Source organism: Paenibacillus tianmuensis, from assembly GCF_900100345.1.
Classification (GTDB): domain Bacteria; phylum Bacillota; class Bacilli; order Paenibacillales; family NBRC-103111; genus Paenibacillus_G; species Paenibacillus_G tianmuensis.
Genome location: NZ_FMTT01000008.1, coordinates 94,166 through 150,527, shown reverse-complemented (window position 1 = coordinate 150,527; position 56,362 = coordinate 94,166). Strand labels below are relative to the sequence as shown.

At 53.5% G+C, this 56,362-nt stretch carries 55 protein-coding genes and 1 riboswitch (2 of these 56 cut by a window edge); of the genes, 38 read left to right on the top strand and 17 right to left on the bottom strand.

What is annotated here, in order from left to right; genetic code table 11:
* From BLO51_RS08215 to BLO51_RS08190, 6 genes are all read right to left on the bottom strand, one after another.
* Positions 1-592: the 5' portion of a glycosyltransferase family protein gene (locus BLO51_RS08215; RefSeq protein ID WP_090669584.1), read on the bottom strand. Its footprint begins 371 nt before the window's first position; only the first 592 of its 963 coding nucleotides appear in the window; it begins with the start codon at positions 590-592; its stop codon lies beyond the left edge, outside the window.
* Between the two features lie 260 nt (positions 593-852).
* Positions 853-1,797 carry an NAD-dependent epimerase/dehydratase family protein gene (locus tag BLO51_RS08210; protein ID WP_167670135.1) on the bottom strand — a complete coding sequence of 315 codons (945 nt, stop codon included), beginning with the start codon at positions 1,795-1,797 and terminating at the stop codon, positions 853-855.
* 14 nt (positions 1,798-1,811) lie between these two features.
* Positions 1,812-2,783, bottom strand: a complete 972-nt coding sequence (locus BLO51_RS08205) for a putative nucleotide-diphospho-sugar transferase (RefSeq protein WP_090669578.1) — start codon at positions 2,781-2,783, stop codon at positions 1,812-1,814.
* Between the two features lie 31 nt (positions 2,784-2,814).
* A complete protein-coding gene (locus BLO51_RS08200) occupies positions 2,815-3,798 on the bottom strand; it encodes a hypothetical protein (protein ID WP_090669575.1) in 984 nt (327 codons plus the stop codon).
* A 5-nt stretch (positions 3,799-3,803) separates the two neighbouring features.
* Positions 3,804-4,778 carry a dTDP-glucose 4,6-dehydratase gene (rfbB, locus tag BLO51_RS08195; RefSeq protein ID WP_090669572.1) on the bottom strand — a complete coding sequence of 325 codons (975 nt, stop codon included), beginning with the start codon at positions 4,776-4,778 and terminating at the stop codon, positions 3,804-3,806.
* Positions 4,775-5,497 carry a sugar phosphate nucleotidyltransferase gene (locus BLO51_RS08190; RefSeq protein WP_090669569.1) on the bottom strand — a complete coding sequence of 241 codons (723 nt, stop codon included), beginning with the start codon at positions 5,495-5,497 and terminating at the stop codon, positions 4,775-4,777. The genes rfbB and BLO51_RS08190 overlap by 4 nt, the downstream gene beginning before the upstream one ends.
* Positions 5,498-5,685: 188 nt before the next feature.
* Between BLO51_RS08190 and BLO51_RS08185 the strand changes: the two genes are divergently transcribed.
* From BLO51_RS08185 to BLO51_RS08160, 6 genes are all read left to right on the top strand, one after another.
* Positions 5,686-6,492, top strand: a complete 807-nt coding sequence (locus BLO51_RS08185; protein ID WP_174551212.1) for a DUF2935 domain-containing protein — start codon at positions 5,686-5,688, stop codon at positions 6,490-6,492.
* Positions 6,493-6,668: 176 nt separating this feature from the next.
* Positions 6,669-7,403, top strand: coding sequence for a YheC/YheD family protein (locus tag BLO51_RS08180; protein WP_425415803.1), 735 nt, complete (start codon positions 6,669-6,671; stop codon positions 7,401-7,403).
* A 20-nt stretch (positions 7,404-7,423) separates the two neighbouring features.
* Positions 7,424-8,323 carry a phosphoenolpyruvate mutase gene (gene aepX, locus BLO51_RS08175; protein ID WP_090669647.1) on the top strand — a complete coding sequence of 300 codons (900 nt, stop codon included), beginning with the start codon at positions 7,424-7,426 and terminating at the stop codon, positions 8,321-8,323.
* A complete protein-coding gene (gene aepY / locus BLO51_RS08170) occupies positions 8,320-9,447 on the top strand; it encodes a phosphonopyruvate decarboxylase (protein WP_174551211.1) in 1,128 nt (375 codons plus the stop codon). Before aepX ends, aepY begins: the two co-directional genes overlap by 4 nt.
* Positions 9,448-9,477: 30 nt before the next feature.
* Positions 9,478-10,629 carry a 2-aminoethylphosphonate aminotransferase gene (locus BLO51_RS08165; RefSeq protein WP_174551210.1) on the top strand — a complete coding sequence of 384 codons (1,152 nt, stop codon included), beginning with the start codon at positions 9,478-9,480 and terminating at the stop codon, positions 10,627-10,629.
* Positions 10,610-11,347, top strand: coding sequence for a YheC/YheD family protein (locus tag BLO51_RS08160; RefSeq protein ID WP_174551209.1), 738 nt, complete (start codon positions 10,610-10,612; stop codon positions 11,345-11,347). The genes BLO51_RS08165 and BLO51_RS08160 overlap by 20 nt, the downstream gene beginning before the upstream one ends.
* A gap of 208 nt (positions 11,348-11,555) precedes the next feature.
* On the opposite strand, the gene BLO51_RS08155 is transcribed toward BLO51_RS08160, so the two are convergent.
* Complete coding sequence (locus BLO51_RS08155) at positions 11,556-12,563, bottom strand: mannose-1-phosphate guanylyltransferase (RefSeq protein WP_090669554.1); 1,008 nt, start codon at positions 12,561-12,563, stop codon at positions 11,556-11,558.
* A gap of 307 nt (positions 12,564-12,870) precedes the next feature.
* Between BLO51_RS08155 and BLO51_RS08150 the strand changes: the two genes are divergently transcribed.
* Positions 12,871-14,064 carry an oxalate decarboxylase family bicupin gene (locus BLO51_RS08150; protein WP_090669551.1) on the top strand — a complete coding sequence of 398 codons (1,194 nt, stop codon included), beginning with the start codon at positions 12,871-12,873 and terminating at the stop codon, positions 14,062-14,064.
* On the opposite strand, the gene BLO51_RS28485 is transcribed toward BLO51_RS08150, so the two are convergent.
* Both BLO51_RS28485 and tnpA read right to left on the bottom strand, forming a co-directional pair.
* Positions 13,996-14,211 (bottom strand): terminase gpP N-terminus-related DNA-binding protein, encoded by a 216-nt coding sequence (locus tag BLO51_RS28485; protein ID WP_143006842.1) that lies wholly within the window; start codon positions 14,209-14,211, stop codon positions 13,996-13,998. The genes BLO51_RS08150 and BLO51_RS28485 overlap by 69 nt on opposite strands.
* A gap of 308 nt (positions 14,212-14,519) precedes the next feature.
* Complete coding sequence (gene tnpA, locus BLO51_RS08140) at positions 14,520-14,918, bottom strand: IS200/IS605 family transposase (RefSeq protein WP_090669548.1); 399 nt, start codon at positions 14,916-14,918, stop codon at positions 14,520-14,522.
* A gap of 211 nt (positions 14,919-15,129) precedes the next feature.
* Here tnpA and BLO51_RS08135 point away from each other — a divergent pair, with 211 nt between their 5' ends.
* The 14 genes from BLO51_RS08135 (at position 15,130) to BLO51_RS08070 (ending at position 29,622) form a co-directional block, all read left to right on the top strand.
* The gene (locus BLO51_RS08135; protein WP_090669545.1) at positions 15,130-15,945 is read left to right on the top strand and encodes a sensor histidine kinase; all 816 of its coding nucleotides are present in this window, start codon (positions 15,130-15,132) and stop codon (positions 15,943-15,945) included.
* The gene (locus tag BLO51_RS08130; protein ID WP_174551214.1) at positions 15,945-16,619 is read left to right on the top strand and encodes a response regulator; all 675 of its coding nucleotides are present in this window, start codon (positions 15,945-15,947) and stop codon (positions 16,617-16,619) included. Before BLO51_RS08135 ends, BLO51_RS08130 begins: the two co-directional genes overlap by 1 nt.
* A gap of 87 nt (positions 16,620-16,706) precedes the next feature.
* The gene (locus tag BLO51_RS08125; RefSeq protein ID WP_090669541.1) at positions 16,707-17,348 is read left to right on the top strand and encodes a YcnI family copper-binding membrane protein; all 642 of its coding nucleotides are present in this window, start codon (positions 16,707-16,709) and stop codon (positions 17,346-17,348) included.
* A 164-nt stretch (positions 17,349-17,512) separates the two neighbouring features.
* A complete protein-coding gene (gene mscL, locus BLO51_RS08120; protein WP_174551213.1) occupies positions 17,513-17,974 on the top strand; it encodes a large conductance mechanosensitive channel protein MscL in 462 nt (153 codons plus the stop codon).
* A gap of 246 nt (positions 17,975-18,220) precedes the next feature.
* Entirely contained in the window at positions 18,221-18,805 is a 585-nt protein-coding gene (locus BLO51_RS08115) for a class I SAM-dependent methyltransferase (protein ID WP_090669535.1), read from the top strand.
* Positions 18,802-19,407, top strand: coding sequence for a DedA family protein (locus BLO51_RS08110; RefSeq protein WP_090669532.1), 606 nt, complete (start codon positions 18,802-18,804; stop codon positions 19,405-19,407). The genes BLO51_RS08115 and BLO51_RS08110 overlap by 4 nt, the downstream gene beginning before the upstream one ends.
* Positions 19,407-20,111, top strand: a complete 705-nt coding sequence (locus BLO51_RS08105) for a response regulator transcription factor (RefSeq protein ID WP_090669641.1) — start codon at positions 19,407-19,409, stop codon at positions 20,109-20,111. Before BLO51_RS08110 ends, BLO51_RS08105 begins: the two co-directional genes overlap by 1 nt.
* Positions 20,104-21,543: a sensor histidine kinase gene (locus BLO51_RS08100; RefSeq protein WP_143006841.1), complete on the top strand. Its 1,440-nt coding sequence runs from the start codon at positions 20,104-20,106 to the stop codon at positions 21,541-21,543. The genes BLO51_RS08105 and BLO51_RS08100 overlap by 8 nt, the downstream gene beginning before the upstream one ends.
* A gap of 139 nt (positions 21,544-21,682) precedes the next feature.
* Positions 21,683-21,817: riboswitch (SAM riboswitch) on the top strand.
* Between the two features lie 111 nt (positions 21,818-21,928).
* Positions 21,929-22,951, top strand: coding sequence for a methionine ABC transporter ATP-binding protein (locus BLO51_RS08095; protein ID WP_090669526.1), 1,023 nt, complete (start codon positions 21,929-21,931; stop codon positions 22,949-22,951).
* Positions 22,944-23,606 carry a methionine ABC transporter permease gene (locus BLO51_RS08090; protein WP_090669523.1) on the top strand — a complete coding sequence of 221 codons (663 nt, stop codon included), beginning with the start codon at positions 22,944-22,946 and terminating at the stop codon, positions 23,604-23,606. Before BLO51_RS08095 ends, BLO51_RS08090 begins: the two co-directional genes overlap by 8 nt.
* A gap of 55 nt (positions 23,607-23,661) precedes the next feature.
* Positions 23,662-24,501, top strand: a complete 840-nt coding sequence (locus tag BLO51_RS08085) for a MetQ/NlpA family ABC transporter substrate-binding protein (RefSeq protein WP_090669521.1) — start codon at positions 23,662-23,664, stop codon at positions 24,499-24,501.
* A gap of 157 nt (positions 24,502-24,658) precedes the next feature.
* Positions 24,659-25,849: a GntR family transcriptional regulator gene (locus BLO51_RS08080; RefSeq protein WP_090669518.1), complete on the top strand. Its 1,191-nt coding sequence runs from the start codon at positions 24,659-24,661 to the stop codon at positions 25,847-25,849.
* A 223-nt stretch (positions 25,850-26,072) separates the two neighbouring features.
* On the top strand, positions 26,073-29,279 hold the full coding sequence (locus BLO51_RS08075; RefSeq protein ID WP_090669515.1) for an alpha-mannosidase: 3,207 nt from the start codon (positions 26,073-26,075) through the stop codon (positions 29,277-29,279).
* Between the two features lie 118 nt (positions 29,280-29,397).
* Positions 29,398-29,622: a helix-turn-helix domain-containing protein gene (locus BLO51_RS08070; RefSeq protein ID WP_010493958.1), complete on the top strand. Its 225-nt coding sequence runs from the start codon at positions 29,398-29,400 to the stop codon at positions 29,620-29,622.
* Between the two features lie 365 nt (positions 29,623-29,987).
* Here BLO51_RS08070 and BLO51_RS08065 read toward each other — a convergent pair whose 3' ends face one another.
* Positions 29,988-30,248: a hypothetical protein gene (locus BLO51_RS08065; RefSeq protein WP_090669512.1), complete on the bottom strand. Its 261-nt coding sequence runs from the start codon at positions 30,246-30,248 to the stop codon at positions 29,988-29,990.
* A 315-nt stretch (positions 30,249-30,563) separates the two neighbouring features.
* Between BLO51_RS08065 and BLO51_RS08060 the strand changes: the two genes are divergently transcribed.
* The gene (locus tag BLO51_RS08060) at positions 30,564-31,004 is read left to right on the top strand and encodes a DUF6398 domain-containing protein (RefSeq protein ID WP_090669509.1); all 441 of its coding nucleotides are present in this window, start codon (positions 30,564-30,566) and stop codon (positions 31,002-31,004) included.
* A gap of 192 nt (positions 31,005-31,196) precedes the next feature.
* Here BLO51_RS08060 and BLO51_RS08055 read toward each other — a convergent pair whose 3' ends face one another.
* Entirely contained in the window at positions 31,197-32,870 is a 1,674-nt protein-coding gene (locus BLO51_RS08055) for a ribonuclease J (protein ID WP_090669506.1), read from the bottom strand.
* Positions 32,871-33,041: 171 nt separating this feature from the next.
* Here BLO51_RS08055 and BLO51_RS08050 point away from each other — a divergent pair, with 171 nt between their 5' ends.
* The gene (locus BLO51_RS08050; RefSeq protein ID WP_090669503.1) at positions 33,042-33,278 is read left to right on the top strand and encodes a hypothetical protein; all 237 of its coding nucleotides are present in this window, start codon (positions 33,042-33,044) and stop codon (positions 33,276-33,278) included.
* Positions 33,275-34,159 (top strand): alpha/beta hydrolase family protein, encoded by an 885-nt coding sequence (locus BLO51_RS08045; RefSeq protein WP_090669500.1) that lies wholly within the window; start codon positions 33,275-33,277, stop codon positions 34,157-34,159. The genes BLO51_RS08050 and BLO51_RS08045 overlap by 4 nt, the downstream gene beginning before the upstream one ends.
* An 88-nt stretch (positions 34,160-34,247) precedes the next feature.
* On the opposite strand, the gene BLO51_RS08040 is transcribed toward BLO51_RS08045, so the two are convergent.
* Positions 34,248-35,921: a glycerol-3-phosphate dehydrogenase/oxidase gene (locus BLO51_RS08040; RefSeq protein ID WP_090669497.1), complete on the bottom strand. Its 1,674-nt coding sequence runs from the start codon at positions 35,919-35,921 to the stop codon at positions 34,248-34,250.
* A gap of 567 nt (positions 35,922-36,488) precedes the next feature.
* Here BLO51_RS08040 and BLO51_RS08035 point away from each other — a divergent pair.
* On the top strand, positions 36,489-37,664 hold the full coding sequence (locus tag BLO51_RS08035) for a DNA sulfur modification protein DndB (RefSeq protein ID WP_090669494.1): 1,176 nt from the start codon (positions 36,489-36,491) through the stop codon (positions 37,662-37,664).
* On the top strand, positions 37,664-38,836 hold the full coding sequence (locus BLO51_RS08030; protein ID WP_090669491.1) for a DNA sulfur modification protein DndB: 1,173 nt from the start codon (positions 37,664-37,666) through the stop codon (positions 38,834-38,836). Before BLO51_RS08035 ends, BLO51_RS08030 begins: the two co-directional genes overlap by 1 nt.
* A gap of 116 nt (positions 38,837-38,952) precedes the next feature.
* Here BLO51_RS08030 and BLO51_RS08025 read toward each other — a convergent pair whose 3' ends face one another.
* Complete coding sequence (locus BLO51_RS08025; RefSeq protein ID WP_090669488.1) at positions 38,953-40,161, bottom strand: ROK family transcriptional regulator; 1,209 nt, start codon at positions 40,159-40,161, stop codon at positions 38,953-38,955.
* Between the two features lie 212 nt (positions 40,162-40,373).
* On the opposite strand from BLO51_RS08025, the gene BLO51_RS08020 reads away from it, so the two are divergent.
* Together BLO51_RS08020 and BLO51_RS08015 are read left to right on the top strand one after the other, a co-directional pair.
* Positions 40,374-41,111: a class I SAM-dependent methyltransferase gene (locus BLO51_RS08020; protein WP_090669484.1), complete on the top strand. Its 738-nt coding sequence runs from the start codon at positions 40,374-40,376 to the stop codon at positions 41,109-41,111.
* Position 41,112: 1 nt separating this feature from the next.
* Complete coding sequence (locus BLO51_RS08015; RefSeq protein WP_090669479.1) at positions 41,113-42,108, top strand: MBL fold metallo-hydrolase; 996 nt, start codon at positions 41,113-41,115, stop codon at positions 42,106-42,108.
* 318 nt (positions 42,109-42,426) lie between these two features.
* On the opposite strand, the gene BLO51_RS08010 is transcribed toward BLO51_RS08015, so the two are convergent.
* Together BLO51_RS08010 and BLO51_RS08005 are read right to left on the bottom strand one after the other, a co-directional pair.
* Positions 42,427-42,942 carry a phosphatidylglycerophosphatase A family protein gene (locus BLO51_RS08010; RefSeq protein WP_090669476.1) on the bottom strand — a complete coding sequence of 172 codons (516 nt, stop codon included), beginning with the start codon at positions 42,940-42,942 and terminating at the stop codon, positions 42,427-42,429.
* A gap of 10 nt (positions 42,943-42,952) precedes the next feature.
* Positions 42,953-43,825, bottom strand: coding sequence for a sensor domain-containing diguanylate cyclase (locus BLO51_RS08005; RefSeq protein ID WP_090669473.1), 873 nt, complete (start codon positions 43,823-43,825; stop codon positions 42,953-42,955).
* A 197-nt stretch (positions 43,826-44,022) separates the two neighbouring features.
* Here BLO51_RS08005 and BLO51_RS08000 point away from each other — a divergent pair, with 197 nt between their 5' ends.
* The 3 genes from BLO51_RS08000 to BLO51_RS07990 all read left to right on the top strand — a co-directional run bounded on the left by BLO51_RS08000 (position 44,023) and on the right by BLO51_RS07990 (position 46,586).
* On the top strand, positions 44,023-45,063 hold the full coding sequence (locus BLO51_RS08000) for a GerMN domain-containing protein (protein ID WP_090669469.1): 1,041 nt from the start codon (positions 44,023-44,025) through the stop codon (positions 45,061-45,063).
* Between the two features lie 151 nt (positions 45,064-45,214).
* Positions 45,215-45,973, top strand: a complete 759-nt coding sequence (gene rph / locus BLO51_RS07995) for a ribonuclease PH (RefSeq protein ID WP_090669466.1) — start codon at positions 45,215-45,217, stop codon at positions 45,971-45,973.
* Entirely contained in the window at positions 45,957-46,586 is a 630-nt protein-coding gene (locus BLO51_RS07990; RefSeq protein WP_090669463.1) for an XTP/dITP diphosphatase, read from the top strand. Before rph ends, BLO51_RS07990 begins: the two co-directional genes overlap by 17 nt.
* A 16-nt stretch (positions 46,587-46,602) precedes the next feature.
* Here the strand turns inward: BLO51_RS07990 and asnB are convergent, their stop codons facing one another.
* Complete coding sequence (gene asnB / locus BLO51_RS07985) at positions 46,603-48,447, bottom strand: asparagine synthase (glutamine-hydrolyzing) (RefSeq protein WP_090669460.1); 1,845 nt, start codon at positions 48,445-48,447, stop codon at positions 46,603-46,605.
* A gap of 311 nt (positions 48,448-48,758) precedes the next feature.
* On the opposite strand from asnB, the gene BLO51_RS07980 reads away from it, so the two are divergent.
* The 7 genes from BLO51_RS07980 to BLO51_RS07950 all read left to right on the top strand — a co-directional run bounded on the left by BLO51_RS07980 (position 48,759) and on the right by BLO51_RS07950 (position 56,162).
* Positions 48,759-49,100 (top strand): hypothetical protein, encoded by a 342-nt coding sequence (locus BLO51_RS07980; protein ID WP_090669457.1) that lies wholly within the window; start codon positions 48,759-48,761, stop codon positions 49,098-49,100.
* 236 nt (positions 49,101-49,336) lie between these two features.
* A complete protein-coding gene (locus BLO51_RS07975) occupies positions 49,337-50,245 on the top strand; it encodes a hypothetical protein (RefSeq protein WP_090669454.1) in 909 nt (302 codons plus the stop codon).
* Between the two features lie 171 nt (positions 50,246-50,416).
* Positions 50,417-51,706 (top strand): trigger factor, encoded by a 1,290-nt coding sequence (gene tig, locus BLO51_RS07970; protein ID WP_090669452.1) that lies wholly within the window; start codon positions 50,417-50,419, stop codon positions 51,704-51,706.
* Between the two features lie 350 nt (positions 51,707-52,056).
* Positions 52,057-52,647: an ATP-dependent Clp endopeptidase proteolytic subunit ClpP gene (gene clpP / locus BLO51_RS07965; RefSeq protein ID WP_090669449.1), complete on the top strand. Its 591-nt coding sequence runs from the start codon at positions 52,057-52,059 to the stop codon at positions 52,645-52,647.
* A gap of 15 nt (positions 52,648-52,662) precedes the next feature.
* On the top strand, positions 52,663-53,928 hold the full coding sequence (clpX, locus tag BLO51_RS07960) for an ATP-dependent protease ATP-binding subunit ClpX (RefSeq protein ID WP_090669446.1): 1,266 nt from the start codon (positions 52,663-52,665) through the stop codon (positions 53,926-53,928).
* A gap of 103 nt (positions 53,929-54,031) precedes the next feature.
* Positions 54,032-55,141 carry a flavodoxin-dependent (E)-4-hydroxy-3-methylbut-2-enyl-diphosphate synthase gene (ispG, locus tag BLO51_RS07955; RefSeq protein ID WP_090669443.1) on the top strand — a complete coding sequence of 370 codons (1,110 nt, stop codon included), beginning with the start codon at positions 54,032-54,034 and terminating at the stop codon, positions 55,139-55,141.
* Positions 55,142-55,385: 244 nt separating this feature from the next.
* Positions 55,386-56,162 (top strand): divergent polysaccharide deacetylase family protein, encoded by a 777-nt coding sequence (locus tag BLO51_RS07950; RefSeq protein ID WP_090669440.1) that lies wholly within the window; start codon positions 55,386-55,388, stop codon positions 56,160-56,162.
* Between the two features lie 63 nt (positions 56,163-56,225).
* Here BLO51_RS07950 and BLO51_RS07945 read toward each other — a convergent pair whose 3' ends face one another.
* Positions 56,226-56,362, bottom strand: partial view of an N-acetylmuramoyl-L-alanine amidase family protein gene (locus BLO51_RS07945; protein ID WP_090669437.1) — the final stretch only. The gene runs 601 nt beyond the window's last position; 137 of the gene's 738 nt are visible here — the last part of the coding sequence; its start codon lies beyond the right edge, outside the window; it ends in the stop codon at positions 56,226-56,228.

Below are 56,362 nucleotides of genomic sequence, written 5' to 3'. Positions count from 1 at the left end.
GCCAAATATGCGCGTTGAAATAGACCGGGGCAAAATCGAGCCATGTTTGATCCGCAAAATATTTGTCGTCGAAGTAGCAGTAATTGTACAGCCGGTCGCCCCACCAGGCAAGGAAGCGTTCGGTTTCCTCCGATCGGGTGAACGCCAAAATCCCCGAGTTATAAATGCCGGCCAGCAAATAATCGTCATTATGCCCTTTCTGATCCAACACATGCGGCGTGATCAGAATGGAGTGCTTCTCCAGCATCTCAAACAATTCCTCAAACGGATGGTACACCCTCATATCCGTATCCAGATAAAGGAAAACGCGTTCGTCCGCATAGCGCCGCATGGCGTATTGAAGCAGGTACGGCTTCATAGCGGTCGTTCCTTCGCTAACGTTATATTTGAACATCATCTTCGGAAAATTCGGTACGCCGAGATCCTTGGCCAGCACGACTTCGTCAAAATACGGGAAATTGGCCAGCGGATGAACATATTTCTCGACCAGACAAACAACCACTCGGGCTTGCGGTTCATGTTCCTTGATCGAGCGAGCCATTACTTTCGCCCGGTGCAGATTACTTGCCGAGGTGACGGTACATACGATCATTGAGCGTCCTCCCCGATAGACAAGGGCGGCAGGGAGGACCGGCTCTTTCGTTTCCGCCAAGGCTGGAGCAAGAACAGGCGGCGTAGGCCGCTTTCTTCTCGCTCTTCTTTTTCGGCGCAGCCAGCCTTTTCTTCGCAGGACGGGCGTGCGTTTTTTCAGCCTTCTCGCTCGTCTGCCCGATCTTATGCCGGTTTTCCGCTTAAGTCCACGCTTTATCCGGGAACTCTTTTTTTTCGTACGGCTGCGAACCTTCATCTCTTCTACACACTCCTTTGTCCGTTGCTGCGCAAATATTCGAACAGCCAGCGAATGGTCTCTTCCAAGGTGCAGCTTTCATCCGGGCGGTAACCGAGATGCATCAGCTTGGAGGTCGATACCGAGAATAGGTTCGGCTTGTGCGGCTCGTCTCCGGCGACGATTAGCTCCGTTTCTTCCGAGAAGAGCTCCCGGTAGATGCGCTGTACCTTGCGGGCTATATCCAGAATGGAGAACGTCTGATTTGACCCGACATTATAAATCTCGTTTTCATCCGGAAACCGGCCGATGATGGCTTCGCAAGCCCTGGCTACGTTTTCTAAACTGACGAAGTTGCGGAACTGTTTGCCAGAAGAGCGGATCGTGATCATCCCGGAATCCAGCGCCTCTTTGCAAAAACAGGCCGGAACCATCGTCCATCGGTTGACCGTCGGCGAAAGGAAGCGGCCATGCACGTTGCCGGGCCGGATTACAGCGCCTCGCAGCAACCCTTTTTGCGCATACATGGCGACATATTGCTCGGCAAACAGATGGTTCAGCGCATAATCGTTTTGCGGGCGAATCGGCGTCGTTTCGGCGATTATCCCCTCCGGTTCGGTGCCATATACCTGCAGCGTCGAGAAAAACATAAACCACCCGATGCCGCTGCTCACGGCAAAGTCCAGCAGCTGTTTGGTCCCGACGACGGAAATCTCGATGCCGGACCGGAAGCTGCGCGATATGACTTCGTTGGCGGAAGCGAGATGGATGATCATGTCCGCCGATGCTCTCAAATGGCTCAGCTTTTCCGAAGTGACATCGCATTCGATATAACGGTCCGGCTGAAGTTCCTTAACGAACGCTTCGCTCAGCGTCCGGGAGAACGGGATCACCGAATGCCCACGGGCTTTCAAATAATGACACAGGTAGCTGCCGATAAAGCCGGTAGCCCCCGTGACGATAATACGCATAACCTCCCCCCGTTTCATCTGAACACTTTATTGGAAGCGGCGAATGGATTCGTCATAATCTCCTGAAAATAAGGGTTACTTTTAAATTTCGCCCGGCTCTCGGGCGTAATGCGTTCCCCGTTATCGTAGAAGTCGAAGCTCCAGGGGGTCAGGCTAATATTCTGAATGCCTGTTTCAGCCAAATCCTGGACGTACGTTTCCATTACAATTCTTGAGCTTTCCCGGTCGGCCACCCATTTGTTCAGACTCGACGGAAGGAAGTTTTCGTAATGCGAATAGTGGAATATGCAGAGCGGCTTGTCGGTCAGCCAGAGCTGACCGGCGGCCAGATGAAGCCCCTTCCTCGCTTGTTCGTGGATGTTCCAAAACGCCACATTGTAGCCGGGATGCTTAAACATATTCACATCGAAAAAGGACGGCGCCAGATCGAGCCACTTTTGGTCGGCAAAAAATTGGTGGTTGAAATAGCAATAGTGGTATGTTCTTTCCGCCCACCATTCGACAAACCTCATGGCTTCCTCGGATCTTGTTACTCCGACCATACCGGAATTGATCGACCCGTTAAACAGATGCACATCCCACAGACTATCCGCTTCAAGCTGCTGCGGCACCAGTACGATCCGGTTGGAGTCCATCGCGTCCATCAGCTCCCGGGGCGAGCGGAACAGTCTCATATCCGAGTCCAGATACACAAATTGCCGCTCGTTCGGATAATAGCTCATCAAATATTTCAACAGATGCGGTTTCAGCGAGGTGACGCCTTCAAACAAAACATATTTGAACAAATATTGGGCAAAATTCGGGATGCCCAAATTTGCTGCCAGCACAATCTGGTCGAAATACCGGATTTTAGAGGCGGACGGGTGCGTCTTCTTTTCCGCGAGGCAAACGATAACCTTGGTCCCGCTCATATGCTCCTTGACGGACTTGGCCATAACGGCGGCTTCATGCAGGTTGTCTGCGCAGGTTACCGTGCATACAATCATAGCCGTACACTCCTTTTTCTGCGAACAGGGATTATACGTAAAATTGGTTTGAAACGGTAAATGGGTTCAAAACGCGTTGCTTCTCCATCGGCATCGCTTTGTACGTTGCCCTCGCAGCATCGGAAATGCGCTCTCCGCTCTGATAAAAGTCATAGCTCCATGATGTCTGGGCTGGAATGATCCCGCTCATCGCCGAAAGCCTTGTCGTATACATGTGCCTTAATTTGTAGACAGGGTTGCTTTGATCCGGGAAAAAGGCGTTTAAGCTTTGATCGAGCAGCCCCATTAGGTTGAATAAATTGATGCATCTCAAGGGCAGCCCGCCGACCTCGTAGCCATGGGGAGCCCGGACGATCCTCCTCTTGCTCTCATGGAGGTTCCAGAAGCCGACGTTATAGCCGGGATGTCTCATGACGGCTGCATCAAAGCAAGCCGGGACAAAATTGAGCCATTTCTGGTCCAAAAAGACGCATTTCAGCGGGTCCTCATAATGGCTTGCGATCATGTCGGCCCACCAGCTTACGAAACGTTCCCCCTCATCCGACCGTTTGACAGCGACAAGCCCTCCGTGAAACGTTCCGTCCCGCAAGGCGCCGATTTCGGAGGCTGCATCGAATCCGACAGGTTCGAGCAAATGCGGGCTCAAAATAATATGGCTCGTTTGGAGCAAGGCGGAAAGCTCGCTGAACGGGCCTGTGATATACATGTTGGTGTCCACGTAGATAAAGTGCCTTTCATTTGGAAAGGAGCTGAGCAGATAGCGGAACAATTGCCCTTTGAGCGCCGATGCGCATTGCATAGGAGTGAATTTGAAGAGGTGCTGGTAAAAATCGGGGGCCCCGAGATGCTTGGCAAGAATAAGCACGTCTACGTACGGGGTGGCATCGATCTGGGGAGGAGCCTCCTCCGCCAGACAGACGACGACGACGGCATTTTGCATATGGTGTTTGACCGAATGGGCCATCAAGACCGCCTTGGGCAGATCGGCTCCGCTGACTATCGTGCTTATCAGCATAGGGTTCAACGTCCTCCTTCGCTTTGCCACCATTCCGCGTGGCTCACGTACCATTGCACGGTTTGTACAATGCCGTGTTCAAACCGGTAGGCCGGATTCCACCCGAGCTGCGAGCGGATTTTGCTTGAATCGATCGCATAACGCCGGTCATGCCCCAACCGGTCGGGGACAAACTGGATCAGCGAGGCCGGCTTGCCCAGCTCCTGCAAAATGCGGTGAACGAGCTCCAGGTTCGTTTTTTCGTTGCTGCCCCCGATGTTATATATCTCCCCCGGAATCCCCGCCTCAATCACCCTCTCGACCGCAGAACAGTGGTCGTATACATGCAGCCAATCGCGCACGTTCAGGCCGTCGCCGTATAGGGGAAGCGGCTCATCCCGGAGAGCCCGGGTGATGAGGGTCGGAATCAGCTTCTCTGGAAACTGGAACGGTCCGTAGTTATTCGAGCAGCGGGTGACGATCACGGGGAAGCCGTACGTTTCGAAATACGCGCGGGCCAGCAGATCCGCCCCCGCCTTGCTTGCCGAGTAAGGACTGTTGGGAGCAAGCGGCGTCGTCTCCGTAAAGAGCCCCTCCGGCCCAAGCGTACCATACACCTCGTCGGTGGAAATTTGAATAAACCGGGTGACGCCCTGCCGCCGTGCCGCTTCCAGCAGCACTTGCGTGCCAAGAACATTTGTTCTAACGAAGTTTTGCGGGTCCTCAATGCTGCGGTCCACGTGGGATTCGGCAGCAAAATGCACGACTGTATCGATCTGCGCTTCCGCCATCACCTTGGCGATAAAGTCCGTATCGGCAATATCGCCGCAAACGAAACGATAGTGCGGCCCCTCTTCCAGATCGGCCAGGTTGCGCAAATTTCCCGCGTAGGTCAGCAGATCAAGATTGACGACCATATCCTCGGGGTGGCGCTCCCGCCAATAACGCACGAAATTGCTGCCGATGAACCCCATCCCGCCGGTTACAAGGAGCCGCCTCATAGCGTAGCCTCTCCTGCCATTCGTTGGGCGGCCTCCCTGAACGAAAGGTGGGTCCCCGCATCGATCCACCATCCGCTCAGAATGCCATAGGAGAGCATGCCGCGGGCCGCATACCAATTGTTCACTTCGGTAATTTCCATTTCGCCTCTCGCGGAAGGCTGGATCGTTCGGATGATGTCAAACACCCCGGCGTCATACATATAAATGCCGGTCACACAGTAGGACGATTTTGGCAATTCCGGCTTCTCCTCAATCCGCACAATGCGCGAGCGGTCCATGACTGGCACTCCGTACCTGCGGGGATCTTCAACTTCTTTTAAGAACACGCGGGCTTGCTTTGGCTGTTCCCTGAAGCGGGCGAATTCTGCTGTTAGCGAGTCTTCGAACAGGTTGTCGCCGAGAAGCACGACGAATTTTTCCCCGGGATTCACGAAGTCCTCCGCCAAGGCAAGAGCCTGAGCGATGCCTCCCGGCTCTTCCTGCACTTTAAACGACATACGGACGTTCCACTCCCGGCCGCTGCCGATATAGTCCATAAACAATCCGCCGGAATGTTTTCCTGTAACGAGCAAAATATCGGAGATTCCCGCCTCGGCCATTTTGGAAATCGCATAATGAATCATCGGGTAAGGACCGACAGGCAAGAGATGCTTATTAAGAAACCGGGTCATCGGCTTTAGCCGGGTACCTGATCCTCCGGCAAGAATGACTCCTTTCATTAAGAGGTTGCCCCTTTCTGCACAATGGTTGACATATTTTTTACCATAGTAAAATGATATGCCCCCATCGATGGAAGCTCATAGACGCTTATCTCATAAGGCGAAAAAATTGGCTCTTGTCCTTGATCTTAAAAATGAGTTGCTGGCATAGGCATTATAGAAGTAATTAAATGCCGGGAGGAATGCCTATGTCGGATCTGTTCGTTGCCCGTTCGTTAGAAGAAATAAGGTTTTGGTCCCGTATAATGAAGGAACATTCCTTTTTTCTCAGGCTGGGGTTCAGATGTGAAGATACTCAGTTGATTTATGAGGCTACTCAATTTTACGCTGTATTTGAAGAAGTTGAACGAAAATCGCACGCTTATGGAGCGAATACAGATCCGCAGACGATTGGCCAATTTAATATGGAAGTATACACGGCGGTTAGCCATATTTGGGCTTTTAAAAGAAAAGTATTGGGTTTGATCTTGAGCTGTCAATTACCTGGGGCAAACAACTTCCCGCTATTAGTTGATCATATAAGCCGCGAAGCAAACTATTTTAGGAACCGATTAGCTGAGTTGAATGCCGGACAGCTGGAACCGCTTCCCGATGCCATTATCGACGAAAACGTATTTTTCTTAAAAATCATGGCCGACCATGCCAAATTTATCGGTCATTTGCTTGATCCGTCCGAACGAAAGCTGGTGGATCAAGCGCGGGACTTCAGCCATGATTTTGACCAGCTTGTCTTTCAAGCCATAGATCTAAGCTCCATGCGCCCCCAATCCCAGACGGTTCCTCTGCTGAGCCAATTTGTCGATCAGAATAAAGTATCCGTCAAGTCTTTGCGCGATTTTAAGAAAACAGCCCGCGATTTAATAAACGACTGTCGTATAAAAAGCATTATTCATCCGCTGTTAGCTGATCATGTATTTAGGGAAGCCGAGCATTTTCTTGTCATTCTTGATATGTTTGAACAATATTTAAGAGGCCACGATGGATCGAATTCATAATGACGACGGGCAAATGAACTGGGTTAACCGATATTCCTAGTGATTTAGGAATCATCGGTTTTTTTATTTCAAAAATGCTTGGCAAAAAAAATGTTGAACTATAGGTTTACACCGTGTTTGGAATTTATATGGATCATACAATGTTAAAAAAATATGAAGGTGAAAAGAGGATGCCCGTGGGAATCGGAAAAATGAAAAAACATAAGGAAATGCTGCGACGTTCCGTTTTGCGGCGCCATCTGCCTGAAACGCACTGGTTTACCCGTGCGAGGGCTTTGCGGATGCTGAGATCGTACTCGAGGATTTTCATCAAACCCAATCATGGCAGCGGGGGAACCGGTATCGTCAGAGTCAAGAGGCTCCGAAGCGGCTACGAGGTCCGGTGCGGTCTTAAACGCACATACGTCGGTTCCGCCTCTTTGTATAAGGCGATTAAGTCTTATTTGAAACCATCCGGGCGATATCTTGTGCAGAGAGGACTTCGTTTGGCGAAATACAAGGGCTCGATTTTTGATGCCAGGATCTACATGCAGAAACCGAAGAAGAAATGGAGCATTTCCGGCATGGCTGCCCGCGTGGCCGCACCGCACCGCTTCGTTACAAATTATCAAAAAGGCGGACACGGAGTGAAGCTTAAACGAGTGCTGTCGAGACTTTTTAAGAAAAGAAAAAAAGTAAAAAGAACGATAAAAAAAATAAAAAAGATATCCCGTCTCATAGCTAGAACCATCAACAAACGGCATTCGATTCGTGAACTGGGAGTTGATCTTGGGATTGAGAAAAACGGCCGTATATGGATTATCGAAGCCAATTCAAGGCCCGGCCATATGTTGTTCACTCAACTTTCCAACAAGACCCCGCTGTATAAAATTATGAAAAACAAGCGCTTGATTCGGAGACGGTATTTATGAATTGGAAAGGAAATCAGCCCATGAAAAAGACAGAACAACTAAAACAAATGATCAATTCTCCAAATTTGGAGTTTATCATGGAAGCCCATAGCGGGCTGTCGGCTGCCATTGCCGAAGAGGCCGGGTTCAAAGGGATTTGGGCCAGCGGATTATCCATCTCCGCAGCCATGGGAGTAAGGGACAACAATGAAGCTTCCTGGACGCAGGTGCTGGATGCTTTGGAATTTATGAGCGACGCGACGTCTGTTCCAATCTTGCTTGACGGGGATACCGGCTACGGAAACTTCAACAATGCCAGAAGATTGGTTAAAAAATTGGAACAGCGCCAAATTGCAGGGGTTTGTATCGAAGATAAGCTCTTTCCGAAAACGAACTCCTTCATTCATGCCAAAGCTCAGCCGCTTGCCGATGCGGATGAATTTTGCGGCAAAATTAAAGCCATGAAAGATACGCAATCGGACGAAGATTTTGTCGTCGTGGCAAGGGTGGAAGCGTTCATTACAGGATGGGGGCTGGAAGAGGCATTGCGGCGAGCGGAGGCATACCGGCAGGCGGGTGCTGACGCTGTTCTCATTCACAGCAAGCGGTCGGACATCGCGGAAATCGAATCGTTTATGAAGGAATGGGGCGGAAGACTGCCGGTCGTGATCGTGCCTACGAAATATTACACGACGCCGACTGTCCGGTTCCAGGAGCTCGGGATCAGCCTCGTCATCTGGGCAAATCACAATTTGCGGGCATCGATTGAGGCGATGAAAAAAGTATCCGGCCAAATTTTTCAGGAGAAGAGCCTTGCCCATGTCGAAAACGGTGTCGCTACGCTTGAGGAAGTATTCAGGCTTCAAAGAGCCGACGAGCTTCAGGCGGCAGAGCAAAAATATCTTCCTTCGACGGACAAAGATTCGGATGAACGCTCATGATCAACACGAAATTATTTGGAAAGGAAATAAAAAATCTGGGGTATCAGTTGTTCAGCGGCGTTCCGTGCTCTTTTTTGAAAAATTTAATCAACTATGCCATCAATGAATGCGAATACGTTGCAGCAGCAAATGAAGGAGATGCGGTGGCCATTGCATCCGGCGCCTATGTGGGGGGCAAGAAGTCGGTTGTTCTCATGCAAAATTCGGGTCTGACCAATGCCGTGTCCCCCTTGACCTCGCTTACCTATCCGTTCCGGATTCCGCTGCTTGGATTTGTCAGTCTCCGCGGGGAAGCGGGTATTCCCGATGAGCCTCAGCATGAGCTGATGGGCAGAATCACAACCGGGCTGCTGGATTTGATGCAAGTGGAGTGGCAGTATTTGTCTAACGATTTGGAGGAGGCCAAGCGTCAACTGTTACAGGCTGACGAGCATATCGCGAACGACCGTTCATTTTTCTTTGTCGTTCGAAAAGGGACGTTCGATGAAGAGAGGTTGCAAAAGCAACAATCGTCGATCCATGCGAATCAACTCACAACGCACCGTCATGCGGAGCTTCAAATGCCGACGCGGTATGAAGCTTTAACCGTCATCAATGCTTTGAAGGACAGCCAAACCGTTCAGCTTGCCACAACCGGAAAAACCGGGCGGGAATTATACGAAATCGAAGATGCCGACCACAACCTGTATATGGTAGGCTCCATGGGCTGCATCGGTTCTTTTGGACTTGGGATGGCCTTGACCCAAAGCAGCAGGGATATTGTGGTGATTGACGGAGACGGCTCCTTGCTTATGCGAATGGGAAGCTTGGCTACAAACGGTTATTACCATCCGTCCAATATGATTCATATTGTGCTTGATAACAACGCACACGATTCGACAGGAGGACAAAGCACGGTATCCCATAACAGCGATTTCGTCGCCATTGCCGCTTCCTGCGGCTACATGAAGTCGCTATATATTCATAATTTAGAAGAATTAGAGGCTTCCTTGAGCGAATGGAAACAAACGAAGGGCTTGACTTTTCTATATATGAAAATAGCTAAAAAATCCAAGGAGCAGCTTGGACGTCCCCATATGAAGCCTTACGAAGTAAAAGAACGGCTGCAGCGGTTTTTGAAATAGACATCCTTTGGCAGTAGGGAAGGGAATGTGATGCGGGCTGTGAAAAGAATGATTCTGCTTAACCCCGGACCGGCGACAACAAGCGATAGCGTCAAGCTCTCACAGGTGGTACCGGATATTTGTCCCCGTGAACCGGAATTCGGCGATTTGATGGCCGATATTTCCACAGAGCTCACATGCTTGGTCGCCGATCCGGAGCATTATGCGACGGTATTGTTCGGCGGCTCCGGCACGGCGGCGGTTGAATCGATGATCAGCTCGGTCCTCGGGGAACAAGATACCATCGTCGTCATCAATAACGGGGCGTATGGGAAACGGATAGGTGAGATTGCGGAAGCTTACGGGCTGCATTATCTGGAATTTAAAAGCCCTTCCGATGACGCGATCGATTTGGATGTTCTGGAAAAGTTCATTCAAGCCTCCGACCGGACGATTTCGCATCTCGCCGTCGTGCATCATGAGACGACAACCGGTCTGCTTAACGATATTAAGGCGATTGGCGAATTATGCAGCCGGTATCGAATCGACATGATCGTGGATGCCATGAGTTCTTTTGCGGCTGTTCCGATTCGAATGCAGGAAATGCATATCCGTTATTTGGCCGCAAGCTCCAATAAAAATCTTCAAGGCATGGCGGGCGTTTCCTTTATCGTAGCGGAAAAAAACAAATTGGAGAGCTTAAAGCACAGGAAGCCGAGAAATGTTTATTTGAATCTTTACGCCCAATATAAATACTTTTCGGAATTTCGGCAAATGCGGTTTACACCGCCTGTGCAGACCTTGTATGCCCTTAAACAAGCGATTGAGGAATTGAAACAGGAGGGCGTGAAGGAACGATACGCAAGGTATGTGAACTCGTGGACCACGCTAATTAACGGCATTACCCGATTAGGATTAACTTACCTCGTCCCTGAACAATATCACGCCAAAATCGTCACTTCCATCCTCGAACCGGATTGCGCCGCCTTTCATTTTCAAGAGATGCACGATTATTTTTACAGCGAAGGGATCACTATTTACCCGGGTAAACTCGATCGGTTGAATACCTTCAGAATCGCAACGATGGGGGATATTGCTTATACCGATATCGAAACGTTCCTGGAACGGCTTGAGCATTATCTCACAAGCATCGGTTTTGCAAAACGGGAGGAGGAGACGGGTGATGTCAGCGACAAAAGATAAGTGGCTGAAATATCGGTTCTTGAAAAAATACGAACAGTTGGCGCCTTACGTACCGGGAACGAAACTAATGTCGAAATCGGCTCTTTGGAAGCTCATTTCCAAATATCGACGGGTTATCTTGAAACCGGTAAGAGGCAGCCGGGGGCGCGGTATCATCCAAGTATCTTCGATAGGCGGCCATACGTATGCTTTGCACTTTGAGAATGTCAAAATCAACATACAGGGGAAAGAAAACACTTATAAATATATACAAAAAAAAATCGGGTCCACCCGTTATATGATTCAACGCAGAATTGCTCGTCCGACCATCGGCGGCTGTCCTTTTGATATGCGGGTCATCATACAGCGGAAAGAGAACTCTAGGAAATGGAAAGTAACGGCGAAGATCGCCAAAGTTGCAGGCAGAGGCTATGTCGTCTCGAATAATGAGAGAAGCAAAGGAAGGTTGCTTCCCGTGAAGACGGCCATTCGAAAATCGACAATCCATCATCTTTCTTCTACAAGATTGCAGTCGAAGATGAAGCGAGTTTCTTTAAGAGCGGCTAGGAGATTAAGAGGTTTATTTCCACGCCATCGGATATACGGGTTAGATGTGGGATTTGATCTGAAAGGCCATCCGTGGATCATTGAAGCCAATCTGTATCCGTCCATGTCCCATTTTCTTAAGCTAAAAGATAGAACAATGTACCGCCGGATTATGGCGTATAAAAAGAGATGATCCAAAGCTTCACAGACACCATGAGTTTAGTTTCAGAAGGGCTTTCTGACCTCGCCTATTCGGGTGAGGTTTTAATTTTGCAGTTTGGGCTTGGCCGAAAGATCATAAAAAAGACGCCTCCATTCCGCCAAAAGCGGAGGAAGCGTTATTGAATCCCTGCAGCAGCCAAGTTTCTGTTCCGGCAGTCTGCGGTGATCATGTTGAGTGGTTACATGAACTTCTGCGCGTCCCGGATGTGCTGCTCGTAAGCTTTATCGCATACGAGCAACCCGTCAGGGGTGGAAACGATGATTAAATCTTTCACTCCGATGACAACGGTTTTGAGGTTTTCCGTGTAGACGATGCTGTTGTGCGTAAAGAGAGTGGAAGCGTCCCCCATCAAGAGATTTCCTTGTTCATCGGGTTGATGCACGCGTTCTAACGAGCTCCAGGAGCCAATATCGTCCCATTCGAAATGAACGGGGATCGTATAGATCGATGAAGCTTTCTCCAGGATAGCGTAATCAACGGATACTTTGGGCAAACGCGAGTACACGTTATCCCACTGCCCGCCGCATCCTTCGAGCAGCGACCACATCTCCTGTTGGTTGCGGCTCATGAAGTAGGCGATGGTCGAAGGCTTCCAAATGAAAATCCCGCTGTTCCAGAACACATTCTTTTGCTCCATCAATTGCTTGGCCCGTTCCGAGGGAGGCTTCTCGATAAAAGCTTTCGCTGTAAGCGCGCGCCCTTCTTCCGTCGGTTCTTCCGTCAGGATATAGCCGTACCCGGTTTCCGGACGAGTCGGCACAATGCCCAGGGTGACGATGGAGCAGCCCGAAAGGGCGATGCTCTCCGCTTGCTTCAGCGCCTCCCACAGGCTGTCTCCTTCCGGAATGTATTGGTCGGATGGGGTCGTGACCAGCACGTCATCCTCGCCTTTTTGCAAAAAATGCAACGCCGACAAGGCGATGCAAGGAGCGGTATCTTTCGGTTCGGGTTCCAATAGGATATGTTCGCCCTTCAGTTCGGGAAGCTGTTCGCGAACCATGTCGCTGTATTGCTTGGTCGTTAAGACATAAATGGACGTGCTCGGCACATATTGGAGAAATCTGCGATAGGTTTGCTGCAGCATAGTCTCCTCAGAGGTCAAGGCAAGAAACTGTTTCGGTTTGGACCTCGTGCTTCGCGGCCAAAATCTTGTTCCTTGTCCGCCGGCCATGATGATAATGTTCATGATTTATCCTCCTTTGCAGACTCGTCCGTCCCAGTCCCTTCATTCTGGCAGAGAAACACCGATGTAAGGTATTACATTATATTAAACTGGCGGGACCATTGAAACGTCTCCTATCCCTTGTACTTTCGTACAAATTGTAAGCAGAGGGGGAATCAAGCCGGTGACGGAGCTTCTGATCGAGCGTCATCTCGAGTTCAGTTTACCGTTCTAAGTGGACATATTGCCAAATCCCGATTCTATTCATAACTTATATTAGGCACTTACCCAGTAACAAGTACGTAGTGTAGAACGAGGGGGGTGAATTATTATGGAAATCGAAAAACGGAATGGATATATACCGCAGCCGATAAGGAATGATGGTGCTGGATGGTGGGATTTTGGTCCACGGGACGTTATGCGAGACATTGAGAACCCTGACATGCTAGTTCCGCCCGCCACCGATGCCGGGTCGTTGCCCAATCTGAAGTTCTCTTTCTCTGACACCCATATGCAGTTAAATCAAGGCGGCTGGTCGCGGGAAGTGACGGTTAGAGAGTTGCCGATAGCAACCACGATTGCGGGGGTGAATATGGCCCTGACTCCGGGCGGTGTACGTGAGTTACATTGGCATCAGCAAGCGGAATGGGCTATCATGCTTGTGGGGCGAGCACGCATTACAGCAGTTGACCAGAACGGTAGGAACTTCATTGCCGACATTGGTGTAGGCGACCTATGGTACTTCCCTCCCGGAATTCCGCATTCTATTCAAGGGTTAGAAGAAGGTTGTGAGTTTTTGCTCGTCTTCCCTGACGGTAAATTCTCTGACCTCAATACTTTATCCATCTCCGATTGGTTCGCACATACGCCACAGGACGTACTATCGGCGAATTTTGGTGTTCCAACAAACGTTTTTGCCCATATCCCGAACCATCAGCGATACATTTTTCAAGCAAACGTTCCCGGTCCACTCGAAAGTCAGCAGGTAACAGACCCACAAGGTACGATACCAAAAACCTTTACACATCGACTACTCGCACAAGAGCCGATTGTAACTCCGGGCGGGAGTACCGTGCGTATAGTGGATTCAACCAACTTTCCTATTTCCACTCAAATTGCCGCATCGTTATTGGAAATCAAACCGGGCGCAATAAGAGAAATGCATTGGCATCCAAACAATGATGAATGGCAATATTATATCTCAGGTACGGCACGTATGACGGTTTTAGCACCCAATGGTACGGCTCGTACTTTCAATTATCGTGCTGGGGATGTAGGATATGTACCATTTGCATTTGGTCACTATATTCAGAATACTGGTAATCAAAGCGTGTGGGTATTGGAGATGTTTAAGAGTGACCGCTTTGAAGATGTTTCGCTAAATCAGTGGATGGCGCTTACACCTCATCAACTAGTACAGGAGAACCTAAATGTAGGACCAGAATTCATGAGCGCATTACGAAAGGAAAAATCGTATATAGTAAAATATCCAGGGTATTCCTATTATCCAAGAACGAGTAGATAAGAAGATATTCATTTTCACAAACGATAGTAGACAATATGCATAAGCATAACCTTTTACAGTTTTGGCACTTCGGTCTAAAATAGGTGCAATCGCTTCTGCCGAAGTGCCCTGTAAATGTAAATACAGCGCCTGATAACGCTCGAACATGCGGCGCTACGCTCCCCAAGTGAATAGTTCTGGTTATTGACGTAGTAGGCTCTGCGCTTTAGAACCGGACGTTTTCCTTGCTTTTTCGGCTTGTTATGAATACTTCGCGCATCTCGAATGGCTTGGTTCTTTACTGCGGATGGAAGTTTGGCATCGACATCCTTGGAGGTGAACTTTGGAAAGGTGCCCGATGTTTCCGCTTGTTCGGTGAGGAGATTGACCGTTTTGATGTATTCGTCCCCATCTCCTTCAGCAGGGGAACATCGTTTGGGAATATTCGAATTTGAACGGTTACAGTTTGCATCGCTTCACCCCCTTTTCTTTTGCTCTTCAACATAACGTTGGATGGTTTCGCTCGAAACATTCCCTGCCGTGCTGACAAAATACGAACGCGTCCAAAGGCTTGGCAGATGCTCCAAGTGCTTAAATTCTTGACGCAAACATCGCGAGGTCGTACCTTTCAATTTTGCCATAACGTCCGCTGGAGAATCCGTTGGCAGCACGTTTAAGAATAGATACGCATGATCCGGCATGACTTCCATCGCAACAATAAGCCAATCGTTTTCCTCGCACAGCTCTTGCACAAGCTCTTTAAATCGCGCTTCTACCTGACTCACAAGTACCTTTCTTCGGTATCGCGGGCAAAACACAAAATGATAGTTGATGAGTGATACAGTTGTTGTTGTCCTTCTATATTCTTGTCCCATACACCGATTGTATCGGTTTAAATGAAAAACTGCAACAACATAAAAGAATGTAGAACAATTAAGCTTTCTGATTGAAAGCGTTTTCTATCTATACTGGAAAGTCAAAAATCACATTCTGGCGAATTTGATTCGAAGCTTGCGACGAATTCAGTATATAATGGATACGAAATGGTGACCGGTATTTTAGGGAGAAAGGCGATGGAAAGATTTTATGTCGATGCGCATGCTAAAAATATTAACGATTCTGCTCCCGCCTCTGGTCATTGGCGGGTTCGAGTATATACGCCATGACTTCCTGCTGGACGTGCTGTCTATGGAGACGGGCAATTTCTACATGACGCTGCTTACGCTGCTGCTGTCGTTCTTATTCGGCAACTGGATGTTCAACCGCATCCAGGCCATGAACGCGAAGCTGGCCGTCGAACAATCGAAGCGGGCGGTATACGAGGAGCGTGAGCGGCTCGCTCAGGAGCTGCATGACAATATCGCGCAAATTTTGTTTTTCCTGAACGTGCAGTTGAAAAAAGGTCAGATCGAAGAGGCACGCTCCGCCGTTTCCGAAATCGACCATCATCTGCGGCAGGCGATCTTCAACCTGCGGACGGCACCGGAGGAGGGGGCCGATTTCGGCTCGCGTCTGCGGACGTGGCTGGAGGAATGGAGCGGCATGAGCGGCATCGCCGTCAACCAACGGATTACGGTTCCGGAGGAAGGGATATCGCCGTCGGCGGAGGTGCCTTTGTTCTCCATTATCCGCGAGGCGTTCACGAACATCCGCAAGCACTCGTATGCCGACCACGCGGAGGTGGAGCTTGGCCCAACGCAGGACGGGCGAAGCTGGAGACTGCGCATTGCCGACAACGGTAAAGGCACGGAAGGCGATGCGGGACAGCGGCCGAACCGGTACGGGGTATCGATTATGCGCAAGCGGGCGCAGGAGTTGGGGGCGGAGCTGGAAATCCGGGCGAAGGAAGGGCAGGGGCTGGAGCTGATCGTTACCGGACCGCTGCGGGAGGTGAAGCTGTGATGATGAATTACCGGGTGCTGATTGCCGACGATCATCCGTTAGCGCGCCGCGCCATTCGCACGCTGATCGACGGGGAGGACGGCTTCGAATGGATAGGGGAAGCCTGCAGCGGAGCCGAGGCCATCGAGCTGTGCGGCCGGCTGCTGCCGGATCTGGTGCTGATGGACATTCAAATGCCGGGGATGAGCGGCCTTGAAGCGACCAAACGAATTAAACAGCAGTATCCGCACATCCGCGTCGTCATGCTTACGGTGTCCGATGACGTGGCCGACCTGTTCACGGCTGTCCGGCATGGGGCGCAAGGGTATCTGCTCAAAAACATGGACCCCGACGATTGGATCGCCTACTTGCGCGGCTTGCTCGACGAGAACAGCGAAATTTCCCGCGGCATGGCGGACCGGCTGTTTCATTCGTTCCGTTCGGCCGGCAAATCCGCGGCCAGCGACATCGGGCCAGGTGTGCTCTCGCAGCGTGAATGCGAGATATTGAGCTGCGTCGCCAGCGGGCAGAGCAACCGCCAGATCGCCGAGACGCTCGTGATTACGGAGAACACCGTCAAGAACCATGTCAAAAATATTTTGTCCAAGCTGGCCCTCGACAACCGGGTGCAATTGACGGCCTATGCGGTACGTCACGGATTGACACAGATCGGACAAAAACAAGGGGGAAAATAGCCCGGTCGAGCCATTCTTCCGATAAGCGGTATACGATAAATTACAGTAGGATAAACTGACTGCTTAAAGAGAAAGGGGATTTTAGTTATGAAAAAATTGCATTTTGCGCTCGCGCTCGGACTGCTTGCTTCCATGCTCGGAGGAGGCTTCGCCAGCGCGCATGTGGTCGTGCTGCCGAAAGAGACGACGCAGGGAAGCTATGAGAAATTTGCCGTTCGGGTGCCGACGGAGAAAGACATTCCGACGGTTAAAATCGAAGTGAAGTTTCCACTCGACGCCGTATCGATCTCCAGCTTCGAGCCGAAGCCCGGCTGGAAATACGAGCTGACGAAGGATGCAAACAATAAAATTACCGGCGTGGTATGGATAGCTACCGGCGACGGCTTGGGCGCGAAGGAATTCGGCGAGTTTTACATGCAGGGGAAAGTAGCCGATACCGCTACCACGATTACGTGGAAGGCGTACCAGACCTACAAAGACGGCAGTGTCGTCGAATGGGTCGGCGCCGACGGCGCGGATAAACCGGCTTCCGTGACGAAAGTGAAAGAGAAACCGGCCGGAACCGGAACGGACAGCCACGGCCACACGACAGCGCCAGCCGCACCGGCGGCGAATAAGGCTGCGTCCGAAGCTCCCGCCGCGTCCCAAACGCCGCTTTACTTGTCCATCGCGGGCGTCGTGCTCGGAGCCGCAGCGCTGATCGTTTCGCTGATGCGCAGAAAAGCCTAGTCCATCAACAATCGGACGGCTATATGCAAGGCCCGTTTCCATCGTTTCGATAGGAAACGGGCTTTTTGGCTTGTCTTTTCCCCCGAAAAACGGTTAAACTGGTGAAAACGCCATTCTAACTACACCACGTCAAAAAGGAGAACAGTCATAGGATGCCGTCAAAAATTTTGAAAGAATTTAAAGAATTTGCGATTAAAGGGAATATGATCGACCTGGCGATCGGGGTGATCATCGGAGGCGCGTTCGGCAAAGTCGTCACATCGATCGTTAACGATCTGGTTATGCCTCCGATCGGGCTGCTGCTCGGCAAGGTGAATTTCACCGACCTGTATATTCGTTTGGACGATAAGCCTTCTGCGACCTTAGCCGAAGCTAAGGCATCCGGAGCAGCCACGTTTAACTACGGATTGTTCCTCAGCACGCTGCTTGATTTTCTGATCGTTTCGTTCGTCATCTTTGTCGCCGTTAAGCAGATCAACCGGTTCCGCCGCAAAGAAGAGGTCAAGCCCGACCCGAAAGAAAACATGAAGGAATGTCCGGAATGCTTGTCCGAGATCCCCAAAAAAGCATCCCGTTGCAAATACTGCACCGCCGTTCTCGAAGCTCCGGCTGCGGAACGCGCTTAGCCCCTACAGCTCAGACAGCCTGCGCTCCTGCTTGAGACCTTAGGAGCCTGGCTTTTTTCTTAAGAAATTATTCAGAAAAACCTCCATTTGTTCTAAAGATATTTTGGATATCCTAAGTACATCAAATCCCATTGGACGAAACAAACGGACTCTTACATTCGTTTGATATAGTAATAAATGAAGGGCTACAGGTTCGAACCGCGTCTAAATGGTTAAACTTAGAGCAACGAGGAGGGCAATGCATTCATGAGTTTTCACGCCAACGTTCAAGAAAAGGTGCTTTTTTTAAATAAATTTATTCAATCTCCGAAAGAAATGGGCAGCATTACGCCCAGCTCCCGATTTTTGGCCCGTGCGATGACCAAGCCTGTTCCTTGGGCTCAAGCGCAGGTTGTAGCGGAGCTTGGAGCCGGAACAGGCGCGCTAACCCGGTTCATCCGGCAAGCCAAGGGGCCGAAGACGAAGGTGCTCTTGTTTGAAAAGGAACAACTACTGAGGGAGCAGTTGGAGGCGCAGTTCCCGGAGTTTTCCTGTCATGCCGACGCCTGTAGCATGGGGCAGGTGCTGAATCAGCAGGGGATCGAGGGATTGGATGCCATCATCAGCGGTCTGCCCTTCTATAATTTCCCGCAACAATTGCGCGATCGGCTGATCGAACAGATCACGTCGTCACTTAAGCCGGGCGGCCGGTTCATCGCGTTTCAATATTCGCTGCAAATGAAGTCCCAGCTTGAACAAGATTTTGACATTGAGACGATCCGCTTCGTCCCGTTTAACTTTCCTCCTGCATTCGTGTATGTGTGCCGGAAGCCGGGAGGAACGGCGAAATGACTTACGATACGCTAATGCTGTGGATCGGGCAGTTCGGGTATTTGGCTTTGTTTTTCGCGCTGTGGCTCGGCATAGTAGGGATGCCGATTCCCGACGAAGTCGTCGTGATGACCGGCGGTGCAGTAACGGCCAGCGGCCTGCTGCATCCCGTGCCCGCCTTTCTCTTAACCTATCTCGGCGTCGTATCGGGATTATCGCTCGGATACGTGCTAGGCCGGTACGCGGGCACCCCGGTATTGGAGCGTCTGCGGAAAAAGAAGAAAATGGAGAAAGCCATCGAGCTGTCGGAAAAGCTCAATCAAAAATACGGCAGCATGGCCCTGGTCATCAGCTATTTTTTCCCCGTTGTCCGCCACGTCCTGCCTTACCTCGTCGGAATGAACAAAATGTCGTTCCGCCGCTATGCTCTCCTTTCCTACACGACGGGGTTCGTATGGACTTTCGCCTTTTTCTTCATCGGACGGCTGACGGCCGGTCACGCCCAAGAAATCGGCATGCTCATCTATAGCTACGGGCTCAAGCTGCTGTGGATTCCGCTGGCGCTTGCTACAGCATGGATTCTTATCAAGCTCGCGCAGCGCAAAAAAGTTGCAGGAGGGTGATTCCGTTGCAGCAAGCGAACAGCGTATTGGTAGCTGACGACGATCCGGATATCCGGGATATCATTCAAATTTATTTGCGGAACGAAGGCTACCGCGTACTGGAAGCCGAGGACGGAATGCAAGCCTTGAAGCTGGCTGAACGGGAGAAGGTGGACATCATCATTTTAGATATTATGATGCCCCAGATGGACGGCATTCGCGCTTGCATGAAAATCCGGGAGAAGAGCGACGTTCCTATCATTATGCTGTCGGCCAAGGGCGAGGATCTGGACAAAATCACCGGTTTGTCCACGGGTGCGGACGACTACGTCGTGAAACCGTTTAACCCGCTGGAACTGGTCGCCCGGGTCAAGGCCTGCCTGAGACGGCAGCACATGATCGGCAAGAAAGCGGAGCGCGGCCGGGTGGAGGTCGGCGACCTCGTCGACCTCGTCGTTGATCCGGTCCGTCACTTGGTGACGATCCGCGGCAAAAAGGTCAATCTCACACCGATCGAATTCGCGATACTGGCTCTTCTGGCGAAAAACCGGGGCCAAGTATTCTCCGTCGATGCGATCTATGAGCAGGTGTGGAAAGAAGACGCTTTCCATTCCGACAATACCGTCATGGTGCATATCCGAAATCTGCGGGAAAAGATCGAGGATATCCCGCGGGAACCCCGGTATATTAAAACCGTATGGGGAGTGGGCTATAAAATTGAGTAGGGTACGTTTGCCGAAACGGCCGTTTTCGGTCACGCTTCGCGTAAAGCTGATGCTGACCTTCGTCGGATGCCTGTTGTTGAGCACGCTGACCTCGACTTTATTGGAAAGGGTTTACCAGCAATTTCAGCCGAACGATGCGGACAATTACGATTCGATCCGAAGGACGGTGAACGAACGGCTGGCCAAGCTCGACAAGGAATGGGCTGCCTTGAGCGGACCGGGCTCGGACGAACGGACGGCGGCTTCGCTGGTCGAAGAGGCAGGAGAGGGAGGCGAGCTGAGAGCATACGTAACGGACGAGTCCGGACGTGTGCTTTTTCGCTCTTCCGAAGCTCTGGAAAGCAAGCTGAGCTTGTACGAGCTGCTGATGTCGGCCAAACAAGCGGACAACAGGCAGCCGGGCGCGGCGTACACGGCGGTGCTGCCGGCGCAGTATCGGGACCAAGCCGTCTATTTGATCGTTTCCAGCAAGTTGGTTCCGCAGCCGGGGAATGTGTACGAGATGAACGAGATGTTCAGATTTTTACTGTTTGTCGTCCTGTTCGTGCTGTTCTTCTACGCTCTGACCTGGCGTAAAATGAGGCAGATTCGCTACATCAATCGCGGCTTGAACGATATCGCCCACGGCGAGCTGTCCGTGCGGCTGGCGACGAACAGCCGGGACGAGCTTGGCTTGGTCGCGGCCAATATCAATTCCATGGCGGAGCAGCTGGCCCGGCAGCAGGAGAAGGAACGGCGTCTGGAAAAATCGAAAATGGACTTGATCACGAACGTCTCCCACGATTTGCGGACTCCGCTCACAAGCGTCATCGGGTATTTGAACCTGCTGATGAATCCTGTGCAAACGAATGCCGCCGAGCGGGAACGGTATCTGACGAGCGCTTACAATAAAGCGAATCAGCTTAAAAAGCTGATCGACGACTTATTCGAATACACCCGGCTCTCCGGGGGAGAGACTAAGCTGGAACGGCGCAAAATCGACATTCACCATTTGCTGGAGCAATTGGTCAGCGAATTCGAGCCGATCGCGGAGCAGCGTCAGATTGCTATCGAATGTCGGCTCCCGCCAGCCCCGTTGTACGTCCTTGCAGATGCGGAAAAGCTCGTTCGTGCGCTGGACAATCTGCTGATGAACGCCGTTAAATATTCCGTCGCCCCCGGCCGTGTCACCGTGACGTTATCGGCCTACCCGAAGCGTGCGGCCATCGAATTCGAGAACGAAGGGCGGCCGATTACGAAGGCGCAGGAGGAATTGCTGTTCGAGCGGTTCTATAAGGCGGATGAATCGCGGACGGGAGATTCATTGCCAGACGGCGCCGGACTCGGGCTGTCGATCGCGCACAACATTGCCGGGCTGCACGGAGGCCGGCTGGCGTTCCGGCACGAGCAGGGGCGGTTTGTTTTTCGCCTGGAGCTGCCTCTGAACGAGTAATGCGGGCAGCTTCGCGGGTTACAATAATTTAGCAAGCGGAAATTCCGTATGTTCTTATTGACTTTACATGAATAATTTTGTACACTAACATCGTTTCATACCATTAGATATAACGTTTCCTTCAATTTCATAGAAACACTTCTTATCAAGAGAGGCGGAGGGACAAGGCCCGATGAAGCCCGGCAACCGTTCCTTAACAGTTCGGAAATTCAGAACTGTAGGAAATCAGGTGCCAATTCCTCCAGAACTGAACCAAGGTTCTGGCAGATGAGAGGGACATGAGTTAAACCGCTAACCCTGTACCTCGTCGTGCAGGGTTTTTTTGCGCAAGCGAACGCGCTCGTTTAACCGAACAAGGGCCGTTTATTCCGGGGAGGAATACGATTTGATTCAGTTGAAAGGCATTGCGAAAAACTACGATGTCGGGGGCAAACAGGTTACGGCGCTGCGGAATATCGATTTGACGATCCGCAAAGGCGAGATTTTCGGCATCATCGGCCATTCGGGGGCAGGCAAAAGCACGCTGATCCGCACGATCAACATGCTGGAGCGCCCGACCGCCGGGGAAGTTGTCGTGGATGGCGTCGAGATAACGAAGCTGGGCACCGCTAAGCTGCAATTGGAGCGGCGCTCGATCGGGATGATTTTTCAGCATTTCAACCTGCTGTCGTCCGCGACGGTAGCGGATAATATTGCGTTCCCTTTGCGGCTCGCCAAGCTGCCGAAGGAGCAGATTGCCCGCCGGGTGGAGGAATTGATCGGACTCGTCGGATTAACCGGTCACGGCAGCAAATATCCAGCGCAGCTGTCGGGCGGCCAGAAGCAGCGGGTCGGTATCGCCCGCGCGCTGGCGACGAATCCAAAGGTGCTGCTGTGCGACGAGGCGACGTCGGCGCTCGATCCGCAGACGACCGGCGCGATTTTGTCGCTGCTCCTGGATATTAACCGGCAGCTCGGCATTACGATCGTCCTGATTACGCACGAGATGAACGTGATTCGCACGATTTGCGACCGGGTAGCGGTCATTGACGGCGGAGAGATCGTGGAAGAGGGACCGGTGACCGACGTGTTCCTGAAGCCGCAGCATCGGACGACTAGGGAGTTCGTCGCTCAAGTTTCCGATGTGGCTGCGCTCGGACTGGAGACTTCCGGGAGCACAGCGGCGAGCAATCGGACGCTTGTCCGGGTGACGTACATCGGCGAACAGACATACCAGCCGGTGCTGTACGAAACGATGCGCGAGAAGAACGTGCCGTTCGTCATCCTGCAAGGGACGGTATCGAAGCTCAAGGATACCCCTTACGGACAGCTTGTCGTTGAGCTGCATGGGCAGGAAGGCGTCGCGGAGCAGGCTATCGCTCTGCTGCGCGGCCGCGGATTGGATGTGGAGGTGATTCAGCATGGATGAACTGCTTAATCTGGATTGGGGAGCGATCGGAGAGGCGACCTACGACACGTTGACGATGCTTGGTCTGTCCATGGTGTTTACCGTGCTGATCGGTCTGCCGCTCGGCATCATCCTCTTCTTAACTTCGCGGGGACAGCTTCTCGGGCAGCCTGTCGTGTACGCGCTGCTGTCGCTCGTGGTCAACGTGCTGCGCTCGGTGCCGTTCGTGATTCTAATGATTATGCTGATTCCCTTCACCAGGCTGGTCGTCGGCACGTCCCTCGGGGTATCGGGCTCGATCCCGCCGCTGGTCATTGCCGCGGCACCGTTCTTCGCCCGCCTGGTGGAGACGTCGCTGCGCGAGGTGGACCGCGGCGTCGTGGAAGCCGCGCAATCGATGGGCGCGACGTACTGGCAGATCGTATCGCGGGTCATGCTGCCCGAAGCGCGTCCGGGCTTGATCGCCGGGGCGACGATTACGGCGGTCACGCTCGTATCGTATACGGCCATGTCGGGGGTCATCGGAGGCGGCGGTCTCGGCGACCTAGCGATCCGGTTCGGCTACCAGCGTTTCCAAACGGTCGTGATGATCGTTACCGTGCTGCTTCTGCTCGTGCTGGTTCAAATCCTGCAGTCGCTGGGCGACCGGCTTGTCCGGAAATTTCAGCGAAAATAAGGATTTTAATATACAAAGGAATCGATACTATAGGAAAAGGTGGAGGAATCTTACTATGAAAAAAATGATGATCACCGCATTGTCCGTCGTGATGGCTTTCTCTCTCGCTGCTTGCGGCACCAAATCGGCAGCTCCGCAAACGGGAGGAGCGACACCGGCTCCCGAGAAAAAAGAAGTGACGCTGAAGGTGGGCGCAACCGCCTCGCCGCATGGGGAAATTTTGAATTCCATCAAAGCGAAGCTGAAAGAACAAGGCGTCAACCTGGAAGTGAAGGAATTCACCGATTACGTACAGCCGAACGTACAGGTGTTCGAGAAGCAGCTGGATGCGAACTTCTTCCAACACACGCCATATCTGGAGCAATTCAATAAAGACAAAAGCATGAATCTCGTTACAGTATCCGGCGTTCATATCGAGCCGTTCGGCGGCTACTCGCAAAAAATTAAAAAGATTGACGAGCTGAAAGACGGCGCAACCGTTGCGATTCCGAGCGATCCGTCCAACGGCGGCCGCGCGCTGGCCCTGATGGAGAGAAACAACCTGATTAAGCTCAAAGAAGGCGTTGGCGTCAAAGGAACGGTCAGAGACGTCGTCGAAAACAAGAAAAACCTGATCATCAGAGAGCTGGAAGCTGCCATGCTGCCGCGTACGTTGGGTGAAGTCGATCTGGCGCTCATCAATACGAACTATGCGCTCGAAGCGAAGCTTGTTCCGACGAAGGATGCGTTGTTCATCGAAGCGAACGATTCCCCGTACGTGAACATTCTCGTATCCCGCCCGGACAACAAAGATTCCGAGGCGATGCAGAAGCTGGCTAAAGCCCTCACGTCCGAAGACGTGAAAAAGTTTATTGAAGACAAGTACAAAGGCGCAGTCGTGCCTGCGTTTAAATAAGCTATAGCGCTAAGCTGAGCGGGACCTTAGGGTCCCGCTTTTTTGAATTTCAGGAGGCAACGGGGCATCGATTGGCGTCCTTAGAATGGATTGTCACGCCTTCGAGGGATTGATATAATTGACATAATGATAATATCGATAGCAGAGGTCGTGACGCATGCAAAGTGAAAGACAGCCCTTGTACGTGCAAATTCAGGAGCACTTCAAGCAGCTCATTTCCTCCGGAAAACTGGCCGACGGGGACCGGATTCCTTCCGAGAAAGAGCTGATCGCGAGGTTCAACGTGAGCCGGATTACGGTAGCCAACGCGCTTGCCCAGCTCGCCAAGGACGGGTGGATTTACCGCATTCCCGGACGCGGCAGCTTCGTCGGCAGCGGAGAGGGCGCTTCGATCAGCCCTCAAGCTCAAGCGAACGGTAGGCCGGACGTGACGGGAGTACAGGGCCCTGCCGCCGCTTCCCAAGCCGACCGGACGGCGGGCGCAGTACGCAGAATGATCGGTCTCCTCATCCCGTCCATAGCCGATTATTTCGCGCTGCGGCTGGTGCAGGGAATCGTGAGCACGCTGAACGATACCGGCTATTATCTGGCTACCGTCCTGACGCACAATTCCAAGGAGAGGGAGCGGGAAGCGATCGTCGAGCTGACCCGCATGGGGGCGGTCGGCTTGATTATTTTCCCGGTCGATGCGGAGATGTATAACGAAGAAATATTGGCGCTCAAAATCAACAAGTTTCCGTTCGTATTAATCGACCGCTACTTGCCCGGGGTGGAGACGAATTTCGTTTGTTCGGACAGTGCGCTTGGCGCCAAATTGGCCGTCTCGCATCTGTGGGAGCTCGGGCACCGGAAAATCGCAATTTGCTCGGACTCGCCGCTGCCGACCGTATCCGTAGACGAGCGAATCGCCGGGTACATGGAGGTGCTGAAAGAGCAAGGCGCGATGATCGATCCTTCGCTGATCTTGACGGACTTTCGGATCGACGATGTCCGGCTGGACGAGCAGCACCCGCTGTACCGGCATTTGCAGAGCAACACGGCCACGGCTTATATCGCGCTGAACGCGAAGCTCGGCATTCATCTAGCGATCCTGTCCCGGCGGCTCGGGCTTCGCGTGCCCGACGATCTGTCCATCCTGACGTTCGACGATCCTTCCCCGGGGCTGGAAGAGCCCGGACGGTATACGCACGTTGCCCAATCGGAAGGAGAGATCGGAAGCCAAGCCGCGGAAATTTTGATCCGGCTGCTGGATCGCCCGCAGAACAAGGACAACGGGCAGTATACGAAAATCATCTTAAGACCGGAGCTTGTCGTAAGAGGCTCGACCGGCCCGGTTAAACCGTCCTAGCTTTTAGAGAATCCGTGGCAGATTGCGCTGCGGAGCGGAACTTTACTATAATAGCTGTCCTTATAATCATGCTGCGTCTGCAAGTCTCCGCCAAGAAGTACGCTTGGCGGGGGCTTTTTGCCGTGCGCATCGTTTAAATTTTATAGCAAATATGCATATTGATAATATATTTGATATATCGTACATTGGAGGTATATCTTAGCGATAGAAAAGGAGATCGGACATGAGATTTGTAGAAGAAAAGCTGGAGCGTCGCATTAACGAATTGGCGCACGCCAGATACCGGGATCGCTTCCCGTTGACCGATATTCGCATTGTGGAGCAAGCATCTTCCCCGCAGGAGGCTCGGGAGCAAGCCGGAACACCGGTATCGGTCGGCATCCGTTGGGGAGGACGCGACCAGACCGCTTGGTTCGTGAGTGCGCTGACGTTTCCGGAGGCATGGAAGGATCGGGACGTCGTAGGTCTGATCCGGCTCGGCAACACGGGCGGGGGCAATTGCAGCGGCTACGAGGCGCTTGCTTATTTGGACGGGGAGCCGGCGCAGGCGCTGGACCGGAACCATGGGGAGCTGTTTATCCCGGCTGAAGCCGTCAATAAGGGCGGCACGGAGCTGCTCATTCAAGCCTGGAGCGGCCTGACGCCGCCGGATGCGGGACATCAGCCGTTCGATCACCGGATCGACGAGTTGGATCTCGCTTGGCTGGACCCGGCCACGGACGACCTGTACTATACGGCGCTGCATGTGCTGCAAGCGGTGCGCTGCCTGGAGGACCGCAGCAACGAGAAGCATGGCATGCTGTCGGCGCTCGACGATGCGTTCCGGCTGCTGGATTGGCGCGCGCCGGGCTCGGACGGTTTTTACGCTGCGGCGGAACAGGCTTTGGCGCTGCTCAAGCAGCGGCTGGAAGAGCTGCCGCGCGGGGAACGGCCTCAGGTAACGGCGGTCGGACATTGCCATATCGACGTCGCTTGGCTGTGGAGATTGAAACATACGCGCGAGAAATCCGGCCGCTCTTGGTCGACCGTGCTGCAGCTGATGGACCGCTATCCGGAATATATCTTTTTCCAATCCCAGCCGCAGCTTTACGCTTATTTGAAGGAAGACTATCCGGCCATCTACGAGAAAATCAAGCGGCGCGTCGCAGAGAACCGCTGGGAAGCGTCCGGAGCGATGTGGCTTGAGTCGGATTGCAACATCCCTTCCGGCGAATCGCTCGTCCGGCAGCTGCTGTACGGCAAGCGGTTTTTCCGCGAAGAGTTCGGCGTGGACAACCGGATTTTGTGGCTGCCCGACGTGTTCGGCTACAGCTGGGCGCTGCCGCAAATTTTGAAGAAGGCCGGCATCGATTACTTTATGACGACCAAAATCAGCTGGAGCCAATATAACCGCTTCCCGCACGATACGTTCCATTGGCGGGGCATCGACGGTACGGAACTGCTGACTCATTTTATTACGACGCCCAACAACGACGGCAGCTGGTACTACACCTACAACGGCAACGTGACCGCGTCCAGCGTACAGGGGCTGTGGGACAACTACCGGCAAAAGGAACTGAACGACCAACTGCTGCTCGCCTACGGATGGGGCGATGGAGGCGGCGGACCGACGCGCGACATGCTGGAGGCGGTGCGGCGCTTCGAGGACATGCCGGCGATGCCGCAGGTACGCCAAGGCCGGGTGGAGGAGTTTTTCGAAGCGCTCGATGACCGGGTATCCGATCACCCGCGCCTGCCGTTATGGGACGGGGAGCTGTACCTGGAATACCACCGCGGCACGTATACGTCGCAAGCCTACAACAAGCGGATGAACCGCCGGATGGAGGCGCTGCTGCACCAAGCGGAATTCGTCAACAGCCTTGCGATGCTGCTGAACGGCGAGCATGCGTATCCGGTTGAAACGCTGCAGAAGAGCTGGATCATTACGCTTCGCAACCAGTTCCACGATATTATCCCAGGCTCCTCGATCGGCGAAGTATATGAGGACAGCCGGGAAGAGTACGCGGAAGCGGAACAACTGGCGGTCGCGGCTTTGGAACAAGGTACTCAGGCGATTGCAGGCGGTAGCGGGCAAGACGGAGTTATTGCTGCGGAAGAGGTTGTCGGTTATCGGGTGATCAACCCGTTAGGCTGGGAACGGTCGGCGCTTGTGGAAATTCCTTTGGACGCCCTTCCAGCTTCTGCCGAGCAGTTAGCGTGGTCTTTGCCAAGCGGCGAAGCGCTGGAAAATCAGCTTGTTCGCGGCGCCGACGGACAGCCCGTCTCGATGCTCGTTCATACGCCGAACGTTCCTTCATTAGGCTATACGACCATCATCGGCAAAAGCACGAACAGTGCTTCGGCGGCAAACGGCGACGAGTGGAGCATCGGCGAACGGCTGTTGGAGACGCCTTTTTACCGGATAGAGCTTAACGGCAGCGGCCAGATCGTATCTTTGTACGATAAGCGGAACGCGCGGGAAGTGCTCAAGCCGGGAGAAGCGGCCAACGTGCTGCAGGTATTCGAAGATAAGCCGATGGCGCACGACGCTTGGGATATCGACATCTACTATCAAGAGAAGAGCTGGACCGTTGAGGAGCTGACCGAAGCCGTCGTGGAGGAGCAGGGGCCGCTGCGTGCCGTGCTTAAGCTCGTATGGCGTTACCACCGCTCCGTCATCGAGCAGAAAATGACGCTGTACCGCGACCATCCGCGAATCGATTTTTGCACCCGGGTTGACTGGCACGAGAAGCAGCACCTGCTCAAGGCAGCGTTTCCGGTCGACGTGCGGTCGACGAAGGCGACGTACGAGATCCAATTCGGCAACGTGGAACGGCCGACGCACTGGAACACGAGCTGGGATTGGGCGCGATTCGAAACGGTGGCGCAGCGCTGGGTCGATCTGTCCGAAGGGGGCTACGGCGTCAGCCTGCTGAACGATTGCAAGTACGGCCATGATATCCGCAATCATGTGCTGCGTCTCAGTCTCATTAAGTCGGCGGTATCGCCCGATCCGGAAGCCGATCAAGGGCTGCATGAATTTACGTATTCACTTTATCCGCATAAAAACGGTTGGCTGGAGGCGGACACGCACCGTCAGGCGTGCGAGCTCAACATGCCGCTACTTCCGGTGCAGTTGAACGGAGCGGCGCATACGGACGGACTTCCTGAGCAGTTGGGACTGTTCCGCGTCGATGGCTCCCATGTCATGATCGATACCGTCAAAAAAGCCGAAGACGACGAGACCTTCATCGTCCGCTTGTACGAGTACGGTGGCATTCGGGGAGACGTCCGGTTTGGCGCGGATGCGCGGATCGGAGAGTTCGTTTCCGTGGAAGAGACGAACCTGATGGAGGAGCAGCCGCAAGCGGTGGAGCATAGTTCGCATGAGCTTAAGTTGTTCATGAAGCCGTACGAGATCAAGACGCTGCGGATCGCTCTGAAAGCGTAGCGCGAAGCCCATTTTTAAGTGCAAACGCACCAGCAAGTGCTGCCTTTCATAAACTGAATTTGACTGTATCCCTAGACCTTGTAATGAAACCAAAACCCGGGCAAGGAGGGGTGACACTTTGAAAGGCAGCGATCACAAAAGTAAATTTTTGCTCACCAATCGCGAACGTGAGGTCTTTGAACTGCTTGTGCAGGACAAAACGACAAAAGATATCGCACAGCAGCTGTTTATTAGCGAAAAGACAGTCCGTAACCATATTTCCAACGTCATGCAAAAGTTAAATGTCAAAGGCCGTTCGCAAGCAGTTGTCGAGTTGATCAAGCTTGGGGAACTGCAGATTTAAAGCATTCGCGAAGCAACCACACCAGCCTTCTTTTTCCGCTTTCCTTACGGGGAAGCGCGGGAAGAGGGCTATTTGGTTTTCGGTGGAACTTAGCGTGAAGCGTTGATTTTATTGGGTTTTTGGATGATGATCTGTGAAGAAAAAACTGAAACTTTCTCATAAGATAGCAAAAACAAGCGATGTTGATGGTCAGCATCGCTTGTTTTTGCTATCTTAATTTCCATTGTTTCAAAGTCGGCTTTACACTTGGCTCTTATCATAAAATCTATGCCCAGTATCAAATAGAACGTTCTTTAAAACAATAGATTGATTGTCGTGGGTTAAAGTCAGGGAGATAATAGGCAAGCCGTGCTGGAGTTGTATCTTCATGACTGCAGCCTTACCCCTGAGAAGAACTCTTCAACCACCTCTACATCACTTCGGCTGGTGTGGAATACGTACAATTCAGGTGTCGGATGCAGCTTGTGCAAATACTTGTACCCGTTCCACGCTTCTTGCGGATTGTCGTAATCCTGAATCACCGCCATATCCTCCAACTGGCGTACACGGTTATTGGAGCTTACTTTGATGGCCTCCACCAATACAAAACGACCCGGATGCAATTCGGTAATTTCTCTCCATTTCATCGGCTTCACCTCGCTTGGTTGTCCTTATTTCATTATAGCATAAACGTTAAAAGAGAGATGAATAGGGTAGTGATTCGCACGAATTCCACTCAAATTGTGGTAAAATAGATTCAGGAATTACTGTAGGAGGGATTCGGCAATGAAATGACAGCAAGTCTGAGAATTGTTTCCCGATCAGTATGTGTTGCTCTCCATACCCAATGCGGGCGATTCCGGCAGAGGAAGCGAACAAGGCTTTCCAGTTTACGAGGCATATGGGATTGGCGGAAAGGCCCCCTTTTTTAAAGTGGCAGGTCATACCCTTAGGAGGAGAAGATGAAGGATCCGAAGATGCTTGAAAAGAAGGAACAATTGCTGCAACTGGTGAAGGGCTTTTGCGAACAATATCTGGATGAAGATTACGAGCAGCTGTCGTGCAAAATGGTAGAAAAGCTGGGGCGCAAGCGGACGGTTCCGTTTATGACGGGCAAGCTGGAGGTTTGGGCGGCAGGAATTATTCATGCGATTGGAACAGTCAACTTTTTGTTCGACAAAAACTTTGAGCCTTACGTATCGGTTCATGATATATGCGGATATTTCGGCACTGCTCAAAGTACAACTTCACAAAAATCGAAGTCAATACGCGATATGTTCAAAATGGGCTATTTTAATGACGAATTTGCAACGAAAAGGTCGCAGCAAAACAATCCGTTTAACAATTTGGTATCCATAAACGGATTTATTGTCCCCGCAGATTTTCTGAAGAACAAAGAATAAGCAATAACGAGGCAATGAACTCGAAAGTATTTCTTAAAAGTTCATCTCAGTGTACTTCCAACCTTATGCAAAAGTTAAAAGCCAAAGTCCGTTCACAGGCACGGACGAATTATACCCGACAAAAAATACCCTCATCCCGCAAAGGATAGAGGGTATTTGCTCGTTGTAAGTGGACTGGTTGGTTTGGTTCGATCAAACTTCCATAATAATGGGAAGAATCATCGGCTTTCTTCTGGTTCGCTCATATAAGAATCGTCCAAGCGCATCTTTTACATTTGATTTTATCGTAGACCATTGGTTCTCATTCTCGTGAGTTAATTTGTTGATCGTATTGGACACTATGCGGCTTGCCTCGTCGAGCAAGCCTTCCGATTCGCGGACATAAACAAAGCCGCGGGAGATGATGTCGGGTCCGGAGAGGATCTTGCCTTCCTGTTTGCTGATTGAAACGACAACAATCAGGATGCCGTCTTGAGACAAATGCTTGCGGTCCCGTAGGACGATGTTTCCGACGTCACCGACGCCTAAGCCGTCGATAAGCGTGTTGCCTGCCGGAACTTTTCCGCGTTTGCGGGCCGCGCCGTTCTGGATTTCAACGACTTCGCCGTTGTCGACGATGAAGATGTTGGCCGGGTCGACGCCGACGGCTTGCGCCAGCGTGCTGTGCTGACGAAGCATCCGGTATTCCCCGTGAATCGGGATGAAAAATTTCGGACGCATCAGATTGATCATCAGCTTCAATTCTTCCTGGCTGGCATGTCCGGAAACGTGCATACCCGTCAGTGTACCGGAGCCATAGATGACGTGGGCACCGAGACGGAACAGCTCGTCGACCGTCCGTCCGATATTTCTTTCGTTCCCCGGAATGGGCGTGGCCGAAATAATAACCGTGTCCCCGGGGAGAATTTCCACCTGCTTGTGGTTCGAGCGGGCCATGCGGGTCAGCGCCGACATCGGTTCGCCCTGACTGCCCGTAGACAGAATAGCGATACGGTCGGCCGCGTATTTATTCACTTCGTTCGGCTCGATCAGCATACCGTCCGGAATGTTCAGATAACCGAGCTCGGAGGCGATGGTAATCATATTGACCATGCTGCGTCCGATGACGACCAGCTTCCGATTCGAAGCGATAGCCGCTTCGATGACCTGCTGAAGCCTGTGCACATTGGAGGCAAAGGTGGACACGATCACGCGCTGACGTGAGGTCCGGAATACGTCCTCCAGATTGCCGCCGACGCTTTTCTCTGAAGGGGTGAACCCTGGACGTTCCGCATTTGTGCTCTCGGATAGCAGGGCGAGAACGCCTTTTTTGCCAATATCCGACATGCGGTGAAGGTCCGCATATTGGCCGTTAACAGGCGTTTGGTCGAATTTAAAATCGCCGGTGTGAACGACGGCGCCTTCAGGGGTATCAAGCACGACCCCAAGGCTGTCCGGAATGCTGTGATTCGTTTTGAAGAACGAAGCGACAATTGTTCCGAACTTTAATACGGAATCAGCATGAATTAACACCCGTTCCGTTGAACCCAACAGCCCGTGTTCTTTTAATTTTCCTTCAATAAGTCCCATCGTCAGTTTGCTCGTATAGATGGGTATGTTGAGCTGCTTGAGGATATAAGGCAACCCGCCAATATGATCCTCATGACCGTGCGTAATGACGAGCGCCCTGACTTTATTCCGGTTCTCAATCAGATAGGAAATATCCGGTACGATAATATCGATGCCGGGCAGCTCCACATCCGGAAATTTCGAACCACAATCAATGACAACAATGTCGTCTGCGTATTGTACCACATACATGTTTTTGCCAATTTCGCCTACGCCGCCCAAGGCAAAAATGGACAACTTTTTTTCTGAACTAGCCAAGTTAAACCTCCTCGATGGAATTGACGACGAACATACAAATCAAACTCAAAAGATCCGAACCAGTCACTTGCCTTTATTATAACACAACTCTCGGAAAAAAAGTAAATGTTGGACGAACCGTTGAGAAAGGCGCGTTATTTCGCCTCGGACCGGCCAGGGACGGGGACATGAATGATCGGTCCGATCGGCGCCAGAACGAGCAGCGAACCTCATACGATGCGGCTGGCAAGGCTGCCCGCTTCGTTTCGGGGCGGACACGTGCTGCGGGACAAAGAGAGCATGGCAAATGCCGGCGCTTTTGATACAATGGAAAGGAAATACAGTCAGGCACGGCACAAAAGACGGAAGGGTTGTACATTAGCCGTTATTCCATATCATTACAGTGTATTCAAGGAGGAATTTTTATGAGCGAGCAAGCATCAGGATTGCAAAAGCGGCGTTTCGAGCAGCCGATTGACGCCGAGCTGACCCTTCGGGGCGAGGTAACGGTACAGGAGAAGGTCGACAGAGGGTCGGCGCCCGTCGTGATCATGGCGCACGGGTTTAAAAGCTTCATGGATTGGGGCTTTCAGTCTTATGCCGCGGCCGAGCTGGCCCGCCGCGGATATTACGTCGTCCGGTTTAATTTTTCCTGCAACGGGGTGAACGAGCGGGATTTCGACGAACTGGACAAATTCGCCGTGAACACGTACTCCCGCGAGCAGGCGGATCTGGCGGTCGTCTGGGAGCTGCTGCAGGAGAAGCGTCTGCCCTTTGCGGAGCAGGCGGACACCGGCCGGGTTGCCTTGCTCGGCCACAGCCGCGGGGGCGGAAACAGCATCGTGTTTGCCGCGGAGCACCCGGATGTGCAGGCCGTCGTCACGTGGAACGGCATCGCTTCGGCCGACTTGTTCGACGACGCGTTTAAGGAAGAAATCGTCCGCAATGGCGTCGCCTACGTGGCGAACGCGCGGACGGGGCAGAGCATGCCGATTCGGCAAACGTTCTACGATGACTTGAAGCAAAATGCGGAGCGCTTCGATATTACCGCGCGGCTCGCCGGACTGAAGACTCCGGTGCTCTCCGTACAGGGCGACGCGGACTCCGACCGGCTGAAGGAGGGCTTCCGCAGGCTGCGCGAGGCCGCTCCGAACCAGTCGTTCGTGACGATTGCAGGGGGAACGCATACATTTGGCACGGTTCATCCGTTTGCCGGAACGACCCCGCAGCTTGAGGAAGCGCTCGAAGCGACCGCTCGTTTTTTGGACAGCCGGATGCGCATTGCCAGCGAAAGGGGCAGGCAGGATTGAGCGCAGAGCGAAAAGCCGGGACATCGGTCCCGGCTCCAGCTGTGGGCCGCTTATACAGCGGTGTAGCAGGCTCACCGGACCGCCGGGCTTACTCGGACGAGGCAGGCGTCGCCGCATCGCGCAGCAGCACGTCCAGTCGTCGCAGTTGCTCCTCCGCAACCTCCGGCGTCCAGCCAAAGCGCTTCGCCATGTAAGCCGTCGCCAACTGCTTCCAACGCTGCACCCAGGCAATATCGAAATACAGCGCGCCGGTCCGGCGGACGAAAAAGTCCTGCGGTGTCGCGACCATTTCCTCATCGATGCCGTAGGCGAGCGAAGCCAGCACATCCAGCGGCAGGCCGGTTTGCTCCGCTTCTTCGCGCAGGAGCGTGCAGCGCTGGAAGACGCGGTCCGCGTTGGAGCCATAGCGCTGCACGACCGACTCGGCTTGCCGCTTCGTCAGACCAAGCGCTTCGCCGTCGCGTACTTTTGATTCCGCGAACGCCTTGAATTGCGCGGAGCCGCCGACGTCCCCGCCGGACAGCTTGATCCGGTCCGTCGTACAGCCCGGATACGAAGCGCGGCCTAGCTCTTGGAGCTGGCCTGTGACCAGGTTGACGGTGCGCTCCGCCATTTTGCGGTAGCCGGTCAGCTTGCCGCCGGCAATAGTAATCAGACCCGAAGGAGCGATGAAAATTTCATCCTTTCGCGACAGCTCCGACGGCGATTTACCGTCTTCGTGAATGAGCGGCCGCAGCCCGGACCAGCTGGACTCGACATCGGCCGCCGTCAGCTTGAGGCTCGGAAACATGAAGTTCGCCGCCGTCAAAATATAATCGCGGTCGGCCGTCGTCATCCGCGGATGAACGAGATCGCCGCTGTAGTTCGTGTCGGTGGTGCCGACATACGTTTTGCCATCGCGCGGAATCGCGAACACCATGCGGCCGTCCGGCGTATCGAAGTAGATCGCCTGCTTGAGCGGGAACCGCCCGCCATCGATGACAAGGTGCACGCCTTTGGTCAAATGCAACCGCTTGCCCTGCTTCGAGCCGTCTTTTTCCCGGATCATGTCGACCCAAGGTCCTGCCGCATTGACGATTTTGCGGGCAAAGATGTCATATGTTTCGCCGTTCAGCTTGTCGACAACGCGCACGCCCTTCAGCTTCCCGCCCTCATAGAGCAGCTCTTCCACCTTCGTATAGTTGACCGCCAGAGCGCCGCGGTCCGCAGCGGCTTTCATCGTTTCAATCGTCAGCCGGGCGTCGTCCGTGCGGTACTCGACGTAGTACCCGCCGCCCTTCAGCTTGTCTTCGCGGAGCAGAGGCTCGCGCCGCAGCGTTTCGGCTTTGGACAGCATGATCCGGCGCTCGCTCCGCTTGACGCCCGCCAGCGAATCGTACATCATCAGCCCGACGGAGGTTGCCAGCTTGCCGTAGGTGCCGCCTTCGATCATCGGCAGCAGCATCCACTCCGGCGTCGTCACGTGCGGCGCGTTCTCGTAGACGATGGCCCGCTCTTTGCCGACCTCGGCCACCAGCTTGAATTCAAGCTGCTTCAAGTAGCGCAAGCCGCCGTGAATCAGCTTCGTGGAACGGCTCGACGTGCCCGCGCCGAAGTCCTGCATCTCGACCAGTCCGGTTTTCAGCCCCCGGGTTTGCGCGTCGAGCGCGATTCCCGCCCCGGTGATGCCACCGCCGATGACCAGCAGATCGAGCGGGGCACTGGCCATCTCCCGAAGCCGTTCTTCTCGGTGTTCCCCTGAAAATTGCGCCTGTTTTGTCATGTGTATCGATCCCCTTTCGCAATGTACGGCCGCCCAGTTCCGGGTAAAAGCAAAAAAGAGAAGACGTGAAGCAACTCTACGTCGGCGCGTCGCTTGCTGCACACGCGCTCCTGAAGAGCTTGCTCACGGTCTTCTCTTGATCTCTGACCTGATTAACTTGTTGGTTTTATCATAGCACGGCACCGGCTTCGGATCAACCTTGACAGCGAAATCGGGCGTATGATAGATTCCCTTTGCAACCTTTTTCCTATTATATTAGCGGACTATCCTCGGGGGAGGAATCGATATGACGAAGCCGGGCTAAATGTTGGTTTTGGACCAAGGAAGCACGAGAAGGGTCCATCATAGCGCTGCGATCGGCCGATACGTTTCTTCTCGAAAAATGTCAAATTTTCTTATTTTGTTCTTTATCAAAAAAGCAAGCCCGGAAAATGAAAAAAAGACGCATATTTTGCCAATATCCTGAATGTTTCGTGTCTTTTCGGTGTATAATGGAATTATATGAACCTATTATAGTAAACTATATGCATATAGCTTTACGCGAGGTAAGTCAAGGAGGAAACGGTTATGGATAAAATTTCGTCTCTGTCGGAGCTGCTGGCGGAGCAGAAAGCATCATCGTATATCGAAATTCCCGGGGCGATGTCCCGGACGTTCGGACAGACGACGCTTTCGACCACGCTTCCGATGAGCAAACTGTTCGCCATCTACGAAGTGGATTTGGAGGTTCAACGCTCCATCGTTCCGCAAAACTTGTCCAAGATGATGGACTATATCATGCTCTATCTGGATCACGGACAAGGCATTTATTTTCCGGGCATCATCCTCTCGGCCCGTGGCGCGGGAGAGTATGATGAGCAGGCGCAGGTCTACCGTTTGCAGGCGATCGAGAAGCTGTACGTCGTGGACGGCCAGCACCGGCTTGCCGCCTTCCGCCGGCTGATGGAAACGCTGCAGGGCGCGATGGCCCGGGCGAAAGACCGCCGGGAGTACGACCGCATGGAGGAAATCAGCGCGAAACTGAGCAAGCTGTATGCTTTCCCGATGTCCACCATGATCTACCTGGACATCAATGCGCGTCAGGAACGGCAGCTGTTCTCTGACATCAACAAGCTTCCGCGCAAAATCGGCGGAAATCTGGCCGTTCTCCGCGAGCAGCGCCGGTTCTATCACGTGCTGGCTTCGAGGCTGGTGGAAGATGCGTCTGTGATGAAGAATCTGCCTGTCGACATGTTTACGGAGCGGGGCAAAGGGCCGGAGTATTTGTTCTCCTACCACCTGCTGATCGAAATTTTGATCGGCCTGTTCGAAGGACGGCTCAAGTCGGCGGCGCGCAACAACGGGTACTATTTTGAGGAAAAAGAGATCGAAGAGCATATGAAGCTGGCGTCGCTTTATTTCGAAAGCTTGCTCAAGTACTTGCCGGAGCCGGAAAAGGGCGAGCTCTGCTGGACGGAGAACCTGCAGATCGCGCTGTCGATGTTCTTTCACGAGGAAGTGACGAAAACCGGCACGTTCAACAAATACGCGCTCGATTATGCGCTCAAAATTTTGCCGCATATCGACTGGAGCGCCATTTACAGTGGGGACGAGAAAGACCGTTTGCCAAGACGCTCGCGCATCGTAAAAGCGTATCAGTTCGTCAAAGATTTTTACGTGGAGCACCACATGTTCCTGATCCGCGACGATGCGATGGGGCAGCAAGCTTTTCCGGGAGATAGCTCTAAGGAGGACGTCGGTTAATGGATGGTTTAAATTTGCAAATGACCATACATCCGTTTTGCGATCGGTTCGGACTCGCAACGGTAGCGATACAAGTGCAGGATCTGCTTAACTACACCACCATTGATCCGATGGTGCAGCGGAAGCTGAGCGGAGGACAACGCCGCAAAATTTCCAACTACTTGCAGGAGCGCGAGCTCGACCGCGTCTTTTTCGGTCCGGTTACCTTAAGCTTGCGCGACGTCAGCAGCTTGGCTAAGGTGCAGAGCGGCCTGTACCTGCGTCCGGGCTCGAAGCTGAGCATTCTGGACGGCCAGCACCGCATTCTCGCTCTCGGCTACGTGAACGAGCAAATGCTCAAAGAAGCGCGCAGCCTGGAGAAGAAAGTCGCCGCCATGAAAATCAAGCACCGGAAAGCACCGGACAATGTGGAGATCGCAAGCGAGCTGGAGCAGCTGGAAGGCCAGGTCGAGCAGCTGGAACGCCGCCGTCTGGAACTGATGGAAAGCGAGCTGGCGGTGCAAATCTACATCGGGCTGAGTGAGGAAGAAGAGAAGCAGCTGTTCGGGGACATCAACTCCAAGGTTCAGCTCGTCAGCAAAGAACTCGGCCATTCGTTTGACTCGATCGATCCGCTAAACGTCGTCATTCAGCAGGTCGTGGACCACAACGTCTTCTTGAAGTCTGCGGGCGTCGAGCGTCGGGCCAACCTGACCGCTTACAACAAAAACTTTACGTCGTTCAGCTGGATGTACTCGACCGCGACGATGCTGTTTACGGGCAAAATGCAGCCTTCCTACGAGCTGGCGCGCCGGATCAAGCAGGACCCGTCCACGTACATCGAGATTTTGCACCAGTTCTACAGCACGCTGGTTCCTCTCATGCCGGAGCAGCCGGGGGTGCCGCAGTACACTTCGGCGTCCCGCGCCATGCAGGAAAGCGTCGCGCTGTATGCGCACCGTCATTTGTTCACGGACGGCAAGTATACGAAAAACTGGACCAACTGTCTGAACATCTTCGAAGGCTTTGATTGGACGCACGAGAACGAGCAGCTGATCGAGCGCTTCGGAGTGCTGGACAATGGTAAGCTGAACCTGATTCACGAAAAATCGCTGCGCAAGCACGGCAAGCTCGTTCAATTGTTCCAAGAGCTGCACGGCGATCCGGCCGAGGAAGGCGAAGCGTCAGCATAAGGCAGTTTGAAGTGGAAACATAAAATTAGGCGTCCCTGCATAGCGGGGGCGCCTTTTTGATTTGTCCGTTGATGGCGGAGACGAAGTGACGAGACGAGCAGTCACCGGCCCAATAATTATACCGCGCTCAGCTTGTTCACGATCAGCAGCGCCGCCCCGGTGGCGAGCGCTTCTTCACCGAGCGCGCCTTGGCTGAACACAACCTGATATTTGGGATAATAATACGTTCTTTGAATCGCGACTCGCGTCGCCGTATGGAAAAAGCCGGCATGGCCGCCGATCAAGGCGCCGCCCAGAATGACCTTTTCCGGATGCAAAATGTTAAGCAGGTTGGACAGCCCGATGCCGAAATAGGTGGCTGCCTGCGTAAACAGCTCCACCATCAGCGGATCGCCGGCCTGCAGCGCCTGCTGGAGATGGGCGAAGCCGATCTTCTCCGGATCGGGTTCCAGCCGGAGCAGCAGGCTGTCGCGGCCTTGCTTGAGCCGGGCTTGCGCCTGCTGCTCCAGCGCATGAATGGAAACGTACGATTCGAGCGTGCCGAAGTTGCCATGATTCCACAGGCGGGGGCCGTCCGTTTGGATGATCATTTGGCCGATCGACCCTTCCATGTCCACCGCCCCATACACGACCTGCCCGTTCGTCATCATGGCCGACCGCAAGCCGACGCCGACGTGAACGTATAGCAAATGGCGGTAGTCGCGCTCCCGGTCCGACCACGATTCGCCGATGAGCGCCGTATTCGCTCCGTTATCGAGCACAACCGGAAAGCCGAGGCGGCTTTCCAGGTAGCCGGTAACGCTGACATTTTTCCAGCCGGCGGCGGCAAAATGAAGCGGCTCCAGCAGCATGCCGGAAGCCTGGTCCAGCGGCCCGACGGCCCCGATGCCCATCCCGAGCACCTTGTCGGCCGGAAGAGAGCGGCGGTCCAGCATGTCGCGGGCCTCCGCCACAATCTCTTCCAGCAGCACCTTGGGGGTAACGTCCTCCGTCATGACCCAGCGCTTGCTGTCCAGCTTGTTCAGCTGCAGGTCGAACAGAATGAGCTTGGAATACATCCGCGATATATCCAATCCGAACACATAGGCATAATCGGGATTTACCGTATATAAAATTGGCCTGCGCCCTCCGGTCGATTCGCCGAAGCCGGCCTCCGCAATGACCCCTTGGGCCGTTAATTCCTCCAGCGTCCGGGTTAAGGTACTGCCCGTCAGCCCGCTTTTCTCCAGCAGATCGATCTTGGAGACCGTCCCCTGCTTGCGGATCTGCTCGAAAATTTCTTTATGCTTGCGCCCGGCAATGCGCTGTTCAATGGCGGTCGTCATATTTTTCCTCCGTTGCCAGAAGGGTCTTTTTCGTTTTCAACCGTTAATTATACTACAGTCTCTGGCGGCCCGCTATCCTTCCTTGAGAAAATGGAAGCCCGGCCTCAGCGCTGACGGCCGATTCGAACAAAAGCGTGCGTTCAGGCGGGATCTTCTGGTAAAATAGGGCTTAGTTTGTCCAGGAAAGCTGGGATAGAAGGGACGAAAGCGAAATGACCGAATGGTTCGAAAAAAGCTTCGGACGGGATTATATGCTCGTCTATAAGCATCGCGATATGCAAGGCGCTTATGAGGAAGTGCGCCGGATGATGGAATGGCTGGAGCTGCCCGAGGGAGCGGAGGTCCTTGACCTGTGCTGTGGCATGGGGCGGCACTCGATGGCGCTGAACGGATTCGGTTTTCGGGTTACCGGAATGGACTTGTCGGAGGTGCTGCTGTCGGAAGCGAGAAAGCTGGATACCGCAGGCGAAGTGCGCTGGGTTCATGGGGATATGCGCAACGTACCGATAACCGATCAATTCGATGCGATCGTCAACTTGTTTACGTCGTTCGGTTATTTTCCCGGCGATCGGGACAACGAGCAGGTGCTGAGGGAAATGTACCGTCTGCTCGCGCCAGGCGGGCGCTTCATTATCGATTATTTGAATCCGGCCTATGTGGCGGCGCATTTGGTGCCGCACTCGGTTCGAACCGTCGAAGGAATCCATATCGATGAGAAACGCCGGATCGAGGACGGATTCGTGCGCAAAACGATCGTGCTGCAGGACGGAAGCGGATCGGGCGACCGGGTTTATGAGGAGCAGGTGAAGCTGATCGGACGGGAGCGTTTCCTGGATATGCTGGAGCTGGCAGGGCTGAAAATCGACGCCGTTTACGGCGATTACGACGCTTCGGCTTACGAGCCCGACCGATCAAAACGAATGATCTTTGTCGGCAGGAGGGACGCATAATATGGACGGATCGCCATCAAGCCGCCATGGGAGCGTGACAAAGCACGGCGACGTGCTGCAGATCAAGGTGCCCCTGCCGTTTCCGCTGCGCTGGGTGAACAGCTATTTGCTGCCGGGAGAGAGTGGTTGGACGCTGATCGACCCGGGGCTGCGGACGGAGGCGGCCGAAGCTGTCTGGACGTCGGCGCTTGCGGAGCTTGGGCTCGGCTACTCCGACATCGACCGCATCGTGCTGACGCACCATCACCCGGACCACTACGGGCTAGCCGGATGGTTTCAAGAGCGCACCGGCGCGCCCGTGCTGATGTCGCGGAGCGGCCTTGAACAGACGCGCTTGCTCTGGGGAGACGGGCAGCCGATGACGCAGCGGATCATCGGGCTTTTCCGGCGGGAAGGGCTGCCGGAGGAGATGATGAAGCCGCTGGAGGAGCATATGCAAGGCTTTGTCCCGTCCGTTTCGCCGCAGCCGGAGGTCACCGTCGTGGAAGCCGGGGAGCGTGTAAGGCTCGGCCACGAGGAATACGAAGCGATCGAGACGCCGGGGCATGCCGCAGGGCATTTGTGTTTTTACCGCGCAGAGTCAGCCGTCATGTTCTGCGGGGATCACGTGCTTCCGCAAATATCCCCGAACGTCAGTTACTTGCCCGACGGGATCGACGAGAATCCGCTTGCCAGCTATTTGTCCAGCCTGGAAGCGATTCGCCGATACGAGGTGCGGCTCGCTTTTCCCGGTCACCGGGAGCCTTTCGGTTACCTGCAGCAGCGCGCCGACGAGCTGATCGCCCATCATGCGGAGCGTCTGGATGCGATGCTGTCGAAGCTTGCGGAGCCGGCCACGGCGTACCACGTATGCCGGGCGACCTTCGGGGAGCGGCTCAGCCTGCACCAGCTGCGCTTTGCGCTGCTGGAAACGATTGCGCACCTGATTTGGCTGCGCGAAGCCGGCAAGCTGACCGAAAGCGTGCGCGAGGGGCTTGTAATTTACCAGAAAGCGTAATATTATTCTAATCCACCGGTTTCGACCAATCAGCTGCAATGCGGCATGGTTCCGTTTTTCGAACGGAGCCTGCCGCTTTTTGACGTGGACCAGGTGTGAGAAAGTAAGTTCTGGAATAAAAAGGGGGTCATTGGGGAATAGTAGATGATCTGTAACGCGATTTTCGTTAACGGTTAGAGGCTGGACTGCGGACCCGCTGTCCCAAGCGGACCTGCAAACCGTAGCCGAATCGCTTGCGAACTTGAAATAAGTGGCAAAGCATGAAATAGATTCACAGTTAAAAACGGCGCTCTCTCCTCGGAGAAGCGCCGTGTTCCATTACGTCTGCGTACTTTCCTTCTCTTGCTGCTTGCGGTGTGCGATGCGGCTGCTGGCGGACGCCGCGATGGCGCCGACGATATCGTCGAGGAACGTATGCTTGTGCTTGCCGCTCTTATCGTTCAGCCGTCCGACCAGCCCCGGCTTGATTTTGTCTATATATCCAAAGTTGGTTAGCCCGATGCTGCCGTACACATTGACGATGGACAGAGCCAGGATTTCGTCGCAGCCGTACAGCCCCTCGTCGTTTTCAATCATCTCCTGGAGAGGGGAAAACAGCTTGCCCTCTTCGGCCAGTACGTCAAGCTGAATCCCCGTCAAAATGGCATTCTGCACTTCCCGTTTGCCGAGGACCTGCTCCACACTCTCCCGACATTCGTCCATCGTCAGGTTGGAGTAATAGTCTTTTTGCAAAAAATAAGTAAGCTCCGCCATATCTTCCATCGTGACGCCGCGCTTCGTCAGCCACAAGGCCGAAGCTTCGGCAACCTGCTTACTGTTCAAGCTGTAGCTCATAAAGACCTCCTTAGGAATCCGAGAAAAACCGGAAGTGGTTTTTGCCTTGCTGCTTCGATGTGTACATCGCCATATCGGCGCACTGCAGCAGCGTTTCGATATCCTGCCCGTCTTCGGGATAGCAGGAAACGCCGATGCTGCTCGTTATGCTCATGGTTTGGCCGTTCAATTCGAAAGGCCGGGTTAGCGTCTGCGTGATTCTGCCGACGATCTTGGCAATGTCCTCCCGGTGCTCGAACTGCTGCAGCAGCACGACGAATTCGTCGCCGCCCATCCGGCAGACGGTATCCGGTTCCCGGATGGAATGTGAGAGACGGGAAGCGGCCATGGTCAGCAGCTCGTCGCCGGTGGCATGGCCGTATGTATCGTTAATGCGTTTAAAATCATCAAGGTCCAAGTAAATGACGGCCAGCTTATGGTGATAGCGCTTCGCCATATGCAGCGATTGTGTAAAACGGTCTTGAAACAGCCTGCGGTTTGGCAGTTGGGTCAACGGATCGTAGTAAGCCAGACGGGTCAGCCGTTCCTCCTGCTTCTTGAACGCCGTGATGTCTTTGGCTGTCAGCGCGGCCTGCCATCCCGAAGACTTGCATGCTAACGGATATCCTTGTCCATCAAGCCATACGAGAGCTCCGTCCGGCAGCACGGCCCGAAATGTCATCGCGAATGGTTCGCGCTCTTGAAGCAATTGTCGGCATGCCTGCTGCAGCGGAAGGAGATCGGTTTCGTACACCCAACGGAACAATGCCGAACCGTAGTTGGGCTCCGGGGACAAGCCGACCGGCGAACCGGTTTCGTCGAATACCCACAGCCAATCCGGAGATTGAAGCACAACGGCCCGGTATAGGTCGTCAGGCACGAAATCAGGAAGACGGTTTTCCATGGGAAATCACCTCATTTTGGAAAAACACATCTATATTATAGGCTTATAGTACTGTATAAATCAAGGGTATATCCGTCTAAAGTACCATAAATCCAATTTTCTTCCGAATCGGACAAATGGATGGCATAAACTTGTCTGCCGCCCGTATACATAAAAGTAAAAACGGACAACACCCCAATACCAAGGAGGAACACGCAATGAAACAATACAAATGGATACGATGGGCCGCCGCTGTCGGAATGGTCGCTCTGCTTGCGTCCGGCTGCTCGCCTTCGGGAAAGAAGGAACAGTCTCAGCAAATCGATCCTCCGCCAGCCGGTGCGGACGCCATGGCCACAAGCGGCAAAGTGTCCCGGACGATTGCCAATCCGATGCAGGTGACGGTTTACGCCAAGGATGAAAAAGGGTTCGTCGCCCCGATTGCCGTTCAAGTCGAAAAGACCCAAGGCGCCGCCCGCAAGGCGCTTGAATACATGGTGGACGGCGGTCCGGTACAAGGACGTCTGCCGGCCGGATTTACAAGCCTCCTTCCCAAAGGTACCGAAATCAAAGGCATTAACATTATGGAAGATCAAAAGCTGGCTATCGTTGATTTTTCCAAAATGTTTACGGATTATAACCTGCAGGACGAAAGAAAAATTATGGAAGCCGTCACCTGGACTTTGACGGGCTTTCCTTCGGTAGAGAAAGTACAACTCCGCGTCGATGGCAAGCCTTTGAAAGAGATGCCGGTCGGCAGCACGCCGCTGGACGAATCGCTGACCCGGGCGATCGGAATCAACGTGGAGAAGCCGGAAAGCGTAGAGTACGGACAATCGACGCCGGTTACGCTGTATTTCTTAAATCAGAATCAGGAAAATTACAGCTATTACGTGCCCGTCACCCGGCTCGTCCCAAGGACGGACAACGTTGCGGAAGTGGTCATCCGGCAGCTCATTGCGGGACCGGATCAGAAGAAGGGCTTGGTTGCCGTCATGGCTCCGGGAGCCGAGCTGCTGAAAGTGGAAAAAACGAACGACCTGATTACCGTCAATTTCTCGGACAACATGCTCGGGCCGGATAAAAAAGCACCTGCCGAAGCGTTGAAAGCGGTTGTCTTATCGCTCACGGAAAATACGAACGCGGCCGCCAAGGTGCAAATCCTGGTGAACGGCGACGCCAAAGTAAACGCGACCGACAATCAGAGCTATGCGAAGCCCGTATCCCGCCCTCAGACTGTGAATCAGCTGAAGCTGTAGCTTAGCGCGATGCCTCAAAAACGAACGCTCCTTCCTGTGCGGCCCGGCTTCCGGAAGGAGCGCTTTTTCGTTTCCGCCCGCCCGTTTGGTTTTCCTGGGGCGCTCTGGTACAATGGGAACGTAAAAGCCAAAAGGAGGAAATGAGACTTAAATGAGAAGCGACGGGAGAAGAGTCGATCAGGCGCGTCCTGTGAAAATTACGACCAATTATAATAAACACGCCGAAGGCTCGGTGCTGATCGAAGTGGGAGATACGCGGGTCATCTGCACGGCGACGGTGGAGGAACGGGTTCCGCCGTTTATGAAAGGGCAGGGCAAAGGATGGGTGACTGCCGAATACTCGATGCTGCCCCGGGCGACTTCGGTCCGCAATCAGCGCGAAGCGGCCAAAGGGAAGCTCGGCGGACGCACCATGGAAATTCAGCGGCTGATCGGCCGGGCGCTGCGTTCCGTCGTCGATCTGGAAGCGCTGGGCGAACGTTCCATTACGCTGGATTGCGACGTGATCCAGGCGGACGGCGGCACCCGGACGACGTCAATCACCGGCGCGTTCGTCGCCATGGCAATCGCGATGGATAAAATCGTGCGGGAGCGGAATTTGAACCGGTTCCCGATCACCGATTTTCTCGGTTCCTTGAGCGTGGGCATCATTCAGGAGAAGCCGTGCCTGGACCTGAACTATGAAGAGGATTCCAAAGCGAAGGTTGACATGAACGTAGTCATGACTGGCCACGGAAAATTCGTTGAGGTGCAAGGAACCGGCGAAGAAGCCCCGTTCTCCCGGCAAGAGCTTGACGCGCTGCTGGCGCTGGCCGAAACGGGCATTCAGGAGATGATTCGGGAACAAGCGCTTGCGCTTGGACCAATTGCCGAACGCATTAAAGGGGCATCTCATGCGGCTCGGAGCTGAAGTCGTCATCGCGACGACAAACGCCGGTAAACTTAAGGAATTCGAGAAGATGTTCCGGGAGAAAGGCATCGCGGTCAAAAGCCTGCTCGATTACCCGGAGATCCCGGATATCGTCGAGGACGGAGATACCTTTGCGGCCAACGCCCTGATCAAAGCCAGAGCGGTGGCCCGGCGGCTCGGCGTTCCTGCGGTGGCGGACGATTCCGGCTTATGCGTGGATCGTCTGAACGGCGCGCCGGGGGTATACTCCGCCCGCTACGCGGGCGAGCCGAAGGACGATGCGGCGAATAACCGCAAGCTCGTTGGCGAATTGGACAAGCTGGAGCCGCTGCCCCGGCCAGATCATGCGGCTCATCCCGAAGCGCTCAGCCCCGCCCGTTTCGTCAGCGCCATTGCGCTCGTGGATGCGGAAGGAACGCCGCTTGCCGAAGTCGAAGGGACGTGCGAGGGCGTCATTATTCGCGAACCGCGCGGCAGCGGGGGCTTCGGGTATGATCCGTTGTTTTACGTCCCGCAGCTCGGCCGGACGCTGGCGGAGCTGACGCTTGAAGAGAAAAATGCGCTCAGTCATCGCGGTCAGGCCATTCGCAAATTGTGGAACTTCTTGGCCTGAGGAAGCCGTACGGCTATTACTGAATCGATACTTTGTAATGGCGGAGCCACATGTCGACTTGGGCCAAATAAGCGAACAGCTGCGGCCCGGTCATCAGCTGGCCGAACCAAGGCAGCTGGAAGCGGCCTTCGTCGTCCTCGGCGAGGGTGCGGATTTTGGCCGTATCGATGAACGGAAGCAGAGGCGAGGAAGGATCGTTTAAGATGTCCAATACCCAGGAGCGGACGGCGGTCAAGTAGTTCGGATTGTGCGTTTTTGGATACGGGCTTTTTTTGCGGGTCAGCACGTCTTCGGGAAGAATGCCGCGGAGCGCTTTACGCAAAATGCCCTTCTCGCGGTCGCCGGCCGTTTTGACCTCCCACGGAATATTCCATACGTATTCGACCAGCCGGTGATCGCAGAACGGCACGCGCACTTCGAGACCGACAGCCATGCTCATCCGGTCTTTGCGGTCGAGCAGCGTCGGCATAAAGCGGGTAATGTTCAAATAGGACATTTCCCGCATCCGGTTTTGCTGTCCGTTCTCGCCGGCCAGACGGGGCACTTCGGAGAGAGCTTGCCGGTAGCGGTCCTGCACGTATTGGGCGGGCTTTACCCAATCAACGAATTCGGGAGAGAGCAGGGCGATGCGTTCGGGGGTCGCCAGCGACCAGGGGAAGGTTCCGGCATTCAGCGCATCCTCCCGGTGAAACCAGGGGTACCCGCCGAAAATTTCGTCGGCCGCTTCGCCGGATATCGCCACCGTGGCGCCTTTTTTAATTTCACGGCAAAATAAATAAAGCGAACCGTCCACATCGGCCATTCCGGGCAAGTCCCTGGCCAGCACGACGGTTCGGAGCGCCTCGACCAGTTCCGGCGTATCGAATTCGATCGCATGATGCACGGTTCCGAGGTGTTCCGTCATTCGCTTGATCCAAGGCGCATCCGCATTCGGCTGAAAGGCGCTTGCTTGGAAATGCTTATCGTTGTCGACATAGTCGACCGAATAGGTGTGCAGGACTCCGAGCCCTTGCTGCGCATAGTATTGTGCGGCAAACGTCGTTAGCGCGCTGGAGTCGAGCCCGCCGGACAAGAGCGTGCAGATCGGCACATCCGAAGCGAGCTGGCGGATCACCGTGTCCTGAACCAGCTCGCGCACTTTGGCGGCCGTCGTCTCCACATCGTCCTCATGCGGCTTGCTTTCCAGCTTCCAGTAGGCGCGTATACTCAGGCCGCGCGCATCCATGACCATGCAGTGCCCCGGCTTCAGCTCCTGCATATTTTTATAGACCCCGTGGCCTGGCGTGCGCGCCGGCCCGACGGCGAAAATTTCCGCCAATCCTTCGCCGCTGATCTGAACCGTAAAGTCCGGATGCGCCAGAATGGCCTTCGGCTCCGAACCGAACAGCAGCCGGCCTTCCGAATAGGAATAGAAAAGCGGCTTGACGCCCAGCCGGTCGCGTACGAGGAATAGCGACTGCTCTTCGTGGTCCCAAATGGCAAAGGCGAAGATGCCGTTGAGCCGGTCGACGCAGGCTCGGCCCCATTCGACGAACGAAACGAGCAGTACCTCGGTGTCGCAGGTGGTGGCGAACCGGTGGCCTCGCTGCTCCAGCTCTTTTTTCAATTCGGGCGCATTGTATAGCTCGCCGTTATAGACGATGGTTATTGTATTATCCCCGACTTTCCGAGTCATGGGCTGGGCTCCGCCCGCAGGGTCCATGACGCTCAGACGGCGGTGGCCAAGCGCGCAGCGGGGTGTGATCCAGCTGCCGGAGGCATCCGGACCGCGCGAGGCGAGCGTATCCGTCATCATTTCGAGAACGGACGGATACTGGGTCAAATCTTTGTTCCAATCAATCCATCCCGTGATTCCACACATAGCTTTCATCCTCTCCGGTCTTCCAGAATCTGTCGCTCCCGTGAGGGGGCCAAAGATGACAGCAAGATGTTAAAGGTTATGCTTGGCGGGAGCGGATGATGTCTGTCCGGGCAAGCCGCGCTGCGGAAAACTTGATGAAAAAATGGACAAACGGACGAAGAAAAGTTACACTTAGCGTATAGGTGTATTTTTATAACGGCCTGCGTTTTGGAAGCCGATGTATAGAAAACGTCGGTTTTGTCTCACGCTATAGCTGGAGGAACGATAGGCAGGTAGACAACTGATCAACAGGTAAAGGTGGTTCATCATTAATGAAAAGAACGTTCTCAGAACAACAGAAAGAATACAAGGAAGCCAAAGACAACTTCGAGAAGGCGAATAAAGAATTCGAACAAAAGCTCGCTACGACAAAAAAACTCGGTAACGTAACTCCGGAAGTGATGGAGCAGCTTGTCGGCGATACGGGACTTCATATTGCATTGAACCGGCTCGGTGCGGCGGAAGCCGCGCTTCTGAAATGGTCGCACGAGATGATTCAGAACGAACGCGACTATTTGCAAAATAAAGAGCAGGTCGACCGCATGTACGGTTTCATCGATCAAAATCCGCACATTAAAGCGCAGCTCATCCAAGCCGCGATGAAAATGGAATAGATTTCGGGAAATGGAACGCTGAACAGCGCCTGCATAACGGGCAGCCCGGATGCCGTGTTTAACGCATCCGCGGCTGCTTTTTCATGTTCGCATAACCCGCGTCCGAATCCGGCATCCTAATTAAGGAGAAGATGGAATGGACGGGAAATCATATCGCGGCAGGAGATTTTGCTTTCGTTTCTTTTTTGGAGTAAACTGGCATTCATAAAGAAGCTCAGCAAGAAAGGCGGTGTTTCATGAGCGGGCAGACCAATGGCAATGTGATTCTTTTTCCGAAAACCGTCGAATATTATCAATTCGAACTGACCCGGCTCCTTGAAGCGGAACGCTACGGAGAAGCGATGAAGCTCCTCCGCTTTTTGCTTGCCTGCCAATCCGACGACGACCGGGCGCGGGAAGAATGGCGGTCCTTGCTCGACTGGCTGCAGGTCATGTTTCCGGACCTGGCGCTGGGGCAGGCGGACGAAAGCCAAGAGCTCAGCGAAGCGGACCTGCTGCGGCAGCATTTGCACGCCAAGGGCGAGCAGAAAGGCGACTATGCGAAGCGGCTGCTGGCCAGCCTGCGGGAGCAGCGGGCCGTGGACAAGCAGCTGCTGGCTTTGGATCAGCTCGCGTTCCTGGAAGACGAAGCAATCGACGAAGAGCTGATCGGGTGGTTGAAGGAGGATGCCGGACGGCATCCGCTGATCCAGTTCAAGACGCTGCAAACACTCAGGAAGCGGGGCGCGACCGGCAGTGTAACGCTGCACAAGAACGGCGAAGCGGCGGTCGTCGAGATCGAGGATACGCCGGAGGCCTTCGATCAGTTTCCTTCGCAGATTCAAGAGATTATCAACCGCGTTCAGGAGATCAGCGAGACGCTGCACCCGGCGCTCTCGTATTTTGCATCGGAGACGTGGAACGAATTTTTGGCGTTTATTTACGGAACTTCCGCTTACAGGCAAATGCTGCGGCAGGATGCGGCCTGTGTGGACGTATGGGCTGCGGCGCTGCATTTGACGTTGCTCGAACAAGTATTTGAAGGCGGAGACAAAGCGGAGCTGTTCGAATTGTACGGGATCACGTCAAATCTGGCGTTTCAGTGGGAGCAGGCTTACCGGATAATGCAGCAATTCGCCGCAAACGTATTCACTCGGAGATTATAAAATGGCGCCGCGGGACGATTTCCCAACGTTTCCGCGTTTGAAGCCTTGAAAACCGCATTTATTACGGTTATAATATAGTGGTTATATCGGCGGGCTTGTCCGGACTGTACCGCGACTCCGCCAGAACGTGACAAAATTGCGATGGATAATTTTTGGAGGGGAAAGCATAAAATGAAAGCAAGCTGGGAAAAAATAGAGAAGAACGTAGCCGTTCTTGATATTGAAGTGGACGCGGACCAAGTAGCCGCCGCTCTGGACAAGGCATTCAAAAAAGTTGTGAACAAAGTTAACGTTCCTGGTTTCCGCAAGGGCAAAGTGCCTCGCTCTATTTTCGAATCGAAATTCGGCGTGGAAAGCTTGTATCAAGACGCTCTCGATATCATCGTGCCTGACGCTTACATTGCAGCCGTTCAAGAGACGGGCATTCAGCCGGTGGACCGTCCGGAAGTGGACGTCGAGCAATTCGGCAAAGGCCAAGTTCTGAAGTTCAAAGCGAAAGTTACCGTGAAACCTGAAGTCGAGCTTGGCGAGTACAAAGGCATCGCGCTCGAAGCTCCTTCCGTCGACGTAACGGCCGAAGAAGTGAACGAAGAGCTGGAAAAACTGCAAAAGCGCCATGCGGAACTCGTTCCGGTAGAAGCAGGCGCAGCCGAGAACGGCGACAACGTCGTAATCGACTTCGAAGGCTTTGTGGACGGCGTTCCTTTCGAGGGCGGCCAAGCGGAGCGTTATTCGCTTGAGCTTGGCTCCGGCAGCTTTATCCCGGGCTTCGAAGAGCAAGTCGTCGGCCTGGAGAAAGACGGCGAGAAGGACATCACCGTAACCTTCCCGGAAGACTACCATGCGGAAGAGCTGAAAGGCAAAGAAGCCGTTTTCAAAATCAAGCTGCATGACATCAAGCGCAAAAACTTGCCTGCGCTCGACGACGAGTTCGCTAAAGACGTGAGCGAGTTCGAGACGCTGGACGAGTACAAAGCGGATTTGGAGAACAAGCTGAAAGAGCGCAAGCAAAACGAAGCTGACCGCAAAAAAGAAAACGATCTGGTAGAAAAAGCTTCCGAAGCTGCGCAAGTGGAAATTCCGGAAGTCATGATCAACGACGAAGCGGAGCAAATGGTGAAAGAATTCGAAAACCGTCTGCGTACGCAAGGCATGAACATCGACATGTACTACCAGTTTACCGGTCAAAGCGCCGACGACCTCAAAGGCCAAATGCGCGCTGACGCCGAGAAGCGCGTACACAACAACCTCGTGCTTGAGGCAATCGCGAAAGCGGAAAACCTTGAAGCGACGGAAGAAGAAATCAACGCCGAGCTGGAGAACCTGGCCCAAATGTACGGCCGTTCCGTTGACGAAATCCACAGCATCTTTGCTTCCAACGGCAATTTGGGATCGCTGCTGCAAGATATCGTCAACCGCAAAACCGTGAAATTCCTGGTTGACAACAGCAAAACGGCTTAATTCGGAAATTATATAAACGCGAAGCGACATGCAAAGGCACGTGTACATCCATGCGTGCCTTTGTTTTACCTTAAACCGCGTTTGACGGTTTCCCCGAAACATGCACATAAGAAGTACATAAGCATAACATAATAAGCGTTACATACGAAGCAAACGGACCATTACATATGCGGTACATTGTGAAATACATAGTCGGCAGCGAAGCAGTCCTGTCCCGTCGGGTGTACGTTAAATACCCGCAACGCTTGTGCGTATCGGAGAGGAAATGACTTTAGTCTTTAAACGTGCTACAATGTTTTGAGTAAGGCTCGAAAATGTTTTGCATTTTATGAAGTAAAGGGGTTGGGACGATGACTCTGGTACCTATGGTTGTGGAACAGGAAGGCCGCGGCGAACGCTCTTACGATATTTACTCGCGTTTGCTGAAGGATCGTATTATTTTTTTGGGCAGCGCGATCGATGACGACGTCGCCAACCTGGTTATTGCCCAGTTGCTTTTCTTGTCGGCGGTAGATCCCGAGAAAGATATTCAATTGTACATCAACTCCCCCGGCGGTTCGGTGACGGCCGGTATGGGTATATATGATACAATGCAATTCATCAAACCGGACGTTTCGACGATTTGCGTCGGTATGGCCGCCAGTATGGGTTCTTTACTGCTTACGGCAGGAGCCAAAGGCAAACGCTTAGCGCTTCCGAACAGTGAAGTGATGATTCATCAACCGCTTGGCGGCGTCCGCGGGCAGGCATCGGATATTAAAATTCATGCCGACTGGATTATCAAAACGAAACAGAAGTTAAACCAAATCTATGTGGAGCGTACGGGGCAGCCTTACGAAAGAATCGAACGCGACACAGACCGTGACAATTTCATGAGCGCCGAAGACGCAAAGGCGTACGGTCTCATTGATGCGGTTATCACTCGCAGTGATCTGACTTAGAAAAGGAGTGATCCCATGTTTAAATTTAACGATGAAAAAGGCCAGCTCAAGTGCTCGTTCTGCGGAAAATCCCAGGAGCAGGTACGCAAGCTGGTTGCCGGGCCCGGCGTTTATATATGCGACGAGTGCATCGAGCTTTGTACGGAAATCGTTGAGGAAGAATTGGGTCACGAGGAAGAGCTCGACCTGAAAGACGTACCGAAGCCGAAGGAAATTCGCGCAATTTTGGATTCCTACGTCATTGGGCAGGAACAGGCCAAAAAATCGCTGTCGGTTGCCGTATACAATCACTACAAACGGATTAACTCGCAGCAAAGCAAGCTCGAAGATGTCGAACTGCAAAAGTCAAACATCGTCCTTGTCGGTCCGACGGGCAGCGGGAAAACGCTGCTGGCTCAAACGCTGGCCAAAATTTTGAACGTCCCGTTTGCGATCGCCGATGCAACGTCTTTGACGGAAGCCGGATACGTAGGGGAAGACGTCGAAAACATTTTGCTGAAGCTCATTCAAGCGGCTGATTACGATGTGGAAAAAGCCGAGCGCGGCATCATTTATATCGATGAAATCGATAAAGTGGCCCGCAAATCGGAAAATCCGTCCATCACCCGCGATGTTTCGGGCGAAGGTGTACAGCAAGCCCTTCTGAAAATTTTGGAAGGCACGGTTGCATCCGTACCGCCTCAAGGCGGGCGCAAGCATCCTCATCAAGAATTCATCCAAATCGATACGACGAACATCCTGTTTATTTGCGGCGGGGCGTTCGACGGGCTTGAGCAGATCATTAAGCGTCGGATCGGCAAAAAAGTGATCGGCTTCGGCACGGACGGTCATAAAGCCGACCTGAAGCCGGGCGAATATTTGTCTCTTGTGCTTCCGGAAGACCTTCTGAAATTCGGTTTGATTCCGGAATTCGTGGGCCGTTTGCCGGTTATCTCGACGCTGGAGCCGCTGGACGAAGCAGCGCTTGTCCGCATCTTGACCGAGCCTAAAAATGCTCTTGTCAAGCAGTACCAAAAGATGCTGGAGATGGATAACGTGTCCCTTGAATTCGAACCGGAGGCGCTGGAGGAAATTGCGAAAGAAGCGATTAAGCGCAATACCGGGGCGAGGGGACTGCGCGCCATTATCGAAGGCATTATGCTGGAAGTGATGTACGAGGCGCCATCCCGCACGGAGAACTCCAAATGCATCGTGACCAAGGAAGCCGTACAAGCGAAGATCACACCTCAGATCACCGCAGCGGACGGCCAGTCCATGAAGAAAAAAGAAGAAAGCGCGTAAGCGCCGGATATACAAAAAAACTAAACGCCTCCAATCCGCAGGGACCGATAGATTTGTCCCCCGGAGCGGAGGATGTTTGGCATCATGGGAGAGAAGAAAACACATGTTCCATAGAACGGAAACGGTTCCGGTTAAAGTCGGCAATCTAACCATCGGCGGCAGCAATGACGTGATCATCCAGAGCATGTGTACAACCAAGACGGCGGATGTAAAGGCTACGGTGGCCGAGATTCATCGGCTGGAGGAAGCGGGATGCCAGATCGTCCGCGTTACAGTCAACAATAAGGAAGCGGCGGAAGCGATCAAAGAAATCAAGAAGCAGATTTCGATTCCGCTTGTGGCTGACATTCATTTTGACTACCGGCTCGCTCTGCAGGCCATTGAGAACGGGGTTGACAAAGTAAGAATCAATCCGGGTAACATCGGCCGCCGCGAGAAGGTGGAAGCCGTCGTCAAGGCCTGCAAGGAGCGGGGAATTCCGATCCGGATCGGCGTCAATGCCGGTTCGCTTGAGAACCATTTGCTGGAAAAGTACGGCTACCCGACGCCGGAAGCGATGGTCGAAAGCGCCCTGTATCATATCAGCATTCTCGAAGAGCTCGATTTTCGCGACATCATCGTCTCGCTGAAGGCATCCGACGTCCCGATGGCGATTGCCGCTTATACGAAAGCTGCGGCAGCCTTCCGCTACCCGCTGCACCTTGGCATTACGGAGGCCGGGACACTGTTCTCCGGCACCGTGAAGAGCGCCGCAGGCTTGGGCGCGCTGCTAAGCATGGGGCTCGGTTCGACGATCCGGATTTCGCTCAGCGCGGACCCGGTTGAGGAAGTCAAGGTATGCCGCGAGCTGCTGAAATCGTTCGGGTTGATCACGAACGCCGCCACCTTGATTTCTTGCCCGACTTGCGGCCGATTGGATATCGATCTGTTTTCTATCGCGAATGAGGTGGAAGAGTATATCTCCAAGCTGAAGGTGCCGATCAAAGTATCCGTACTCGGCTGCGCGGTTAACGGCCCCGGCGAAGCCAAGGAAGCCGATATCGGCATTGCCGGCGCCCGCGGCGAAGGCTTGTTGTTCCGTTACGGCGAGATGATCCGCAAAGTACCGGAAGCCGAGCTGCTGTCCGAACTGAAGAAGGAAATCGACATTATCGTCGAGCATTTCGAGCGTACAGGCGAGATTCCCGGCCGAAAGCATCATACGGCGGTTTAATACGGCACATCATAAGTACACCCGCACATTGCAGGCGGAGGGAAGCGAGTTAAGGCTTCCCTCCGAGCATTGGCGGGTGTATTTTGTTTGTTTAAAGCTTGGCGTCAAAGAAAATCGGGAGCTCCTCAACACCATAGACTAGCTTCCAACCGGGCCAATGGGGCCCCTTAGAAACCGCTCGTATAGGTTTCCGGCGTACTGCAAACAATGAGATTAGGAAAATACGGATAAGGGGGTGCAGTCCATGAGAAGGAAATGGTGGGCGTCCGTCGCAGGATGGCTTTGTCTATGCGTCATCATTCCGGCAACCGCTGCCGGACAGTACAAATCCATCGAACCGGCGGCAGGAACGAAACAAATCGCCGTCGTTATCGACGATTTCGGCAACGGTCAAGCAGGCACCGATCAAATGATGGAGCTGCCGATTCCGTTTGTTGCGGCGGTCATGCCTTTTTTGCCGACAACGAAACGCGATGCGGAGTGGGCGCATAAGCTGGGCAAAGAAGTTATCGTACATCTGCCGATGGAGCCGCGGAACGGAAAGCCGGAGTGGCTCGGTCCGGGAGCGATATCAACGAGGCTGCCCGACGATGAAATCCGGCGCAGAGTCATTGCCGCCATTGAGGATGTGCCGCATGCGGTAGGCATCAATAACCACATGGGATCGAAGGCCACGTCCGACGAACGGGTCATGCGCATTGTGCTGACCGTATGCAAAGAGCGCAACTTGTATTTTTTGGATAGCCGGACGACCGACAAGAGCGTCATCGGTAAGCTGGCGAAAGAAATGGGCGTGCGCACGGCGGAAAACAATTTGTTCATGGATGATACCTACACCCGGAGCCATATTCTCAAGCAGGCGGTAAAGCTGCAAAAGCTCGTCCGCGACAATGACAGCACGATTGTCATCGGCCACGTCGGTCCTCCGGGGAAGCATACCTCCGAAATTTTAAAGCAATCGATTCCGACCCTGCAGCAGCTTGGCGGACATTTCGTACCGGCGTCGCAATTGATGAAATAATGGTTTCAATGCAAAAAAAGACCGCGAACTGCCGTGAAATCGGCTTGTCCATGCGGTCTTTTACTATTTTTGCTGCTGCATATACTGCTCGACGCCCGCAGCGATGGCGTCCGCAATGCGCTGCTGGGACTGGACTTCGGTTAGCATCCGGCGGTCTTCAGCATTCGTAATAAAACCCATTTCCACGATCACTGTTGGCG

What these genes read in the sequence shown, in the direction of transcription:
- BLO51_RS08060 (WP_090669509.1), top strand. Translation starts at nt 30,564, where the DNA reads ATGAAGGATCCGAAGATGCTTGAAAAGAAGGAACAATTGCTGCAACTG.
- BLO51_RS08000 (WP_090669469.1), top strand. Translation starts at nt 44,023, where the DNA reads ATGAAACAATACAAATGGATACGATGGGCCGCCGCTGTCGGAATGGTC.
- BLO51_RS08005 (WP_090669473.1), bottom strand. Translation starts at nt 43,825, where the DNA reads ATGGAAAACCGTCTTCCTGATTTCGTGCCTGACGACCTATACCGGGCC.
- BLO51_RS08190 (WP_090669569.1), bottom strand. Translation starts at nt 5,497, where the DNA reads ATGAAAGGAGTCATTCTTGCCGGAGGATCAGGTACCCGGCTAAAGCCG.
- BLO51_RS08080 (WP_090669518.1), top strand. Translation starts at nt 24,659, where the DNA reads ATGCAAAGTGAAAGACAGCCCTTGTACGTGCAAATTCAGGAGCACTTC.
- BLO51_RS08065 (WP_090669512.1), bottom strand. Translation starts at nt 30,248, where the DNA reads ATGAAATGGAGAGAAATTACCGAATTGCATCCGGGTCGTTTTGTATTG.
- BLO51_RS08040 (WP_090669497.1), bottom strand. Translation starts at nt 35,921, where the DNA reads ATGACAAAACAGGCGCAATTTTCAGGGGAACACCGAGAAGAACGGCTT.
- BLO51_RS08025 (WP_090669488.1), bottom strand. Translation starts at nt 40,161, where the DNA reads ATGACGACCGCCATTGAACAGCGCATTGCCGGGCGCAAGCATAAAGAA.
- BLO51_RS08015 (WP_090669479.1), top strand. Translation starts at nt 41,113, where the DNA reads ATGGACGGATCGCCATCAAGCCGCCATGGGAGCGTGACAAAGCACGGC.
- BLO51_RS08035 (WP_090669494.1), top strand. Translation starts at nt 36,489, where the DNA reads ATGGATAAAATTTCGTCTCTGTCGGAGCTGCTGGCGGAGCAGAAAGCA.
- BLO51_RS08020 (WP_090669484.1), top strand. Translation starts at nt 40,374, where the DNA reads ATGACCGAATGGTTCGAAAAAAGCTTCGGACGGGATTATATGCTCGTC.
- BLO51_RS08130 (WP_174551214.1), top strand. Translation starts at nt 15,945, where the DNA reads ATGATGAATTACCGGGTGCTGATTGCCGACGATCATCCGTTAGCGCGC.
- tnpA (WP_090669548.1), bottom strand. Translation starts at nt 14,918, where the DNA reads ATGGGACAAGAATATAGAAGGACAACAACAACTGTATCACTCATCAAC.
- BLO51_RS08135 (WP_090669545.1), top strand. Translation starts at nt 15,130, where the DNA reads ATGTCGATGCGCATGCTAAAAATATTAACGATTCTGCTCCCGCCTCTG.
- BLO51_RS07950 (WP_090669440.1), top strand. Translation starts at nt 55,386, where the DNA reads ATGAGAAGGAAATGGTGGGCGTCCGTCGCAGGATGGCTTTGTCTATGC.
- BLO51_RS08210 (WP_167670135.1), bottom strand. Translation starts at nt 1,797, where the DNA reads ATGCGTATTATCGTCACGGGGGCTACCGGCTTTATCGGCAGCTACCTG.
- clpP (WP_090669449.1), top strand. Translation starts at nt 52,057, where the DNA reads ATGACTCTGGTACCTATGGTTGTGGAACAGGAAGGCCGCGGCGAACGC.
- BLO51_RS08115 (WP_090669535.1), top strand. Translation starts at nt 18,221, where the DNA reads ATGAGTTTTCACGCCAACGTTCAAGAAAAGGTGCTTTTTTTAAATAAA.
- rfbB (WP_090669572.1), bottom strand. Translation starts at nt 4,778, where the DNA reads ATGAGGCGGCTCCTTGTAACCGGCGGGATGGGGTTCATCGGCAGCAAT.
- BLO51_RS08125 (WP_090669541.1), top strand. Translation starts at nt 16,707, where the DNA reads ATGAAAAAATTGCATTTTGCGCTCGCGCTCGGACTGCTTGCTTCCATG.
- tig (WP_090669452.1), top strand. Translation starts at nt 50,417, where the DNA reads ATGAAAGCAAGCTGGGAAAAAATAGAGAAGAACGTAGCCGTTCTTGAT.
- clpX (WP_090669446.1), top strand. Translation starts at nt 52,663, where the DNA reads ATGTTTAAATTTAACGATGAAAAAGGCCAGCTCAAGTGCTCGTTCTGC.
- ispG (WP_090669443.1), top strand. Translation starts at nt 54,032, where the DNA reads ATGTTCCATAGAACGGAAACGGTTCCGGTTAAAGTCGGCAATCTAACC.
- rph (WP_090669466.1), top strand. Translation starts at nt 45,215, where the DNA reads ATGAGAAGCGACGGGAGAAGAGTCGATCAGGCGCGTCCTGTGAAAATT.
- BLO51_RS28485 (WP_143006842.1), bottom strand. Translation starts at nt 14,211, where the DNA reads ATGTTCGAGCGTTATCAGGCGCTGTATTTACATTTACAGGGCACTTCG.
- BLO51_RS08200 (WP_090669575.1), bottom strand. Translation starts at nt 3,798, where the DNA reads ATGCTGATAAGCACGATAGTCAGCGGAGCCGATCTGCCCAAGGCGGTC.
- BLO51_RS07980 (WP_090669457.1), top strand. Translation starts at nt 48,759, where the DNA reads ATGAAAAGAACGTTCTCAGAACAACAGAAAGAATACAAGGAAGCCAAA.
- BLO51_RS08075 (WP_090669515.1), top strand. Translation starts at nt 26,073, where the DNA reads ATGAGATTTGTAGAAGAAAAGCTGGAGCGTCGCATTAACGAATTGGCG.
- BLO51_RS08110 (WP_090669532.1), top strand. Translation starts at nt 18,802, where the DNA reads ATGACTTACGATACGCTAATGCTGTGGATCGGGCAGTTCGGGTATTTG.
- BLO51_RS08045 (WP_090669500.1), top strand. Translation starts at nt 33,275, where the DNA reads ATGAGCGAGCAAGCATCAGGATTGCAAAAGCGGCGTTTCGAGCAGCCG.
- asnB (WP_090669460.1), bottom strand. Translation starts at nt 48,447, where the DNA reads ATGTGTGGAATCACGGGATGGATTGATTGGAACAAAGATTTGACCCAG.
- BLO51_RS08160 (WP_174551209.1), top strand. Translation starts at nt 10,610, where the DNA reads ATGTCAGCGACAAAAGATAAGTGGCTGAAATATCGGTTCTTGAAAAAA.
- BLO51_RS08165 (WP_174551210.1), top strand. Translation starts at nt 9,478, where the DNA reads ATGCGGGCTGTGAAAAGAATGATTCTGCTTAACCCCGGACCGGCGACA.
- aepX (WP_090669647.1), top strand. Translation starts at nt 7,424, where the DNA reads ATGAAAAAGACAGAACAACTAAAACAAATGATCAATTCTCCAAATTTG.
- BLO51_RS08150 (WP_090669551.1), top strand. Translation starts at nt 12,871, where the DNA reads ATGGAAATCGAAAAACGGAATGGATATATACCGCAGCCGATAAGGAAT.
- BLO51_RS08090 (WP_090669523.1), top strand. Translation starts at nt 22,944, where the DNA reads ATGGATGAACTGCTTAATCTGGATTGGGGAGCGATCGGAGAGGCGACC.
- BLO51_RS07975 (WP_090669454.1), top strand. Translation starts at nt 49,337, where the DNA reads ATGAGCGGGCAGACCAATGGCAATGTGATTCTTTTTCCGAAAACCGTC.
- BLO51_RS08085 (WP_090669521.1), top strand. Translation starts at nt 23,662, where the DNA reads ATGAAAAAAATGATGATCACCGCATTGTCCGTCGTGATGGCTTTCTCT.
- BLO51_RS08185 (WP_174551212.1), top strand. Translation starts at nt 5,686, where the DNA reads ATGTCGGATCTGTTCGTTGCCCGTTCGTTAGAAGAAATAAGGTTTTGG.
- BLO51_RS08010 (WP_090669476.1), bottom strand. Translation starts at nt 42,942, where the DNA reads ATGAGCTACAGCTTGAACAGTAAGCAGGTTGCCGAAGCTTCGGCCTTG.
- BLO51_RS08155 (WP_090669554.1), bottom strand. Translation starts at nt 12,563, where the DNA reads ATGAACATTATCATCATGGCCGGCGGACAAGGAACAAGATTTTGGCCG.
- BLO51_RS07990 (WP_090669463.1), top strand. Translation starts at nt 45,957, where the DNA reads ATGCGGCTCGGAGCTGAAGTCGTCATCGCGACGACAAACGCCGGTAAA.
- BLO51_RS08030 (WP_090669491.1), top strand. Translation starts at nt 37,664, where the DNA reads ATGGATGGTTTAAATTTGCAAATGACCATACATCCGTTTTGCGATCGG.
- aepY (WP_174551211.1), top strand. Translation starts at nt 8,320, where the DNA reads ATGATCAACACGAAATTATTTGGAAAGGAAATAAAAAATCTGGGGTAT.
- BLO51_RS08050 (WP_090669503.1), top strand. Translation starts at nt 33,042, where the DNA reads ATGATCGGTCCGATCGGCGCCAGAACGAGCAGCGAACCTCATACGATG.
- BLO51_RS08205 (WP_090669578.1), bottom strand. Translation starts at nt 2,783, where the DNA reads ATGATTGTATGCACGGTAACCTGCGCAGACAACCTGCATGAAGCCGCC.